This is a genomic window from Myxococcus sp. MISCRS1 (genome assembly GCF_026626605.1).
Taxonomy (GTDB): domain Bacteria; phylum Myxococcota; class Myxococcia; order Myxococcales; family Myxococcaceae; genus Myxococcus; species Myxococcus fulvus.
Window position 1 is genome coordinate 10,445,946 of record NZ_JAPNKB010000001.1, and the last position, 56,335, is coordinate 10,502,280.

Below are 56,335 nucleotides of genomic sequence, written 5' to 3' on the forward strand. Positions count from 1 at the left end.
GCTGTCGGAGGACGAGCTGTACGCCAAGGTCCGCGCCAAGCTGGACCTGATGGACCTGAAGCGGGAGGTGGAGTCGAAGTTCCCCTCGGACCTGTCGGGCGGCATGCGCAAGCGCGTGGGCCTGGCGCGGGCGGTGGTGCTGGACCCGAAGATCGTCCTCTATGACGAGCCGACCACCGGCCTGGACCCCATCACCACGGACTCCGTGGACGAGATGATCCTCGCGGCTCAAAAGGGGCTGGGGGTCACCAGCGTGGTCATCAGTCACGACATCTCCTCGGCCTTCAACGTGGCGGACCAGATCGCCTTCCTGTCCAAGGGCGTCATCGTGGAGAACGGCACCCCGGAGCAGCTGCGCATGTCCCAGCACCCCGCGGTGAAGGTGTTCCTGGAGACGTGGTTCGGGAAGAATTGACAGGGTCTGCGCCCGCCGGGTCCGGTTTCAGGAAAATGTGGCACTCCGGATGCAAAACGTTAGAGTCGCGCCCGGCCGGTAGCCCTCGGAGTCACATCAGGTGAAGAAGCTCGTTACGCCTTTCCGTGTTGGCCTGCTGGTCATCGCCGCGGGGGCCTTTTTCGTCGGCTTCGTGCTGTTCGCGCGCGAGGGCGGCCTGAGCGACAGTGACTCCACGCGTGTCTGGGCCTACTTCCGGGATGCCTCCGGCCTGGCGGTGCGCGGGCGGGTGCAGATCGCAGGCATCCGGGTGGGAGAGATCGACGACATCGTCCTGGAGGGCACGCGGGCGCGGGTGTTCCTGAAGATCCGCAACGACGTGGACCTGCGCGAGGACGCGGTCCTCACCAAGCGCTCGGAGTCGCTCCTGGGCGACTACCTGCTGGACCTGAACCCGGGCACGGAGAACGCCCCCAAGCTGGAGACCAACGGGCAGATCCGCCGCGTCATCGACAGCCAGGGCATGGAGGCCATCTTCGAGTCGCTGTCGCAGATCACCTCCGACATCCAGCAGGTGACGGGCGCGCTGCGAGAGGTGCTCGGCGGCGAGCGCGGGGCGGGCTCGCTCCAGCGCATCGTCGAGAACCTGGTGCGGCTGTCGGACTCGGTGGACGCCACCGTGCGCCGCAACGCGGACCGCCTGGACGTCATCCTGGCCAACTTCGAGGGCGTGTCGTCCGACGTGCGGACGATTACGCAGAGCAACCAGGCCGACGTGGGCCGCATCGTCGACAACATCGAGTTCATCACCCGCGACGTGCGCGAGGTGCTCGCCAGCGTCAAGAACATCGTCGGCAGCGGGGAAGGGGACTTCAAGGAGAGCGTCGCCAGCCTCAAGCAGACGCTCACCAAGCTGGACAACTCCCTGGGCAACCTGGAGGAGATCACCCGCAAGGTGAAGGACGGCGAGAGCACGGCCGGCATGCTGCTCACCGACGAGAGCGTGGGCCGCGAGGTGCGCGAGACGGTGCGCGACGTGTCCAGCCTGGTCTCCCGCCTCACGGAGCTCCAGACGGAGGTGGGCATCCAGAGCACCTACCTGGCCGCGCAGGGCCGCTCGAAGAACATGCTGTCGCTGCGTCTCATCCCCCGGCCGGACAAGTACTACCTGCTGGAGATCGTCGACGACCCGCGCGGCACCGTCACCACCCAGGTGGTGCAGACCAACCCGCCGTCGGAAGGCGATCCGGTCATCCAGACGCAGAAGGTGACCAAGGAGAGCCTGAAGATCAGCGCGCAGTTCGCCAAGCGCTGGTACTTCACCACCCTGCGCGTGGGCCTCATCGAGTCCACCGGCGGCGTGGGCGCGGACCTGCACCTGTTCGACGACGCGCTGACCCTGAAGATGGACGCGTTCAACTTCGCGGCGGACGAGCTGCGCTACCCCCGGCTGCGCGCCACGCTGCGGGCCCAGGCCTTCGACCACCTGTTCGTCGTCGCGGGCATGGACGACATGCTCAACGCGCAGCAGCGCGACGTCGTCACCCAGCGGCTCATCGCCGGCCGCGACTTCTTCGTGGGCGGCGGCCTGTTCTTCACCGACGACGACCTCAAGGCCATCATCACGGCCACCGGCATCCCCTCGCCCTGAGCGTCGCCGGAGCGCGGCGAGCTTGACGCCGGCCGTGAAACCGCGTACCCGGCACGGGCACGGGGTCCTGGTAGGAAGCCGTGCTTTCTCGGCCATTTCCAGGAAGCTCGCATGTCCCTGCTCGTCGTCGGCTCCGTCGCATTGGACTCGGTGGAAACCCCCTTCGGACAGAAGGAGGACGTCCTCGGCGGGTCCGCCACGTTCTTCTCCACGTCGGCGTCGTTCTTCTCCCCCGTGCGCGTCGTCGCCGTGGTGGGGGAGGACTTCCCCGAGGCCCATGTCAGCTTCCTGAAGGGCCGGGGCATCGACCTGGAGGGTCTCACCCGCGAGTCCGGCCGCACGTTCCGCTGGAAGGGCCGCTACGGCTACGAGCTGAACGAGGCGAAGACGCTCGACACCCAGCTCAACGTCTTCCAGGCGTTCTCGCCGGACCTGCCCGCGTCCTACCGCGACACGCCCTACGTCTTCCTGGGCAACATCCACCCGGAGCTCCAGGCGCGCGTGGTGGACCAGGTCCGCAACCCCAAGCTGGTGGCCGCGGACACGATGAACTTCTGGATCCAGGGCAGCCGCGACGCGCTGCTCAAGACGCTCCAGCGGGTCAACCTGCTCTTCGTGAACGACGCGGAGGCGCGGCAGCTGGCCGGCGAGCACAACGTGGTGAAGGCCGCCCGCGCCATCCTCGGCATGGGGCCCCAGCGCGTGGTGGTCAAGCGCGGTGAGTACGGCGCGCTCCTCTTCGAGAAGGACCACATCTTCGCCTGCCCGGCCTTCCCCCTGGCCGAGGTCTTCGACCCCACGGGCGCCGGAGACACCTTCGCGGGTGGCTTCATGGGCACCGTGGCCACCGCGGCGTCCGGGGTGGACTCGGCCGTCCTGCGCCGCGCCATGGTCATGGGCAGCGTCATGGCCTCCTTCACCGTGGAGAAGTTCAGCCTGGAGCGCCTGCGCGAGGTGACGCGTCCGGAGATCCACGCCCGCTTCGCGGAATTCAAGAAGCTGACCCACTTCGAGGACCTGGGGCCGCTGGAGCGCTGAGTGCCGGGCGGGCAGGGTGGGGTCCGGCCCCACCCATGAACTTGACGGTGGATTCAGGCCGTCCCTAGGCTTTCCTCCTTTTGGGTGCTCGGGGAAGGAAGAGGGTTGAGCGATAACCGAAAGTCCGCGCGGGTGCCGACCTTGCTTCGCTGTTGGTGCGAGACCGACAATGTCACCCTGTACGCGCGCATCACCAACCTGAGCGAGGGCGGCCTGTTCCTGCGGACGAGCACGCCGCTGAAGCGAGGGGCGAAGGCGGTGCTCCGGCTGACCCCGGGGGATGATCCCGAGGTGCAGACCGCGGCCACGGTGGTATGGCTGCGGGAGGAGGAGGACCGGGCCTATCCGCCGGGGATGGGGCTGCGGTTCGAGTCGCTGGACGCGGAAACCCTGGGGCGGCTCCGGCGGATTATCTCCCAGCAGCAGAAGAACCCCGTGAAGGCGGTCTGGGCCGGCTGAGCGCCGGGCTCCCACCAGCCGAGGCATCCATGCGCATCGCCGTCATCTCCGACATCCACTCCAACATCGAGGCGCTCACCGAGGTGCTGCGGGTCTGCGAGCAGCAGAAGGTGGACCGCATCGTCTCCCTGGGTGACATCGTCGGGTACGGCGCGTCGCCGAATCCCTGCTGTGAGCTGGTGCGCTCGGTGGCGGAGGTGACGCTCTTGGGCAACCACGACGCCGCGGTGGCGGGGCGGATGGACTACTCGTACTACTACGACGCCGCCCGGCACGCGCTGGACTGGTCCGCCAACGTCCTCACGGACGAGAACATGGCGTGGCTGCGCAGCCTGCCGTACACGTACCGCATCGGCGAGGTGGGCTTCTGCCACGGCTCGCCCATCGACCCGAAGGCGTACGAGTACATCTTCGCGCTCGAGCAGGCGCGGGAGCTGACGCCGTACGTGGAGGAGCTGCCCGAGGTGACGTTCATCGGGCACAGCCACCTGTGCCGCGCGTTCGCCATCGGCAATGGCGAGGTGAACGACGTGGTGGCCCAGAAGTTCGGCATCCGCCGGGGCTACAAGTACATCATCTCCGTGGGCAGCGTGGGCCAGCCGCGCGACTACGACAACCGGGCCTGCTTCGTCATCTGCGACACGGACGCTCGCACGGTGGAGTACCTGCGGGTGGAGTACGACATCGAGACGGCCGCGCAGAAGATCTTCGACGCGGACCTGGCGCTCAACTTCGGCAAGCGACTGTTCCTCGGGGTTTGACGCGCCGCCTTCGGAAAACTGTGCACGGGCCGGGGGACATGAAATAAACCGGGTCCGTGCGCCCCCAGGTCCTCCGAGTGTCCCTCCGGCCCTTCGCGGCCCTGCTGTCCTCCCTGTTGCTGCTGCTGTCGGCCTGCCGCCGCGAGCCGCAACCGTCGTCGCCGGAGTACCAGCAGGCCACGCGCCAGTTCCGCGAGCTGTACGCGCAGAAGCTGGATGAGGCCTACCTGGACCCGAAGATGGGCCCCATCGAGGCGCAGCTCCAGCGGGTGCCGCAGGACAGCCTGGATGCCCCTTCCGCGCAGGAGCTGCTCCAGCGCATCCAGCGCGAGCGCACGCGCATGCAGTCGGAGCTCGCCGCGCGCCAGAAGGCCGTGGCCAGCGCCCGCGAGATTCCGCCCGGCGCGCCCTCCACCACGCTCGCGCCCCCGCCGCCTCCTCCTCGCGCCGAGCCCGTGGACGCGGGGCCTCCGGACGCGGGCCCCATCAACGGTCCCCAGGTCGGTTCTCCGGCGAGCGAGCTGGTGGCCGGCTTCCGCGGCTGCTTCAAGCGCGGCACGCCCATCGACGTGGAGGGGCGGGGCATCCGGGACGCGTGGGAGATGACCGACAGCACGGCCTGCCGCCTGGAGTACCCGGGCCACGTGGGCACGGTGCTGCTGACCGAACAAGGCCGGGTCCTGATGTTGTTGCCCAAGAGCTCCGTGACGACGGTGACGCGGACGCTGGATGCTGGGACGACGCCCCCCGCGGCGACGGACGCCGGCCGTTAATCAAAGACGCCCCATGAACGACCAGACCTTCATGAAGTTGATGCGCCTGTTGCCCAAGTCGGCCCTGTCGACGGTGGTGGGCATGGCCACTCGAGCCCCGCTGCCCGCGCCCGTGCACCAGGCGGCCATGCGCGCGTTCGCCCGCTCCTACAACGTGGACATGGCGGAGGCCGAGCACCCCATCGAGCACTACCCGACGTTCGCCCAGTTCTTCACGCGCGGCCTGAAGACGGGCCTGCGTCCCATCGACGCGGACGCGAAGTCCGTGGTGTCGCCGGTGGACGGGCGTGTGTCGCAGGTGGGCTACTCCGACCTGGGGCGGTGCCTGCAGGCCAAGGGCATCGAGTACACGGTGGACGAGCTGTTGGGGGACGCCGAGGCGGCGAAGCCGTTTCACGGTGGCGCCTGGACGACCATCTACCTGTCGCCCAGGGACTATCACCGCATCCACTCGCCGCTGGCGGGCACCATCACCGGCTACGCGTACATCCCCGGTGAGTTCTGGCCGGTGAACCCGGCGTCGGTGCTCAACAAGCAGTCCCTGTTCTGCGTCAACGAGCGGCTGGTGACGTACCTGGAGACGGCCGCGGGCAAGTGCGCCGTGGTGAAGGTGGGCGCCACCTGCGTGTCGCGCATCAAGGCGGCGTACGACGACGTCACCACGCACACGGGCCAGCCGGGCAAGGTGCACCGGTATCAAGAGGGCTACAAGGTGGAGAAGGGCGGCGAGCTGGGCCGCTTCGAGATGGGCTCCACCGTCATCCTGCTGTTCGAGCCGGGCCGCGTGAAGTGGGACCCGGTGCTGCAGGAGGACGCGGTGCTGCGGCTGGGGCAGCGCATCGGAGTGGTGCCGTGAGCCAGACGCTCGCCGCCGTCAAGGGCATGAATGATCTCCTGCCAGGGGAGATTGAAATCTGGCAGCACGTGGAGGGGCTGGCCCGGGAGCTGTTCGGGCGCTTCGGCTACGGGGAGATCCGCACGCCCATGGTGGAGGACACCGCGCTCTTCGTGCGCAGCGTGGGCGAGGAGACGGACATCGTCGGCAAGGAGATGTACACCTTCGACGACAAGGGTGGCCGCAGCCTGTCCTTGCGTCCCGAGGGCACGGCGCCCGCGGCGCGCGCCTACATCGAGCACTCCATCCTGAACCAGGAGCCGCTGACGCGCTGGTTCTACACGGGGCCGATGTTCCGGTACGAGCGGATGAAGACGGGCCGCTACCGGCAGTTCTATCAAGTCGGCGCGGAGGCCTACGGCTCGAAGGAGCCTGCCCAGGACGTCGAGGTGATGGACATGGTGGCCCAGTTCCTCCAGGCGCTGGGGCTCCAGGACATCGCGCTCAACCTCAACTCGCTCGGCGACGAGGCCTGTCGGCCCGCGTACCACGCGAAGCTGGTGGAGTACCTCAAGGCGCACATCGACGAGCTGTGCGGCGACTGTCACCGCCGCATGGAGACGAACCCGCTGCGCGTGCTCGACTGCAAGAACCCCAAGTGCCAGGAGGTCGCCGGCAAGGGGCCCAACGTGCTCGAGTTCCTGTGCGAGCCGTGCAAGGCGCACTTCGACGACGTGCAGCGCAAGCTGACGGCGCTGGACATCAAGTACGTCGTCAACCCGCGCATGGTGCGCGGCCTGGACTACTACACGCGCACCGTCTTCGAGTTCATCGCCTCGCACCCGGCGCTCGGCACCGCGAGCACGGTGGGCGGCGGTGGTCGCTACGACAAGCTGGTGAAGAGCCTGGGTGGGCCGGACGTGCCCGCCGTGGGCTTCGCGTGTGGTCTGGACCGGCTGGTGCTGCTCTTGAAAGAGGGCACCCGGAAGTTCGGTGCGTCGCCGGACCTGTTCATCGCGGTGGCGGATCCGGGCTCGCAGGACACGGCCTTCACCCTGGCCAGCAAGCTGCGGCGCGAGGGCCTGCGCGTCGACTTCGACACCCGGGGTGGCAGCCTCAAGAGCCAGATGAAGCGCTCCGACAAGAGCGGGGCCCGCTTCACGCTGGTGCTCGGTGAGCAGGAGCGCACCTCGGGAGAGGCGAAGCTCAAGCGGATGGCGGATGGTTCGCTGATCCCCGTGAGCCTGAGCGGCCTCGCCGCCGCGGTGCGTGGGCATTCGGCGGCGACCGAGGTTGCGCAGCGCGGCAACGCGACCTGATGTCTCAGTCAGGGATTGTGTTGAATCCCTGATATTTCCACGAATCCCGGAGGTGGTCTGTAACCTCCGGGAAATTCAGGGAGAACTCCGGGCGACTCAGTCGCGTGACCTTGGCCGGTGCGGTAGACTTCCGCCGTCAATGTCGAGTGAGTCCCCCAGCTCCGCTCCGTCCCAGGCCTTGCGCTGGATTCCCGTTCGGGGAGACAGCATGTGGCCGTCGTTGCGGGATGGAGACGTGGCGGGTGTCGAGCCGCTGTCTCGCGAGCCCCGCCCTGGTGAGGTCGTGCTGGCGCGGTTCGACGATGCGCTGGTGCTCCATCGGGTGTGCGCGGTGCGCGAGGGCGTGTTGTCGCTGCGCGGGGACAACGCGGCGGGAGAGGACCCTCCCATCGCCGCGTCGCGGATCCTCGGGTGCGTGGCGCGCGTGCGCAGGAGGGGCGTGGAGCTGGACTCGGCGTGGGATGGTGGGCCGTCGCGCCTGGGACGGCTGCGCGCGTTGGTGCGCGGGCGGGTGGCGCGGTGGCTGGGGCGGCGCTCATGAGCGGCGACTTCGGAGGGGACAGTCATCCCCGGCGTCGCTCGGGAGCGGAGGGGCAGCGCTTCGGCGCGGACTTCCTGCTGCTGGACGCGGAGGGCCGCACGCTGCGGGGCCTCAACGCGACGGCGGTGCGAATCTGGGAGCTCAGCGACGGGACGCGCTCGGCGCGCTCGGTGGCCGAGGTGGTGGCCCGTGAGTTCTCCATGGACGTGGGCGCGGTGCTCGCGGACACGTTGCGATTTCTGACGGAACTGGCCCGCTTGGGCCTCATCGAAGAGCTTCAGGAGGTGCGGTGATGCGAGCGCGCATTGCGGGCTTCTCGGCGGCGGCGCTGCTGCTGGCGGCCTGTACGGAGGGCGGCGTGGCGCCCAAGGTGTCGGAGTGGACGGACGCGCCTTCCCGGGAGGTGCCGCCGGTGTCCCCGACGGACGTGTTGGGCGAGGAGGACGTGGCGGCCCGGCCTCCCGCGGCGGAGGTTCCCGTCGTCGGCGAGCCGATGCCCGCGCCCCTGACGGGGCACGCCGAGGTGGTGGAATCCGGCTCGCGAGGCCTGTCCGACGTGTCCCAGGTGGACGTGGACCTGACGCTCACGGGCGTGCGCGGCAAGGGCACGGTGGAGGTGGAGTTCGTGTCGCCCGCCGGCCACCCGTATGAGCGGCGGACGAGCGTGGTGGTGGCGAAGCCGGACATGACGCGGACCTTGCGCTTCTCGCTGCCCGTGGCCGGGACGACGGTGGCCACCTCCGCCATGAGCGGCACCTGGCAGGTGCGCTTCCTCTTCGACGGGGCGCCGCTGACCACGGCCGCCTTCACCCTGGAGCCGTGACGTGAGCCCCGCCCCCCTGAAGTCCGTCAACGCCCGCCTCGCCGCGCTCGTCGCCGCGCTCGTGCTGCCCTCGGCCGCGCTGGCGCAGAGCACCACGCGCGCCGCCGTCTTCACCACGCTCCCTGGACCCGGGGAGACGGTGGCCACCGTGGTGATGGACGAGGTGTCCGAGCTGCGCGTCCGGGTGCGCAACAACACGCGCGCCAACTCGCCGCAGTTCCGTCCCATCAACCAGGTCAACTTCGTGCTGCCCACGGGCTACACGCTGTTGGAGAGCCCCGCGCCCGCCGGATGGATCGCCACCCACAACGTGGCGACGCGCAGCGTCCGCTACAACCTCCCGGTGAACTGCGCGGGCGCGGATGCCGGGCTGATGTTCGACGAGTCCGCGACGTTCACGCTGCGGATGATCCCGAACATCAGCGCGACGAACGCCGTCGGCCAGCAGTTCACGACGCAGCTCTCCGCGCACGAGGCGTGCGGCAACCTGTCGTTCGGCACCAATCGCACGCAGGACGAGGCCGAGTGGCAGCGCGTGAGCCTGGCGACGCGCGTGGACATCTCCCCGCGCGCCGTGGGCGTGGGGGACGACATCACCGCGCGGCTGGTCATCGAGAACCGCTCCTCCACCGCGAACCAGACCAACATCACGGCCGAGGGTCCGAGCACGGGCGCCGGTGGCGTGACGTTCCAGGTCGTCGAGGTGCAGCCCGCCAACTTCGCGGTGACCATCCCCCAGCGTGGCGCGGGCATCCTCTCCGCCCGGGCCACGACGCAGACGGGGGGAACCATGGTGGCCAGCGTGCGGGGACGCAACGGCTCGGGCTCCGTCACGTCGAACGTCGCGGACACCCCCATGGTGAACGTGGCGCCGCTGGCCGCCGCCGGAGACGTGGACAACACCCAGGCCTTCACGGGAGAGACGGTCAAGGTGCGCCTGAGCGTCACCAACACGTCCCCCACGAACGCGTATCTGAACGTGACGCCTCGGGCGCCCGTGCTGGTCGGCTCGGCGCAGGTTGCGCTCGCGTCGGGGCCCAGTCCGGCCAACGTGGCGCGGCTGGCGCCGGGAGCGTCCGCGCACTTCATCTGGAGCTACACCGTCACCGGCGCGGAGCTCTCGACCTATGCGTTCGATGTCCAGGCGGATGCGACGCTGAATGGCGCCACCGTCTCGACGCCGGTGGTGCGCTCGGCCGAGGGCCGCGTCGTCGCGCACCGGGTGAAGGTCAGCCCGTCGGTGCTGGTGCCGGGGCAGGGCAACCAGACGGTGACGTACACGGTGCAGAACCGCGGCACGGTGCCGCTCGATGAGGTCAAGCTGCTCCGGCCGCCGGTGAACTTCTTCGGCATCACCGGCAACCCGCCCGCGCCCACCGGATGGATGTCCTATTACGACACGGCGACGGCGAGCTACACGTGGCTGGCGAACACCAACGCGGTGCGCATCATGCCCAACCAGGAGCGCACCTTCACGGTGACGTACGCCTCCGTGGCCAACGTCAACGCGCCCACCGTGTTCCGACACCGCGTGCACCTCCCTCTGGCCTACGCGTCGGATGCCGCTGCCCGCATCGAGACGCCGCTGGTGCTCGCCACGGGCCTGGCGCCCGAGGTCGAGCGCCTCACCGCGGTGGCTCGCGACGCCAGCGTGACGGTGACGTGGGACAACCCCTCGGTGCACAACGGCGTGCTCATCCTCCGCTCCGCGGGGGCCGCGCCCAACACGGCGCCTGTCGCGGGCCAGACGTACGCGGCGGGGGCGACGCTGGGCAACGCCACCGTCGTCCTGTCGGAGTCGTTCAGCGCGGCGACGTCCTTCACGGACACGGGCGTCGTCAACGGCACGACGTACTACTACCGCGTCTACAACACGGACGACGTGGGGCTGTACTCGGCGGGCAATCGCCCCACGGCCTCGGTGGCGCTGATGGCCACGCCTCGGGCGCGCGTGGGCTCGGCGCCGCTGTGGTGCTACTCGGTGGGCCTGGACGCGCGGCTCCAGCCCATCACCGAGCTGGGCGTGGGCATCTTCAGCTCCTTCAATGACTCGGTGGTCGCCAACCTGACGAACGTCACCCACCCCTCCGAGGATGGCGCGGAGCGCTGGCGTCCGCTGCCGCTGTCGGGGCTCATCGGCAGCCGCTTCCCGGTGGTGCCGCTCAATGGCCTGCCGGGCCAGTACATCCTCACGGCGGACCAGAGCGGCGTGGCGTATGCGCTCAACGCGACCACGGGCACGGTGCTGTGGCGCTGGAACAACAACGGCGCGCCCATCGGCACCATCCAGTCGTTCCCGGTGACGCAGCTCCACGACTACGCGAACGCGGCGTACAAGGCCGCGCGTCCGAACACGGACCTGGTGTTCTTCGCGACGCGGCTGGCGAACGCCGCGCAGAACCGCGTGGTGGCGCTCAATGCGCGCACGGGTGCGCCCGTCTTCACTTACCAGCCCGGGGACCTGGGCATGGTGAGCGGCGGCATGGTGGTCGACTACACCACCAACCGGCTGTTCATCGGCGCGAAGGCGAACGGGTCCGCGGCCACGTTCCGTGTGCTCAACACGCTCAACGGCGCCGAGGTGGGGCGCCTGTCGCTGGGGGATCTGGAGCACAGCCTGGTGCGCAACGGCGTGGCGAATCAGATCTTCGCGACGAACAGCGACGGCGTGGTGCACGCCGTCGACGGCAACACGATGCAGGCCGTGTGGAGCGTGAACGTGGGGACCCGGCCCTCGCCGAGCACGCCCGCCTTCACCAGCTTCGTGCGCCCGCTCGGCGGCGGCTTCGTGGCGAGCCTGGCCAGTGGCGCCGTGGAGTTCTGGGACTACTCGGCGCCCGGCGCGACGGCGCCCACGCGTGTGTGGACCACGCCCATCGCGAACCCGTCCGGTACGTTCACCCTCAACCAGGCCGGCGTGGTCCGCATCTACGCGGGCAGCTCCGATGGCAACGTGCACCAGCTCGAGATGATCGGCGGCGTGGACTCCGGCCAGGTCGCCATCGGTGGTACGCAGCTCATCGGCACGCCGACCATCGACACCACTGTCTCCCGACTGCACGTCGGCTCTCAGGACGGCCGCATCTGCGCCTTCCCGGTACCGTTCCCGTGAACCCTCCCTCGACCCCCTCGGCCCCGCAGTCCCCGGCGGTGGAGACGTCTCCGTCGTCCGTTGTCACGCCTCGCTACGAGGCGCCCGCCATCCTGTGGGAGCAGCCCTTCGTCGCGCTCGCGGCGATGTCGCAGTGCAACATCCCTGGCGAGTCGGAGTGCACGCCCTGAGCTCGTCGGGAGCCGGCCCGTCCGGTCCCCGTCGCTCGGGCCGCCTCGATGATTCGCAGGAGACGTCCGGCCCCTGGCTCACGCTGGCGGGCTGGACGGTGGGGCTTCATGTGCCGGAAGCCCGCGTCCAGGAGCTGCTCCGGCGCTCGCTCGCGGGCTTCATCGTCGACGCGCCTCCGGCGGGTGCTCGCGTCTCCCGGTTGGAGGTGCGTCCGCCCGAGGTGCCGCGCGCGGAGCCGGCGACGCGAGCGCTTCCCCGTCCCTGGCGCGCGGAGGATGGCGCGCTCGTCCTCGAGGGGGAGGACTACTCGGCGCGCATCGAGGCGGGTGGTGCGCGGGGCGCGGTGGTCGGCGCGGGGCGCTTCCCGGTGGAGGTGGTCCTTCGCGTGATGCTGGCGGCGGAGCTGGCGCGGCGCGGTGGGCTGTTGGTGCACGGCGTGGCGCTCGTGCATGACGGGGCTGCGGCGCTGTTCACGGGGCACTCGGGCGCTGGCAAGAGCACGCTGGGCGGACTGTGGATGGGGGCGGGGGAGTCACTGCTCTCGGACGAGCTGGTCGCGATATGGCCGGAGGCACCGGGCCTGTGGCGCGCCTCGGGGACGCCGTGGAACGTGGGCTTTCCTCGGGAGGCGCGACTGGGGGCGGTGGGGACGCTGGCGTGGGATTCGAGCTCGCGCTGGGAGCGTCAGGGTGGGGGAGAGACGGGGCGGATGCTGGTGCACAATGTGCTGTTGCCCGAGGCGTCCCCAGCGGGCAGGGCCGCGATGCTGGCGTCCGCGGGTCGACTGTTGTCCGAGGTGGAGTCGGCGCGGTTGGTGTTCTCTCGGGATGAGTCCGCCGTCACGGTGGTGAGGGCTGCGTTGGGAGCGTCGCGACATGGGTGAGGGGCCGGTGTTGACGGTGGTCGCGGGGCCGACGGCCTCCGGGAAGACGGCGCTGGGCATCGAGCTGGCGCGTCGCCTGGGCGGAGAGATCGTCAGCGCGGACTCGCAGCAGGTGTATCGGCACTTCGACATCGGTACCGCGAAGCCGTCCGTGGAGGAGCTCGCGGCGGTGCCGCACCACCTGCTGTCCGTGGTGGACCCGCTGGAGACGTTCTCGGCCGCCGAGTACCAGCGTCGCGCGGACGCGGCCATCGCGGACATCACCGGCCGCGGTCGGCCTGTCATCGTCGTGGGCGGGACGGGGCTCTACCTGCGCATCCTGCTGCACGGAGTGGTGGAGGCTCCAGGCGCGCTCCCCGCGCTGCGCGCCGAGATGGAGGCGGTCGCGGCCGAGCAGGGACGTGAGGCCGTCCACCGTCGACTGGCCGCCGTGGATCCCGAGACGGCCGCGAAGCTGCCGGTCCAGGACCTGGTGCGTGTCGTCAGGGCGCTGGAGATCCACGCGCAGACGGGCGTGCCCGCCTCGGAGTTCCGCAAGGCCCATGCGTTCCTCCCGGACCGCTATCCCTTCCGCCTCTTCGTCCTGGAGCCGGCTCGCGAGGACCTGTACGCGCGCATCAACGCGCGCACCGAGGCCATGTTCGCCGCGGGCCTCGTGGACGAGACACGCGCGTTGATGGAGCGGGGGTACGCGGACGCGGCCCCCATGCGTAGCGTGGGCTACGTGCAGGCGCGCGCGGTGGTGGACGGACGCATGAGCCTCTCGGAGGCCATCCAGGACACGGCGCAGGAGACACGCCGGTACGCCAAGCGTCAGCTCACCTGGTTCCGCAAGGAGGCGGGCGCCGTCTTCGTCCAGCCTCCGTACGCCGCGCTCCGCGAGCACTCACCGCAATCCCCCGGGTGAGGCCTTGGTGCCTCGCTCCCCGTGGGTGAGGCCTGCCCCCGAGGGAGGGGCGAGGAGGGGAGGGACCGGGAAGGCGCGACGTTGTCCCCGCGACCCGAGGCACCCATGTTCGCCGCTGAATCCTTTCTCGACGCAGGAGCGGAGCGACATGGATACACAGTTCAGACGTGACCCCATCTCGACCGAAGGAGGAAGAGCCACCTCGGCGGCCTGGGGACCTCTCTTCGTCCTCGGCGTGCTGATGGCGATCCTGGGCCTGGTGGCGTTGGGCTCCTCGTTCATCACGAGCATGGTCTCCGTCATCCTCTTCGGCGCGCTGCTCGCGGGGACGGGCATCGCGGAGATCGTCTCCTCCTTCCGCGTGCGGAAGTCCGGAGGCCCGTTCTGGCTCTACCTGCTCAACGGCGTGCTCTCCACCGTGGTCGGCATCTTCGTCCTGATGAACCCCGCGGCGGGCCTGGGCGCATTGACGCTCCTGCTCGCGGGCTACTTCTTCGCGAGCGGCCTCTTCCACGTGGTGACGTCGCTGATGGACCGCTATCCGAAGTGGGGCTGGGACTTCGCCTACGGCGCCATCTCCATCGCGCTGGGCGTCATCGTCATGGCCCAGTGGCCCATCTCCGCGGTGTGGCTGGTGGGCACCCTGGTGGGCATCTCCATCCTCATGCGCGGCATCGCCCTCATGGCGGGCTCCCTGGAGCTGCGCCGCGCGATGCGGAGCGTCTCCGTGTCGCCCTGACCCCAGGCCGCTGATTCCAGATTGAAAGGGCACGGTGACCGTCTGGCCACCGTGCCCTTGTTCTTCGCGCAGACGCCTCGCGTGACTAATAGGCGGCGTAGCGGTCCGATGCGCCCGTCTCGCTCGGGGGCGGGGGCGCGACCCTCTCGTTCGTGCCGCCGGACGAAGTCAGTCGGCCCGTGAGGATGCGCATCAGCAGCTCCGGGTCCACGGGCTTGGGCAGGAAGGCCTCCGCCCCCGCGTCGAGCGCGCGCTGACGCACGTGCGGCCGGTTCAGCCCGCTCATCACCACCACCCGCGTGTTGCGCGTGAGGGGATGCTGCTTCAAGCCCTCGCACAGCCGCAGCCCATCCACCCAGTGCAGCACGACGTCGAGGACGATGGCCGTCGGAGGTCTGCGCGCCACCGCGCAGAACAGCGCGAGCTCGTCCGCGAAGGCGACGACCTTGGCCCCCGTGCTCTCCAGGAGCGCCGTGAGCGCCTCGCGGGCATCGGCGTCGTCATCCACCACGTAGTACAGGTCCGGCTCCAGCTCCGGGATGGCCAGGGGCACCGGCTCCAGCGACATCCGCAGCCAGTTGCTCATCGTCTCGCGCAGGCCCGCCCAGCGCACGGCCCCCAGCAGGGCCAGCGGCGTGGGAGCGTTCAACCCGAGCACACCACCGCCATGGACGCCCACGGACGTGCGCCGCCCCTTCGCCGCGACGAAGGCGGAGGGCGCCCGCTTGCCGGCGCGCCGCAACCAGCCCACCGCCCGGGCGCCGGCCGACGCGTCCTCCATCAGCTCGCACAGGCCCTCGCGCACATACCGGCGCTCCAGGGCCCCCGCGTCCAATCCCCCATCCAGGAGCGCCACCGCCGCCCGGCTGCACGACGCCAGCGTCTCCGACAGCCCCACCTGCAGCGGATGTCCGAAGGCCGCCGGACCCACGGCAATCTGCCCCGGAGCCACCAGCGTGCGCCCGGGCCCGAAGGGCAGCCGCGTGGTCTCCAGCGCCGCCAGCTCGAAGCCCTCCTCCAGCAGCCCATCCCGCGAGGCCATCATCAGCGCCTGGCACAGGTCGGCCGGCGTCACCGCAGGCCCGAAGGCCAGCGCGTAGACGGAGTCCGCGCCCGGCAGGAGGAACAAGCCATCCACCGTGGGAAGCGGCGCGACCCAGAGCCGCGCCACCGGCGCGATCTCCAGCCGCGACGACGCATGACGCAGCCGAGCCTGCACCGCGGGCATCGTCGGCGCGGGCCGGAAGCCCGGGAAGAAGTTGTCGCCCATGAGGGGCCCCGCGCCCCCCGCCAGGGCCACCGCGTGGAAGCGCTCGCCGCCTCCCTGGGCGCGGACCACCAGGGGGCCCGCGCCTCGCACGGACGCCGGCGCATCGGGGGCCGCAGGCTGCCGCTCCACCCGGTCCACGTGCCGCTCGAGGAAGCGCGCGCCCTGGGCGCTGGCCGCCGTGGCCAGCACGTCCCGCACCTGGGCCAGCCCGCCTTGTCCCTGGGGCCAGCCGTCCACCACCCACAGGCCACCGGGAGAGGAGGCGAGCAGCTCGCGCCGCCCCTCGGAGATGATCTCCACGCCGCGCAGCTCGTGGGCGCGCCACTCGGTGGGGATGCGACAGCCCAGCGCGGCCAGCCGCGAGCGACACTCCGGCGTCAGCACGGCGGGCGGCGCGGTGCGCTCCGACAGGCCACCCGAGTAGACGCGCACATCGAGCGTCAGCCCCCGCGCCCTGCCATTGAAGAGCAGCGAGGCCGCCAGCCCCGCACCCGCGATACCGCCTCCGACGACCGCCACCCTCGAACCGCTCGTCAGCCTGTTGCCCAGAATCATCCGCGCCCTCTTGCTTCCCGCCGTCGCCTGCTGCGTCGTGCCCGCGCTCAGTGCCGTTGCACGGACGGCGCCATGGCCGGACGGCCGAACACCACCACCCGGTCGCGCCCCTCGCGCTTGGCCTCATAGAGGGCCGCGTCGGCGGCCTTCATCAGCCCTTCCGTGTCGTCCCGGGGTGTCTCCAATGTGTGGTCCGCGATGCCCACGCTCACGCTCAACCCGAAGGAGGCGGGGCGGCCGTCGCTCTTCTGCACGCCCACGGAGCGCAGGCCGGAGCGGATGCGCTCGGCGAACACCGCCGCCTCCAGCGCCGTCTGGTGGGGCAGGAGCGCCACGAACTCGTCGCCCCCGAAGCGCGCCGCGAAGTCCGACTCGCGCAGGTTGCCCTTGAGCTGGTTGGCCAGCGCGAGGATGGCCCGGTTGCCCACGTCGTGGCCCATGCCGTCGTTGATGGCCTTCAAGTGGTCCAGGTCGATGATCACCACGCTCAGCGGGTAGCCGTAGCGCTGGGCGCGCCGCAGCTCCTCCTCCAGCCGCACGGTGAGCGCCCGGAAGTTCGCCAGCCCCGTGAGGGCATCCGTCTGGGCGAGGATCTGCAGCCGCCGCTGCTGTTCACTCTGCCGCAGCGCCCGGTCGATCCGTGCCATGAGCTCCCTCGCGCTCGCCGGCTTGTGGATGAAGTCCACCGCGCCCATCTCCAGGCAGCGCTCCAGGGTGGCCTCGTCCGCGTCCCCGGTCAGGAAGATGACCGGCGTGGACTCCGTCCGGGAGTCCTCCTGCAGCGCCTCCAGCACCGCCAGCCCATCCCCGCTGGGCAGGAACCTGTCCAGCAGCACCAGGTCCGGCCGGTGTTCCCTCGCCAGCTCCAACCCCACGCCCGCGTCCGCCGCCCCCAGCACGTCGAAACGCGAGGCGAGCAGATCCGACAGGCTCTCCAGCACGCTCGCGTCGTCCTCGATGACCAGGAGGAGGGACCGCTCCGAGGTGCGCCCTCGCCGTTGCATGAACCTCTCCGCTTCGTTGCGCTCCTGATGATTGGCGGTCCAGAGGTCTCGGATGCCACGCCCCACCAGGTGCTCCCGCCGCCCCTGCGCCCCAGGCGCATCCGCCGCCTCCCGGTCCTGCGAGCACCCACCGCCTCCCGCAACCTTCACCCGAGACCTCCGGCCGCCAAGCCCATCGCCCTTGCCCGACGGGGAGTCACCCCCACCGACGCGCGTGGGCGTGGAGCAAGCTGCATGCCCTCGAGGAGGGCATCCGAGCGGACGTCATTTCAGGGGGTTGCACTCGCGCGCGGCGCCGCCAGCAGGAGCCAGGCGGAAGTCGTTCCAGCGTGCGTCGTGGGGAACCGGTAGGAATTCCCGGGCGGAGGAGGGCGGGGCGCCCTCCACTCCGGCCCGTCGCGGCGGATCAACGTCGGGTAACGAACTGCATGCGCCGGCCACCGCCACCGCCCATGGGGGGCATCATCGGCGGGGTCTCCAGGCCGAACTGCCACCACATGGGCTCGTACGGCTTCATCTTCAGTCGCTTGTCGTTCTGGAGCTGGCCGAGGCTGGCCTTGAGCTTCTCGTCCTTGGGGTTCTCCTCCACCCCGCGACCGAGCACCTTGAGGGCCTCGTCCTTCTCCTTCTTCTGCAGGAGGCACCAGGCGTACGCCGCCCAGACGATGGCCTCCTTCTTCCCGCTCTTGGCGGCGGCCTCGAAGGCGGCCTTCATCGCCGGGGTGTCATTGCGCTGGAAGTACAGGGCGCCCTCCATGGCCTTGGCCATGTAGTTGCGCGAGCTGCCCTGCTTGAAATGGACCAGCGCGCCGTCCAGGTCCTTCACCATGTACTTCAACATTCCAATCTGCGCGTGAATCTCCGGCCCCACCATGAACTGCCACTTGTCGTAGACGAGGCCCTTCTCCAGCGTCTTCACCGCGCGCTCCACCCGGCCCTCGGCGTCCTTCTTGCTCGTGGGCTGGGACTGGAGGTCCGACTGCACCGTCGTCATGAGCGCCTGGATCTGCCCGGCGACCCGGCGGCCCAGGAAGAAGAAGGTGATGACGGCCGCGATGAGGCCCGGGACGAGCCCGGCCCAGATGGAGAAGTTGGCGAGCTTCACCAGCAGCGCGACCACGATTCCCACTGCCAGCGAGATAAGAAGGTTGTACATGCGGGGGCCCTCATAGCGATGTACGTGCAGCACCGCAATCTTCGGATGCATCCGCGCGGCCATCGCGGTATACGTCTGGCCGCTTCACCAACAAACGGCCCTCTGTCGAAATTGGTAGACGAGGCGGACTCAAAATCCGCTGCGGCTGACCCCGCGTCCCGGTTCGAGTCCGGGGAGGGCCACTTCCCACGAGGGGCGGGCTGCCAGCATCCGCTGGGCGGCCCCCCTGCCCGGGAGTGTGGAGGACGAGCTCCCGTCAGGGGCGTTGGAGATACCCCGAGATGAAGGTTCTGCTGGTCGAGGACGACGCGAGCCTCCGGGAAGGGATGGGCGAGTTGATCGCCGACCTGGCGGAGGTCCGCTCGGTGGGCGACGTGGCCCAGGCGCTGGAGGTCCTCTCCCAGGAGCGCTTCGAGCTGGTCCTCACGGACCTGCGCATCGGCGGCAGCGAGGCGGGCGGGCGGGCGGTATTGGAGGCGGCCCGGAAGGGGCGCCAGGCGGTGGCCATGGTCAGCGCGGCGTCCCCGGATGAGGTGGCGCGGGCGCTGCGTCCCCATGTCCCCGACGGCATCCTGGTGAAGCCCTTCCAGATCGAGGACATCCTCGGGCTGGTGGAGCGCTTCCTCGCCGTGCACCGGGGCGTGGAGGCGGCGTCTCGGGGGACGACGGTTCCCTCGGAGGGAGATTGGGTGGAGTGCTCGCCCGGTGTGCACCTGGCGTCGCCAGGGGGTGGGGCGGGTGGCGCCATCTGGGTGCGGCTGGTGGCGGGCGGCCAGTGGTCCTGGGCGGCGCGGCCGCGGGGACGCGAGGCGGCGCTGCTGCTCGAGGGTGAGCTGGACGTCGAGGGGACGCGCTTCGTGGCCCCGGCGTCATTCTTCGTGGGCGCGGAGGACTCTCCCGAGGTGCGTACGGCCACCGGGTGCCTGGTCATCACGCTCGGCGTGGACGGTTGAAAGGGCAGGTTGGCATCCGTGGACACTGTCTGGCCCACACATCCGCTGGAGGCGGCGCGGCTCGGTCGTCCTTCGAGGCGGGGCGCGACGGCGGCGCTCGAGGCGCACATCGCGGTGTTGCGCGGCGAACCCTTGAAGGCCGCGCTGGCCAATGCGCTGCGCGACGCGGACGGGCTCGGAGGCCAGGAGCGCCGGTTCGCCGCGCTCGTGGTGCGCGAGCTGTCCCGGCATCAGCGCCTGCTGGACCTGGCGGCGAAGCTGTTGGGGCATCCTCCAGGGAAGCTGGTGCTCACGGAGGACCAGGCGCTGGTGCGCTACGCGCTGTGGCGGCGCATCTTCTGTGGTGAGGGCTGGACGCGCATCGGCCCGGAGGTCCGGCTCCCCGGGCCGGTGAGGCCGCGCACCCTCAAGGACGAGGTGCTCCAGAAGGTGGTGGAGTCCCCGCTGCCGGAGGCGCCGCTGCCGGACACCCACGCGGAGCGGCTGGCGGTGCGCTACTCGTTCCCCAACTGGCTGGTGCAGAAGCTGGCGCAGGCCTATCCGGAGTCGGTGCTGGAGGGGCTGTTGTCCTCACTCGACGAGGAGCCCGGGCTGCACTTCCGGGTGCGGCCGCCGGGGACTCGCGACGCGGTGCTGGCCGCGCTCCAGGAGGAGGGCGTCGCCGCGGAGGCGGTGCTCGCGGCGCCGGACGCGGTGCGGGTGGTGGACGCGAGCCACCGCATCTTCGAGACGCGGGTGATGAAGACCGGGCGGCTCCAGGTCCAGGACGTGGGCAGCCAGCTGATCTCAGAGGTGTGTCGTCCGGTGGGCGGCTCGCTGCAGGGGCTCACCGTGGCGGATGTCTGCGCGGGCGCGGGCGGCAAGACGCTGGCGCTGGCGGACTTCGTCGGGCCCACGGGGAAGGTGCTCGCGGGAGATCGCTCCCGTCGCCGGCTGGCCGAGGCCCGGGAGCGCGTGCGCCACTTCTCCTTGAGACAGGTGGCCTTCCCCCATCCGCTGCCGCTGTCGGACGCGGACGTGCTGCTGATCGACGCGCCGTGCAGCGGGACGGGCTCGCTGGCGCGCGAGCCGGATCAGAAGTGGAAGCTGAACGCGGCGGAGATCGCCAAGTACCAGACGACCCAGTCGGAGCTGCTCGACGAGGTGAGTCGTCAGGCGAAGCACGGGGCGCTGGTGGTCTATGCCACGTGCTCGGTGCTGCCGGACGAGGACGAGGCCGTCGTCGAGGGTTTCCTCGCGAAGCACCCGGAGTTCACGCTGGAGCCGGTGGCGGACGTGCTCGGAGCGGAACGGGCGGCGCTCGCGGCCCAGGGGCCGTACCTCAAGGCGCTGCCTCCTCGCGTGCCCGGGGGCGGCTTCTTCGCGGCGCGGCTCCGGCGGACCGGGCAGGGTTGACAGTCCACGAGGCCACACGCTACGCCAGCGTAGGTCCTTCAAGGGGTGTCACCGACGTGCCGGCCGACCCGAAGCAGTCCGAGGTGGTGAAGCAGATCAACGAGGCCTTCCAGGCGGCGCAGGCCCGACTGGCGCAGCTGCGCGAGGCGGTGGAGCGCAACTCGGACCTGGCCCGGGCGAACGCCAAGGCCACGGTGCTGAAGGACCAGAAGGAGCGCGCCTTCAAGGAACTCGGCGAGGTCGTCTACCGGCAGATCCAGAAGGGCAGGCTGGAGCTGCCGGCCGGCTTCGCGTCCGCGCTCAAGGCCATCGAGGCCGCCGAGCAGGCGGCCGAGGCGCACGCGCGCGAGCTGACGGACATCCTCCGGGAAGGGGAAGAAGTCGCTGAGCGGTTGAAGGTTGGAAAAAACGCACCGAAGCCGCAAACAGTTCTTGGCCCTGGGAACAAGAGGCGGTAGAAGGCACCCACTTTCGACGTCGGGCCGCTCCCCAAGGCGGCCGGTAGCAAAAGACGGGGCTATAGCTCAGCTGGGAGAGCGCTTGAATGGCATTCAAGAGGTCACCGGTTCGATCCCGGTTAGCTCCACTCTGAAGTAGGAAGGCCCGCCTGGGAAACCCGGCGGGCTTTTTTCTTTTCCGGTGAGTGTCGCCGGGCAGAGCGACGGTCCGCGCGCGATGGAGTCTCGTGGCACGACGCGGATCCGCGGGCCCCTCGTTCCCGAGCCACCGCGGATGTCACCGGGCCAGGTGGCTCGCGTCGGCTCGCTGCTTCGGAGTCCTCGAGAAATCGCCGCTGCGTTTCGCGTCATCACGCATCTGTTCGTGCGACGGCGTGGTGCGGGACAGGGGCGCGTGGTGACGGACGACTCTCGACAGCGAACGAAGTTGGTCAATGACTGGGCGTCGGCGAACGAAGATGCTGCGCCGTCGTTGGGTTCTCGGGTATGGGGCCCGCACGAGGCCGAGTGATGCGCAGACACCTGGATCGAGGCGTGACAGTGGCGCTGGTGCTCGCGGCCGGGATGTCGGCCGCGCAGTTCACACCGGGCTCAGCGGGGCAGGGTGGCGGTTCGACGCCAGGGACGACGGGGACGGGCACGACGTCCGGCACCTCCGGCACGGGCACCACGGGTGGCGCGTCTGGGGCTCCGACGACCTCGGGCACGGGCACGGCGACACCGACTCCGGGGACTGGCTCCGCGGCGCCTGGTATCTCGGGGCCGCAGACGCCCGCGCCGACGACGGGCGCCGGTGGCGGCACGCTTCCTCCGGGGCCTCCGACAATTGCGCCCGAGTCGGTGGACTCGGCATCGACGCCCTCCGGCGGACGGACGGTGTCTCCGGCTCCGATGAAGGAGCCCGCGCGAGAGGCCCAGCAGGTGAAGCAGGGCGTCGCCAACGTGCCCGACACACAGGCCCCGCGGAAGGCCGGTCCGTTGACGCTGGCTCAGCTGGTGGAGCGCGCGCGCACGTCTGATTTGCGGGTGGAGGAGGCCTCCGCGGAGCTGCGCAAGTTCGAGGCGCTCTACAAGCAGGCGCGGTGGGCCTGGTTCCCCAAGTTCGAAATCACCGTGGGCATGGGCGGCCCCATCCCCGAGGCGCGCAACGATGGCCTCGGCGGCCCGCCCACCACCAAGGCCTCGCTCGAGGGAGACCTCGACTTCGGCAAGGTGGGTGTGACGGTGTTCTCCAACGGCAACGCGGTGTTGCCCATCTACACCTTCGGCAAGCTGTCCGCGCTGGAGAAGGCCGGGGCCCAAGGGCCCATCCTCGGCGCGGCGCTGCGTGAGCGTGTGCGGGACGAGGTCGGCTTCCAGGCCGCGCAGGCGTACTACAGCTATCAGCTGGCGCGCGCCGGCCTCCAGCAGATGGAGGAGGTGTCCAAGCGCCTGGAGGACGCCGCCGAGAAGATCGCCGCGCTCCTGAAGGAGGAGTCGCCGCAGGTGGCCCAGGTGGACACGTACAAGGTCCGCTTCTTCCGGCAGGTGGTGGAGGCGCGCAAGGCGGACGTCATCCAGGGGCGCGCGCTCGCGATGACGGCCATCGGCCTGCTCGCCAACGCGCCGCCGGGCGAGGAGGTCGCCGTCGTCGAGGAGGACCTGCCGCTCGAGGACGAGGTGCAGCCCCCGTCGCTGGAGCGCGCGCTGGAGCTGGCCGAGCAGTACCGCCCCGAGCTCGCCGCGGTCGCCGCCGGCATCGTCGCGCGCGAGTCCGAAGTGTTGATTCGCGAGCGGAGCTACTTCCCGGACTTCGGACTCGCGGGCTTCTACGATTTGCGCTTCACGACCAGCGCGACGCGGCAGCGCAGCCCCTTCGCGTATGACCCCTACAACGACCGGACCGCGGGCGTCGGCCTGGTGATGCGGGGGACGTTCGACATCCCCATCAAGGACGCGCAGCTGGACCAGGCGCGCGCGGAGCTCGACAAGCTGCGCGCCCAGGAGAAGCAGATCCACGCCGCCATCCGCCTGGAGGTGACCAAGGTCCACGGCGAGCTGGTGGCCGCGTGGGCCAAGGCCAAGGCCTTCACGGACGCGGAGAAGAGCGCCCGTCGCTGGGTGACCTCCGCCTTCGCCGCCTTCGACCTGGGCACCGGGGAGACGAGAGACCTGGTGGACGCCTTCACCGCCTATGCGCAGGTTACAGGCGACCGGGCGAAGAGCTGGTTCGACGTCCGGTTGGGAATGGCGGCCCTCTCTCGTGTCACCGGGACGCCCCCGGCCCTGCGTGAATAATCGGGGCCACGCGCCTGTCCGCTGTATCGACCTTCTGCACGGAGCCGAAAACCATGATTGCTTCCCTGCTCGCCGCAACCCTGCTGGCCGCGGCGCCCACGCCCCTCACCGTCGTCAAGTCCGGGAACGCGGATGTCCAGAAGGCGGCCAATGCTCCCGGCGCCACCGTCGAGTCGCTCGCCAGCGTCGTCGAGAAGTTCGTCGACTTCCAGGAGCTGGCCAGGCGCGCCCTGGGTGACAAGACGTGGGACTCGCTCACGCCCGCCCAGCGCAAGGACTTCTCCGAGACGATGACGGGCCTGCTTCGCGCCTCCTACGCCCAGAAGGCCATCGGCCAGGCCCAGGCGGACGTGAAGTACGGCAAGGAGACCATCAAGGACTCCGAGGCCACCGTCGACACGACGCTCACCCTCAAGAAGGACCAGATCCCCGTCGACTATCGCCTCTACAAGGTGAAGAACGACTGGCGCATCTACGACGTCGTCACCGATGAGGTGTCCCTCGTGGACACGTACAAGGGCCAGTTCCAGAAGCTGCTGAGCACCAAGGGGTTCGACGGCCTGCTCTCCACGCTGAAGACCAAGCGGGCTCAGCTGGAGAAGGAGAACGCGGCCCAGTCCGCCAAGGGCACCGGCGGCTCCGCGGCGCCCGCGAAGTGAGCTGAACACAGCTCGCGCTGACTTCGGGCCGGGGCTCCTCGAAAGAGAGCCTCGGCCTTCGTCGTTCCAGGGCTCAGGCGTGGCCGTAGGACGCGAGCGTCCCGACGAGTCCCTGGTCCAGGGGGATGGTGGGCGCGAAGCCCAGCTCCTGGGTGGCGCGCTCGGTGGTGCACGTCCACGCGGCGCACTTCATCTCCCGAACCTTGTCGCGGTTGAGGATGGGCACGGTGCCGCGCAGGCGGGCCATGGCCTCGGAGCCCAGGCCCAGGAAGTATCCGACGGTGTCGGGCACGGGCAGCACGGTGGGGGGCCTGCGGCCCAGGGCCCGGGCCACCGCGGCGCAGACGTCCTCCCAGGTGTACTCGCGACCGTCGGACACGGTGTACACACCGCGCGCCGCGTCGGCCTTGTCGAGCGTCGGGCCGCGCTCGGCGGCCGCGAGCAGCGCGGTGTTCAGGTCATCCACGTGGATGAGCGAGTAGCGCTTGGGGCCGAAGCCGCTCTTCAGCGCGAAGCCGCTCTTCGCCATGGGGATGACGGAGGGGATGAACTCCACGTCGCCCGGCCCGTAGACCATGGGCGGACGGACGATGACGGACGGCACCTTGTCCGCCAGCTCGCGCACGGCCTCCTCGCCCCCCAGCTTGCTGCGGCCGTAGGTGGAGACGGGGGCCGGCGGGTCCTCCTCGCGACGGGGGCGCTCGGGGGTGGACGGGCCCGCCGCGGCGAGCGACGAGCAGTAGACGAGCCGGGGCGGGTGGGGCAGGGCGGCCATGGCCTCGGCGAGGCGGCGGGTGCCGTTGGCGTTGCCCTCGAAGTAGCCCGCGGGCTCCCGGGCCTTGGTGACGCCGGCCAGGTGCAGCACGCAGTCCACGTCGCGCACGGCCTCGGTGAGGCCCTCTCCCGTGGTCAGATCCCCCACGGCGAACCGGGCGCCGAGCGCCGCCAGCGCGTCGCGACGCGAGCTGGGACGCACGAGCACGGTGAGCGAGTCGCCTCGCTCGACGATGCGGCTCGCGAGCCGCTGGCCGATGAAGCCGGTGCCACCGGTGAGCAGGAAACGCACGGCGAGGACTCCCTGGGGTTACAGCGAACGCTGGTAGAGGCGGTACGTCTTCGAGCGCTTGCCGCCCATCGACTCGATGGCGCGGTTGACGAGGTGGTTGTCCTCGAGCGTCCAGGAGATCTCCCCGCCCGAGTAGCCCAGACGGTGCGCGGTGCGCAGCGTGTCCAGGTACAGGATGGCGTCCAGGCCCCGGCGCCGGTAGCCCTCCTTGATGCCGAGGGTGATGAGGCGCAGCCGGTGGATGCGGCGCGAGGCCAGCAGCATCTTCGTCAGGCCGATGGGCAGCCCGAAGGTGGTCAGGCGCCCGTTGGCGGCCTTGAGGGCCACGTTGGCGTCCGGCAGCGTCATGGAGAAGGCCACCGGCTCCCCCTTCACCTCGGCGATGAGCACCAGCTCCGGCCGGACGATGGTCTTCATCTCCTTGGCCAGGTGGTCGAACTCCTTGTCGGTGAAGGGCACGAAGCCCCAGTTCTTCTCCCAGGCGGAGTTGTAGATCTCCCGGATGCGCTCGACCTCGGCGGGGAAGTCCTTGAGGTTCACCGCGCGCACGGTGATGCCCTCGCGCTGCCGCATCTTCTCAGCGATGCGCACCACCTTCTCCGGCGGCTCCGCGGACGAGGACAGATCGAAGGCGAACAGGTCCTTCGCCTTCACCAGCCCGCACGCCTCCAGCAGCGTGGCGAAGTAGGGCGGGTTGTACGGCATCATGATGGCCGGGGGTGACTCGTATCCCTCGATGAGCAGGCCCCAGTCCTGGTTGGACGAGAAGTTGGCCGGACCGATCATGCTGTCCAGCCCGCGCTCCTTCAGCCACGATGCCGCGGCGTCCAGGAGCAGCCGCGCGATGCCCGCGTCGTTCACGCACTCGAAGAGGCCGAAGAAGCCCTCCTTCGTGCCGTGGATCTCCTGGTGCCGGGGGTTGCGGATGGCGGCGATGCGGCCCACCACGTCCTGGCCTCGCCACGCGAGGAACAGCTCCACCTCGCCGTACTCGAAGAAGGGGTTCTTCTTCGGGTCCAGGAAGTCCTTGCGCTCCATCTCCAGCGGAGGGACCCAGTTCGGGTCCCCCGTGTAGAGCGAGAACGGGAAGCGGATGAACGTCATCCGCGCCGCGGCGTCCCGCACGGGCGTCACCAGGACGTCCGAGGGGAGGGGCGGAAGGGCGGGCTGGACTGCGGGCGGCTCGGCGGGCAGGGCCATGGTGGAATCAGGTCCTCTCGGCGGAGTTGCCGTCGGTGCCGTTCTTCAGGAAGAAGTGCGCGCCCTTCTCCAACAGGAAGCCGGGCAGCTCGCCGCGCTTCTCCCACAGCTTCATGGGCGCGGCGCGCAGCTGGCGCAGGTCCTCCGGCTGCAGGTTCGCCGCGCGCCAGGTGAGCTGCTCCACCGCGTCGAAGATCTTCCCGGCCACCTCGCGCGACGACATGCGCGACAGCTGGTCCAGGGTGATGCCGCCCTTGTCCGCCAGGAGGCCCGCGGAGCCCGCCGCCCACTTCTCGCTCGCCTTGTTGGAGCGCACGGACGTGCCCGGGCGGGCGATCTGCACCGGCTCGTACACCGTGGGGCGCGTCTGCGGAATCACGTTCAGCTTGCGGCCGATGGTCTCGAAGGTGTCCAGCACGCGGTCCAGCTGCGCGTCCGTGTGCGTGGCCATGAACGAGGTGCGGATGAGCGCGTGGCCCGCCTCCACCGCCGGCGGAATCACCGGGTTGGCGAAGACGCCCGCCTCGTGCAGCGCGCGCCAGAAGCGGAAGCACTTCGTCTGGTCGCCGATGTGCACGGGAACCACGGGCGTGACGGACACGCCGGTGTCGAAGCCCATGGCGCGGAAGCCGTTGTGCATCTTCTCCGCGATGTCCAGAAGGCGCGCGCGGCGCTGGGGCTCCGCCTCGATGATCTCCAGCGACTTGAGCGCCGAGGCGATGGAGGCCGGCGTCATGGACGCGGAGAAGATGACCGAGCGCGACTTGTGCTTGATGTAGTTGATGACGTCGAAGGGGCCGGCCAGCACGCCGCCCAGCGACGCGAAGCTCTTGGAGAACGTCCCCATCACGAGGTCCGTCTCCTTCTCCAGGCCGAAGTACTCGGAGGTGCCCCGGCCCTTCTCACCCAGCACGCCCATGGCGTGGGCGTCATCCGTCATCACCCGCGCGTTGTACTGCTTCGCCAGTTCCACGATGCGCGGCAGGTTGCAGACGTCTCCCTCCATGGAGAAGACGCCGTCGGTGATGATGATCTTCCCGGCGTTGGGATCGGCCTGGGACAACAGCTGCTCCAGGTGGTCCATGTCGTTGTGGCGGAACTTGCGCTCCGTGGAGAACGACAGCCGGATGCCGTCCACCAGCGACGCGTGGTTCTGGCGATCACTGAAGACGATGTCGTGGCGGCCCAGGATGGAGGACAGCGCCAGGTTCGTCTGGAAGCCGGTGGAGATGACCACCGCGGCCTCGCGGTTGAGGAACTTGGCCAGCCGTCCCTCGAGCTCCTCGTGCAGCGCCAGCGTGCCGTTGAGCAGACGCGAGCCCGAGCACGTGGTGCCGAACTTCTCCGTCGCCTTGATGGCGGCTTCCTTGACGCGCGGGTCCGCGGACAGGCCAAGGTAGTTGTTGGAGCCGACCATGATCACCCGCTTGCCCTCGATCTCCACCTCGGTGGCGCCGTGCGACGCCTCGATGACGCGGAAATAGGGGTAGAGGCCGGTGGCCTTCGCGATGCGGTAGTCCTTCCAATTGCTGCACTTGTCGAAGACGTCGCTCATGGTGCTCTTTCTGTAGGCCTGCGTCGGGGGAGGGTTTGGGCCTCTTCAGGAGAGGCGGAGTGCGGCACTGCGGTCGCCACTCACCATGCAGGGCTCGTTCCCGAGCCGGGGGCAACCATGCGCCCGACGACCTCCCTCGGGGGACGCGGGGCCGTGAATAAAGAGGCCGAGGGGCAGTGTCAAGGCGCGGACCGTTGCTTGGGACCCTTGCGAGAGGGGCCAAAAGTCCCCTCGGCTTGACAGCACCGTTGCATTGGTGGCACCCCGCCGACGCAGACCGTCTTCCAGTGGATAATGGGAAGCGAGGTCGCCCGCCCGCCTTCGTGCGCAAGCAGCCGACCCAGGGACGGAAGGCTTTCCGGTCGCCCGTTGTTTGAGGGGGCTACGACTGGCCGGGAATTTGCTAAGCCCGGCGAAAATCGAGGAGTGGACGGTGGCCAGGTCTCTGCGGCAACGGTGGTTCGAGGGGTTCATCCAGACGGCGGTCTCCCGGCCCTGGTACGTGCTGCTGATCTCCGCATTGCTGGCCGCCGGCGGTATGGCACTGGCGTCGCGGTTGGAGTTCCGTGGTTCATTCGTCGAGCTGCTCCCGCAGGGTGCCCGCGAAGTCCAGGACCTGACACGCGTGTCACAGAAGGCGGGTGGGGACGGGTACCTGGTCATCGTCGCGAAGGGAGACACACCCGAGCGGCTGAAGGCTTACGCGCGCGAGCTGAAGGGACGGCTCGAGGCGCTCCCCGAGGTGCGCTACGTCGAGCACAGCTACGACGTGGAGTTCTTCAAGCGCCACGCGCTGTGGCTCCTGCCCGCGGAGAAGCTGGCGGAGCTGCGCGCGGACCTCTCGGCGCGGGTGCGCTACGAGCGGCAGCAGGCCAATCCCTTCTATATCGACCTGGGGGCCACGCCTCCGCCGCCCACGTTCGAGGAGATTGCCCGGAAGCACTCGCCCAACGCGCCGGTGCACGAGGATCTGGCGAACGCGGACGGCACCGAGGTCTACCTGATGCTCAAGCCCATGGGCACCGCGGGGGACCTGGACTTCGCGCGCCGCTTCGTGGAGCTGGCGCTGGGCACGGGTCGCACGCTGGCCTCGGAGCGCTACCCGGCGGTGAAGCTGGAGGCGACGGGCAACTTCCAGAACCGCATCGAAGAGGACGCGGTGATGCGCGGTGATTTGTCGCGCGCCGGCACGCTGTCCGCGCTCATCGCCATCGGCCTCATCCTGCTGGCCACCCGGCGCATCGCGGCGCTGGCGGTGGTGGGCCTGCCCGTCGTCGTCGGCCTGTTGATGACGTTCGGCATCGCGTGGCTCGCCATCGGCCACCTCAACGTGGTGACGGGCTTCCTGGTCGCCATCCTCATCGGCCTGGGCATCGAGTACGGCGTGCACCTGTGCATGCGCTACTGGGAGGAGCGGCGCACCCGCTCCGCGCGCGACGCGCTGGCCACCGCCGTGGGCGGCACCTTCAGCGGGGCGATGACGTCCGCGGTGACGAACGCGGCGGCGTTCTTCGTGCTGATGCTGGCGCAGTTCCACGCCTTCAACCAGTTCGGCTTCCTGGCGGGGCTGGGCGTGCTGCTCGCGGTGCTGGCGGCCTATGCGCTGGGGCCCTCGCTGCTGGCCATCGCGGAGCGGCTGCGTCCGGCCCGCGTGGACGCGGCGCCCGCTTCCGAGGTCGCCGCCCCCGTGGTGGCGCCGTCGAAGCCCGAGCGGGAGTGGCGCCGGTGGCCCACGTCCGTCCTGGTCGTGCTCGCGCTGGCCGTGGTGGGCTTCGCCGCGTTCTCCGTCTCCATCGCGCCCCGGCTGGGCTTCGAGACGGACATGCGCAAGCTGAAGGGTGACTCCCCGGCGTCGCGGCTGGATGACCACGTCACCGAGCAGCTGGGCCAGCCGCTCAACCCCGCCATCTTCCTGGTGGACGACCTGGGGCAGGCGGCGAAGGTCGAGCAGGTCATCGCCGAGGTGAAGCAGAAGAACGGCGCCGACTCGGTGTTCCTGCGCACGACCTCCTTGAACGACCTGGTGCCCGGAGACGTGGAGCGCCGGGGCGCGGAGATTGGCGGCATCCGAACGCTGCTGCACGGCCTGCCCGAGGCGGCGTACGAGGACCCGCGCCTCAAGGAGTTCCAGGGGATGGTGGAGGCGAAGCCGTATGGGCTGGACTCGCTGCCCGTGGAGGTGCGCCGCCGGTTCGAGGCCACGGACGGGCAGGGCACCTTCCTGCTGCTGTTCCCCTCCGTGTCGAACTACGACACCAAGGACCTCACGCGCTGGGCGGCGCAGATCGACCAGGTGGTGGAGGGGGCGAAGGCGGCGGGCGTGGAGATGGCGGTGCTGGACAGCAACCGCATCGCCTCGCGCATCTTCGCGCTGGTGAGCGCGGACGGCCCGCTCATCCTCTGGGCGGCCGCGGCGGCGGTGTTCCTGGTCATCCTGGTGAGCCTGCGCAGCGTGAAGCGGACGCTGCTGGTGACGGGGCCGCTGTTCCTGGGCATGACGTGCCTGGCGGGCGGCATGTACCTCTTCGACGTGCAGCTCAACTTCATCAACGCGGTGGTGCTGCCCAACCTGCTGGCCATCGCGGTGGACAACTCCGTGCACCTGTATCACCGGTACGAGGAGGAGGGCCCCGGCTCGCTCGGCAAGGTGGTGCGGCACACGGGGCTGGCGGCCGTGGTCGCCACGCTGTCGAACGCGGCCGGGTACGGTGCGCTGCTCGTCGCCAACCACCAGGGCCTGCGCAGCATCGGACAGATTGCGCTCCTCGGGGTCGTGTGCACCTTTCTGGGGACCACAGTGTTCTTCCCCGCGCTGCTTGCCCTCCTGGAGCGCTGGAAGGGGCGCAAGGGCCTGCTCGTCACCCAAGAGGGCGCGGTCGTCCGGAGTCTCGATCTCGACGCGGCCACCTCCGAGGTGGGGGCGTCGGGGGAGCGGAAATCGGCGTGAGTCTCTTGAATGCCCAGGGGCTGCGTGGCTCCGTCCCGTTGAAGGGTTCCCGCGAGGCGCAGGTCCGACTCGGGCCCGTGGACCTCATCATCGTCATCGCCTGTTCGCTCGCGGCGCTGGTGCTGCTCGGCCCCGGGCGGTGGACGCTGGGGTCGCTCCACCATGTCTGGCTGTTCGCCTCGATGGCGGCGGGCCCGCTGGTGCTGCGCACGCTCGAGTCGCGCTTCCCGACGCAGCGGTGGCTGACCGTCCTGGCGGACTTCTGGTTGCTGCCCGTGGCGGTGCTCACGCACGGCTGGCTCACCCCCGTGGTGGACACGCTCAACCCGTTCCTGCGGGACGCGCAGCTGGTGGCCGCGGACCAGCGCATCTTCGGGTTCCAGGCCTCCGTGGTGCTGGCGAACGTCATCCCCGGCTGGCTCAACGACGTGCTGCTCATCTGCTACTACGGCCACTTCGTGTGGCCGCTGGTGCTGGGCATCGGCCTGTACCGGCGCGCGCGCGGCGCCTCGCCGGAGTTCGACGAGTACCTGTTGGGGCTGGGGCTGCTGTTCATCCTGAACTACTCGGCGTACTCGTTGGTGCCGGCCGTGGGGCCGCGCTACTTCTTCGTCGACGCGTTCGATGCGCCGCTGCAGGGCACGCTGACGCCGTGGCTGGACTCGCTGATGCGCAGGCCCGTCTTCGCGCGGGACTGCTTCCCCTCGGGGCACACGGGCACCACGCTGCTGGTGCTCTTCTATGCGTGGCGGTTCTCCCGGAAGGTGTTCTGGGTGATGTTGCTGCCGGGCCTGGGGCTCATCTTCGCGACGCTCGCCGGGCGCTTCCACTACGCCACCGACTTGTTGTGCGCGGTGCCCCTGGTGATGGTGGTGGTGGGCATGGCCACGGCGCTGACGCGGGCGGCGCGGCATCGCGAGAGCGAGAGGGCCGCGCGTTCCGTCCCGGTGGACGCTATCCTGCGCCCCTGAGCACGGCTCCGGCCCCTCGAGGCCGGCCGTGTCGGGAGCGCTCCATGTCCAGGTCCGTGTCGTCGCAGCGCGTGTCGCGGTTCGGCACCACCGTCTTCTCCGAGTTCAGTGCCCTGGCCCAGAAGCACGGCGCGGTGAACCTGGGGCAGGGGTTCCCCGACTTCGACGGGCCGGAGGTCGTGAAGGAGGCCGCGCGGCGCGCCATCCACGACGGCGTCAACCAGTACGCCATGAGCACCGGCGCGCGGGACCTGCGCGTGGCCATCGCCGAGCACTCGGCCCGCTTCCACGGCCAGGCGGTGGACCCGGACACCATGGTGACGGTGACGAGCGGGGCCACGGAGGCCATCCTCGACGTCCTCCTCGGCCTGGTGGACCCGGGGGACGAGGTCATCGCGTTCGAGCCGTTCTACGACTCGTACGACGCCAACATCACCTTCGTCGGCGCCACGGCGCGCTGGGTTCCCCTGAGGCCGCCGGACGCGGCGCATGCGCAGTGGTGGTTCGACTGGGACGAGCTGCGCGCGGCCTTCAGTCCACGCACGCGGCTGCTCATCCTCAACACGCCTCACAATCCGACGGGGAAGGTCTTCACGCGCGAGGAGCTGGAGCGCATCGGCGCGCTGTGCGCCGAGCATGACGTGAAGGTGCTGTCCGACGAGGTCTACGAGCACATCACCTTCGCCCCCGCGCGCCACGTGCGCCCGGCCACCGTGCCCTCGTTGGCGGACCGCACGGTGACGGTGAGCAGCGGAGGCAAGACGTTCAGCCTCACGGGCTGGAAGGTGGGCTGGGTCATCGCGCCGCCCCCACTGCGCGACGCCATCCAGCGCGCGCATCAGTTCGTGACCTTCGCCACCGCGTCCCCCTTCCAGGCGGCCATGGCGGCGGCGCTCCGGCTGCCGGACGCGTACTTCGACGGACTGTCGGCGGCCTACGCCGCGCGGCGGGAGCGGCTGTTGTCGGGTCTTCGCGACGCGGGCCTGAAGGCCCATGTCCCGGAGGGGAGCTACTTCATCCTCACGGACATCTCCGGCCTGGGCTTCGCGGACGACGTGGCCTTCTGCCGGCACCTGGTGTCGGAGGTCGGCGTGGCGGCCATCCCCCCGAGCGTCTTCTACGGCCCCGAGCACCGCCACCTGGGCCATGGGCTCGCCCGCTTCGCGTTCTGCAAGACGGACGCGGTGCTGGACGAGGCCGTGCGCCGGCTGCGCGCGAAGCTCGGGCCCGGGCGCTGAAGGCCGGCGCCCCCGCGTTGCGACGGCGGGACGGGGTTGCTACATCCCCCGGCAGAGGAGGGCGGCGTCGTTCTTCCCGGCCGCTGACGTGCGCGCGTGGACTTCTTCGGCGAGCTGTACCTGCGCAGCACGTTGCCCTTCCTGTCCGAGAGCGTGACGGCGAGGGAGGCGGACTATCTGGCGCGCGCGTTCGCCGACGTGCCCGGCCCGGAGCCCGTGGCGGACCTGGGCTGCGGCCATGGGCGCCATGCCTCGCGACTCCAGGCCTCGGGCCCCCTGGCGGGGCGCGTCATCGGGCTGGAGCGGGATGCGTTGTCGCTGGCCATGCGACGTCCGGGGTTCCCCGTGGTGCGAGGCGACCTCCGGGCCTTGCCCTTCCGGGAGGGTTCCCTGTCCGGAGCGTACGCGTGGTACTCCACCTTGTTCGCCTTCACGGACGAGGAGCACGTGCGCATCCTCCGGGAGGTGGCGAGGGCGTTGAGGCGGGGAGGGCTCCTGGTGTTCCACACGGTGCCGCACGAGCGACTGGCCGCGTCACCGGGGGCCGCGTTCCAGCGGACACTTCCGGACGGGGCCGTGTTGGAGGAGGAGAGCCACTTCGACGCGGCGACGGGGCGCGACGAGGGACGGCGGACCCTCACCCTGCGGGATGGCCGTGTCCTGTCTGCGTCCTACTCCATTCGTTACTATCCCCTTGCGGAACTGACCGCGCTGTTGGAAAGCACCGGGTTTTCGATCTCCTGGGTGCATGGCGGACTCGATGGCGAGCCGCTGACGCGACGGTCGGCCGACCTGATTGTTGGAGCGGTGCTGCGAGATGCCTGAGACCTCACATTCACGAGCGCGCGGGAACCTGCTGGGCCAGCTGCCGAAGCGGGTGGACGTGTACGAGGTCGGTCCTCGCGACGGCCTGCAGAACGAGCTGCGCACGCTGCCCACGCGGGACAAGGCGCGGCTCATCAATGCCCTGGTGGAAGCGGGCGAGAAGCGCATCGAGGTGACGTCGTTCGTCTCGCCCAAGTGGATTCCCCAGCTGGCGGACGCCGAGGAGCTGCTGCGCCTGGTGGGGCGCCGCGAGGGCGTGGTGTTCTCCGCGCTGGTGCCCAACCTCAAGGGGCTGGAGCGCGCGAAGGAGGCCGGGCTGGAGGAGGCCGCGGTGTTCATCTCCGCGTCCGAGGCCCACTCCAAGAAGAACATCAACAAGAGCATCGCGGAGGCCATGGCTGGCGCGCGCGAGGTCACCACGGCGGCGCTCCAGGCCGGCATGCGCGTGCGCGGCTACCTCTCCACCGTGTGGGGCTGCCCCTACGAGGGCCATGTCCCGGTGGAGCGCGTGGTGGACATCTGCCGGCATCTGGTGGACGCGGGCATCTACCAGCTCAGCCTGGGCGACACGATTGGCGTGGGCACGCCGAGGCAGACCGAGGAGATCCTCGACGCGCTGCTCAAGCACATCCCCGTCGAGAAGCTGGCGCTGCACCTGCACGACACGCGGGGCACGGCGCTGGCCAACTCGCTCGTCGGCTTGTCCGCGGGCGTGACGACCTTCGACGCGAGCATCGGCGGGCTGGGCGGCTGCCCCTATGCGCCGGGCGCCGCGGGCAACCTGGCGACCGAGGACGCCGTCTTCATGTTCCACGGCATGGGCGTGGAGACCGGCATCAACCTGGACCGGCTGGTGGAGGCCGGGGAGATTGCCCAGGAGCTGATCGGCCGGAAGCTGGCCGGGAAGTTCCTCCAGGCCGCGCTGGGTGAGCGGGAGAAGAAGGCGTCCCGCCGCGCGCAGACCTGAGGCGCTCGTCGCGGGTAGGGCGCGGCGCTGGTGACTTCACTCCCAGTAATCATTGATGCCGGTCTGGGTCGGCATGCCGACAAGCGCCTGCTCGGCCGCCCCGGCCCCCTCTGGTGAGCTCTCGCTCCAGGGCCTGATGTGACGTCGGTGGTGACCAGCGTTCACCGGAGCGGCGCGGGCAGGCACTTCACTCCATGTGATGGTTGTGCGCGTGGGGGGCGCCAGTCATCCCGAGGCCCGGTGGGGCTCCTCCCAGGGCAGGCGAGGAACCGCCGCGCTGCGTCAGCGGCCGTCGATCATCGAAGCGAGCTTCTCCTGGAGGCCCAGGTGGGCGGCGGCGGACTCCAGCATCCGGCGCTCCTTCCGGTCGATGCGCCCGTCCACCAGGGCCATCTCGACGATGTTGCGCAGGAAGACCTCGGCCTCGGGGCTGCCGCGCGCCACCAGCCGGTCGAAGAGCTGTGGCCCCGCGTTGAGCGCCATCTCCACCTGTGACCACTCCACGTTCCACCGCTCCGCGCACAGCTTCAGGAGGCGCCGCTCGGCCGCGGTGACGGTGCCGTCCGCGGAGGCGATCGCGGCCATCATGTAGATGAGCCGCTGGCGCTCCTGGAGGTCCATCACCGTGTCCGAGCCCGAGGCGGGGGCCGACGCGGCACGGGTGACGCTCGGCGGTCGAGGCACCGACGCGCGCCGCGGCCTCTCACGGAAACCCGCGTCCTCGCGCGCGTTCCACGACTCGAACGGCAGCGCGGACGCGAGCACCCAGTCCCGCTCACCGTTCGCCAGCTGCGTGCCGCAGAACTCACACGTCGTGGCCGCGCTGTTCGTCAGCGGTGCGTTGCACTGCGGGCAGCGGTCCGTGGACATGCCGTTCGCGGTGTTCGTCTTCGCTCCGTGCTTGCGCACCAGCGTGAAGACGAAGCGCTGGGGAAGGGTGGGCAGTTGGGGCGGCCGCTCGTTGACGGGGCCGATGCCCATGCGCGCGCTCCAGCGAATCTCCACCTGCGCCTTGTCGTACCCGCGAGGGTCGATCTCCAACGCGCGCACGTCGACGGAGCCCACCGCGCACTCCAGGAACACGCGCCGCCGTCCCTGCTGACGCAGGCCCTCCAGCTCCGAGCCCAGTGACTCGAGTGCCTCCGGCGTGGCGACCTTCGACAGCCCCGTCGTGTCACCCCGGCTCTGGGCGTCGATCCACTTCCAGAACAGCAGGGACGCGCGGTCCTCGAGCATCTCCAGGTTGAGCGCCGGGTCGTCCTGGCGCGCCTGCATCAGCCCATCCACGTTGCGGTGGTAGCGCGAGTGCTCCACGCCCTGGGTGATCTCCGCCAGCGTCCAGTCGTAGTTGCCGGAGTTGACCACCGCGCCGCAGAACTCGCAGCTGTTCGCCGCGCCACCCTGGAAGGGCGCGCCGCAGTTGGGGCACTTGCCCTGGAACAGGTCCGCGCCGATGCGCGTCTGCGCGCCCGGCTTGCGCACGAAGGTCCACACCTCCGTGAAGGCCTCCAACGGTGCCTTGCGCGCGGACTGGATGGCCTGCGCGTCCGAGTCGCTCGCCGACACGTCCGTGTCCCGCATCCGCGAGTGGACGCGGATCTGGACGCTGTCGAACCACTCGCTCTGCTCCAGGCCGATGAGCTGGAGGTCCAGCACCTCGATGTCGGTGATGGCGTCGCGGACGCCCTGGGCGTCGAGCAGCTTCAACTGCACGCCGAAGCGCTGCCACGTCGCGTCCGACAGGAAGGGCCGCACCGGCGTCATGTCGCGCTGGAACCAGGCCTGCTGCAAGTCGAGGAACAGGCGGCGCGTCCGGTCCAGCATGGGGCCGGGCTCGAAGGCGGGGTCCTTGAGCTTCAGCGCGTTGACCCAGCCGGCCACGTCGCTGGAGCTGACCTGGGTGCGCTGCTGCGCCTCGTACTGGTCCAACGCCTTGCGTGTCGTCGCGTCCGGGTGGAGGTTGCGCTTGTAGAGCCAGTACATGACGCCGCCGATGACCAGCAGCGGAATCATCACCTTGGGGTAGCGGAACACCAGGCGGAACGCCTCGAACAGCAGCCAGATGGGCAGGCCGTCGCCGCCGCGATCGCGGCTGTCGGAGTTGCCTCGGGTGTAGTGCTCGCCGCCACCGCCTCGGGCCAGGGCCTCCAGGGGACCGAGGGCCAGGGCCACCAGGGCGAGTGCCGAGGGCAGATGATGCGCCCACGGGGCGAGCTGTCGGAGCAGGTTGCGTGGCGAAGGCATGCGGGGATGCTAACCGTTTCCGCCTTGCCAGACCCGCCTTCCCACCGCACTCTGCCGCGTCCCAGGGCGGCCCGCCGGGCGGGCCCTGGAAGGGGAGCGGATATGCCGGAATTCAAGGTCGACGCACGCGGTGCCATCGAGATCTGGACCATCGACGGCGAGGGCCGCCGCAATGCCATCAGCCGCGCGATGCTCCAGGAGCTGGGCGCGCTCGTCGAGCGTGTGTCGTCGGGTCATCAGGTCCGCGCGGTGGTCATCACCGGCGCGGGCGACAAGGCGTTCTGCGCGGGCGCGGACCTCAAGGAGCGCGCGGGCATGCAGGAGGCCGAGGTGCGCGCGTTCCTCGACGGCCTGCGCCGCACCTTCCGCGCCATCGAGAAGAGCGACTGCGTCTTCATCGCCGCCATCAACGGCGCGGCCTTCGGCGGAGGCACCGAGCTGGCGCTCGCGTGTGACTTGCGCGTGGCGGCCCCCGCGGCCGAGCTGGGCCTCACCGAGGTGAAGCTCGGCATCATCCCCGGCGGTGGCGGCACGCAGCGCCTGTCTCGCCTCGTGGGACCGGGTCGGGCCAAGGACCTCATCCTCACCGCGCGCCGGCTCAACGCGGCGGAGGCGTTCGCCATCGGCCTGGTCAACCGGCTCGCGCCCGAGGGACATCTGCTGGAGGTGGCGCACGCCCTGGCCGAGTCCGTCGTCGACAACGCGCCCATCGCCGTGGCCACCGCCAAGCACGCCATCGACGAGGGCACGGGCCTGGAGCTGGACGACGCGCTCGCGCTGGAGCTGCGCAAGTACGAGGAGGTCCTCAAGACGGAGGATCGCCTCGAGGGCCTGCGCGCCTTCGCGGAGAAGCGCGCCCCCGTCTACAAGGGCCGCTGAGCCGCGACGCACGAAGGGCGGCGGCCCGCGAGCAGCTCGCGGACCCCGCCCCGTGAAGTGCCCGGCCGCCGTCGGCCCCCCGCTCGCGAGGGGCCCGCGGCCACCAGCTCAGGCGCTGGCGCTCTTCTCGGGCGCCAGGCCGATGTTCTGCTTGTTCATGTAGCCCATGGCCTTGTCCTTGACGGTGGTGCGCAGGTCATCCCCCGTCTTGGGCGTGAGCAGCAGCGCCGCCACGCCGCCGGCCACCGCGCCGATGACGAACAGCCCCAGGCCGCCCAGGCCGGAGCGCGCCGGCTTGTACGTCGTCAGGCCGATGTGGCGCAGCGCATCATCCGGCTCGAAGTCATCCCAGCGGTCCTTGGCCACGCGGGGAAGCTCGTCGAGGAGCTTGTGGGCCACCCACTTGCGGTACAGCTCACTCTTGGCCAAACCCTTCGCCGTCCACTTCGCCTTCTTCTTCGCGAACATGCATCCCTCCAGGGCCAGTGTGGTCGGGGCCGCGTCGCGGGCGCGGCGTGACCCCTATGAGCCTTGAAGGTAGGCAGGGGAGCCCGTGCCGCCACCCCCCGCGCCCTGGGGGTCGTTCGTCGCGTCGCCGTTTGGACGCACTCCCAGGCCCACTCCCTTGGAGAGGGGGCAGCCAGGCTCGGGGCTTTCTGGTATGTCGCCGGGCGCTCCCCGGGCCTCCAGGCGGTGCGAGAAGGTCGCCGCGCGGGGACCCTTTGCGATAGATCCGCCCGACATGGACTTCGAACTTCCCGAGAGTCACCGCGCCCTCCAGTCCTCGCTTCGCGACTTCTGCGAGGCCCGCGTGAAGCCGTACGCTGCCCAGTGGGATCGCGAGGAGAAGTTCCCCATGGACGTGGTGCGGGAGCTGGGACAGCTCGGCGTCATGGGCATCCTGGTCTCGGAGCAGTACGGCGGGGCGGACATGGACTCGCTCGCCGTGGCGGTGGCCGTGGAGGAGATCGCCCGCTATGACGGCTCGCTCGCCCTCACCGTGGCCAGCCACAACGGCCTGGGCACCAGCCACCTGCGGGTCTTCGGCACCCCGGCCCAGCACGAGAAGTACCTGCCGAAGCTGGCCTCCGCCGAGTTCCTGGGCGCCTGGGGCCTGACGGAGCCGGGCTCGGGCTCGGACGCGTCGGGCATGAAGACCACGGCGGTGCGCAAGGGCGACGGCTGGGTGCTCAACGGCACCAAGATGTTCATCACCCAGGGCACCGTGGGCGACGTCTTCGTGGTGCTCGCGGTGACGTCCCCCGACAAGCGCCAGAAGGGCATCACCGCGTTCCTGCTGGAGAAGGGGATGCCCGGGTTCAGCCAGCGCGCCATCCACGGCAAGCTGGGCATGCGCTCCTCGGACACGGCGGAGCTGGTGCTGGAGAACGTGGAGGTCCCCGACTCGCACCGCGTGGGCGAGGTGGACCACGGCTTCATCGACACGATGAAGATCCTCGACAAGGGCCGCATCACCATCGGCGCGCTGGCGGTGGGGCTGGCCCGGGGCGCGCTGGAGGAGTCCGCGCGCTACGCCAAGGACCGCACCGCCTTCGGTCAGCCCATCGCGGACTTCCAGGCCCTGCGCTGGATGATGGCGGACATGAAGACGGAGACGGACGCCGCGCGGCTGCTCGTCCACCGGGCCGCGAGGCTCGCCGATGCGGGCCAGCCGTACTCCAAGGAAGCCTCCATGGCGAAGCTCTTCGCCTCCGAGGTCGCCACCCGCTCGGCCGCCAAGGCCGTGCAGATCCACGGGGGCTATGGCTACACCCGTGAATTCCCGGTTGAACGCTACCTCCGCGACGCCAAACTGTGTGAAATTGGCGAAGGAACCAGCGAGATCCAACGCACCATCATCGCGAGAGAGACCTTCAAAGGGGCTTGATGGACACCGCACGGCTGGAGGGACTCGGGCTTCAAGTCCGTGAGGACGTGGCCGGCACCGAGGCGGTGCTGGACCTGGAGTCGTCGCCGCTCGTCAATCCCGTGACCAAGGCGTTCATCGCCGAGGTGACCTTCCAGGTGATGGGGGACCGGCTCATCCCCATCTCCCCGGCGGCGGTGGTGGGACTGGCGCCCATCCTCATCGGCGCGCTGAGCGACGTGGCGGACATCGAGGCGCTGCTGTCGGACGCCTTCAACGAGCACATCTTCCATGTGCAGCGCCGCTCCGCGGAGCTCCAGGTCCTGGGGCTGTCGCCCAGGGTGGACGCGGACACGCTGGAGTTGACCACGGACGTGGTGGAGGGGGACCTGTCGGTCCTGCTCGCGGCGGACCGGCTGGGCAACTTCCGCATCGCGCGGGTGCAGCGCGACAAGGTGGACGTGGCCGGCGGTGCGGGCCACACGCTGGAGCTGTCTGAGTTCCGGGAGCGGGCGGCGCTGACGGGCTACCTGGCGGCCCTCCTGGGGGAGCCGGCGAGCCGTCCCCAGCCGACGCCCACGGGGCTGGTGCGCTTCTCGGACATCGTGGAGAAGTTCGGCGCGGAGTCGTTGGTGCCGCCCAGGAGCAGCCTGGAGTTGCTGGCGCAGTTGCAGGTGGAGGGCCGGCCGTACCGCTTCGCCGCCGCGAGGGTCGCGGGGCGCACCTTCCGGGGCCTGTTGGCGGGAGCCCAGGGCAAGGTGTGGGCGGGGCGGTTCGAGCTGGATGAGTTCCCCGGCATCGTCCGGATGGTGGCGTCGTTGTTGAAGGTGCGTCCGGAGGCCGTGAGGTTGGTGGGCCCCGACGCGCCGCAGGAGTGAGAGACGTCCGTGGAGAAGCTCAGTCCGTCGGAGCGGGTGGAGGCCCTGGAGAAGCGGCTGGGGTTCGTGTTCTCGCGCAGGGAGGTCGCGCTCGAGGCGCTCACCCACAAGACCTACGTCAACGAGACGCGGGACAAGGACCTCAAGGACAACCAGCGGTTGGAGTTCCTGGGGGACTCGGTGGTGAACCTGGCCGTGAGTCACCGGCTGATGGATCGCTTCCCGACGATGCCCGAGGGCGACCTCACCAAGCTGCGCGCCCGCATCGTCAACGAGGACGGCCTGGCCCGCGTGGCCCGGAGCGTGCCGCTGGGTGATCTGCTGCTGCTGGGCCGGGGCGAGACGCTGTCGGGCGGGCGCGAGAAGAACTCCGTGCTGGCGGACGCGCTCGAGGCCGTCTTCGGTGCCATCTACCTGTGTGCGGGCCTGGAGACCGCCGCGCAGTTGGTGGACAAGTGCTTCGCGGAGCTCCTGGACGAGGTCTCCAGCGGCCAGGGGCGGCTGGACTACAAGACGCTCCTGCAGGAGATGGCCCACGAGAAGCTGAAGGTGTCGCCGCGCTACCGCGTGGTGTCCGAGGCGGGGCCGGAGCACTCGAAGGTGTTCGAGGTGGAGGTGTCGCTCGGTGAGGCGCCCTTCGCTCGGGCCACCGGGCGAAGCAAGAAGGAGGCGGAGCAGTGCGCGGCCCAGGTCACCCTGGAGCGCCTCAAGCGGGAGGCCGCCGTGGCCGCCAGTGCCCCCCCGGAGGGGCAGGCTCCCACCTCCGAGGAGGGGATGGCCGCCCCCGCGCCGGTGACCCCGGAAGTGCCACCGGACGACAACCCGACGTGAAACCCCTTGGAGGGGAGAGGGGTGGGGAATAAGGTGCCGCGCCCATGCGTCCCTCCGCCCCCTTGCGTCTGTCGCTCGCCCTGGTGGCCTGCCTGTGGGCAGGGGTCGCCGTGGCCGCGGCGCCGGCGGCGTCGGGCAAGTGGACCAAGAAGGTGACGGCGGGCAAGGACGTCTACGCCACCTTCAAGACGAGCGCGGGGGACATCACCGTGCTGCTCTTCTCCAAGGACGCCCCCAAGACGGTGGCGAACTTCGTGGGCCTCGCGGCCGGGGAGAAGGAGTGGCGCGACCCCAAGTCCGGGGAGATGTCCAGGAAGCCCCTCTACAACGGCACGGTGTTCCACCGCGTCATCCCGGGCTTCATGATTCAGGGCGGAGACCCCACGGGGACGGGCTCGGGTGACCCGGGCTTCCGCTTCGAGGACGAGTTCCAGTCCGGCCGCACCTTCGACAAGGTGGGCCTGTTGGCCATGGCCAACCGGGGGCCGGGCACCAACGGCAGCCAGTTCTTCATCACCACCAGCACGCCGGACCACCTGACGAACCGGCACACCATCTTCGGCGAGGTGGTGAAGGGCTATGACGTGGTGGAGCGCATCGGCGGCCTGCCCCGGGACAACCGCGACCGGCCCCGCGAGGCGGTGGTGCTCACCAAGGTGGAGCTGAGCGACAAGGCGCCCCCGGGCCTCGCCGCGACGCAGGCCCCGGCGGATGCGCCGACCCGGCCCGGGGCGACGCCGAAGCGGAAGGGGTCGCAGCAGCCCGAGTCGACCCGGCCGTGGTGAGACGTGAAAGACGGGCCTGCGACTTCGGCGGGCCTCTGGTAGATGGGAGGAGTGTCGTGACGTTTTACATGGAGGACGCACCGCGGACGGTGAGCCGCCCGACGTCCCAGCCGTAGGCCGCCCGCCTGCCCGCCGCTCCCCGGCAGAAGCCAGGGACGCGGGTCTGTTATAGGGCGTTCATTTGGAAGTCTCCCCTCAGGGGCTCCCGGCATCGCGGGACTCCCAGACCACCTTCGAAGCAATGGCCTCTCCCAAGAACCACCGCAGCGGCTTCGCCGCGCTCATCGGACGCCCCAATGTGGGCAAGAGCACCCTGCTCAACGCGCTCACCGGTGAGAAGATCGCCATCGTCTCCGGCAAGCCGCAGACGACGCGCAACCGCATCCTCGGCGTGGTGACGCGCCCCGAGGGGCAGGTCGCCTTCATCGACACCCCCGGCATCCACCAGGCCAAGGGGGAGCTCAACCGCTACATGGTGGAGACGGCGCTGCAGGCCGCGGAGGAGGTGGACCTGGTCCTCTTCCTCATCGAGCCGCCCGCCGGCGAGAAGCTCGAGGTGAGCCCGGGCAACCGCACCATCCTCGAGCGGCTGCAGAAGCTGGGCAAGCCCACCTTCCTGGTCATCAACAAGATCGACTCGCTGCCCAAGGCGGCGCTCTTGCCGCTGATTGATCTGTACCGGCAGGAGTTCCCGTTCGCGGAGGTGGTGCCCATCTCCGCCCGCGAGAAGGACGGCGTGGAGCGGCTGTTCCACGCGGTGCTGGGCCACCTGCCGGAAGGCGAGCGCATCTTCGACGAGGACATGCTCACCGACCAGCAGGAGCGCACGCTGGTGGCGGAGTACATCCGCGAGCAGGTGCTGCGTCACTGCCGTCAGGAGATTCCGTACTCCACGGCGGTGCTGGTGGACATCTTCGATGAATCCGAGCGCGAGCCCCGTCCGGGCACGCCGCCGGGCCAGCTGGGCGGACTCATCCGCATCGCCGCGTCCATCTACGTGGAGCGCGACAGCCAGAAGGCCATCATCATCGGCAAGCAGGGACAGATGTTGAAGACGATTGGCACCGATGCGCGCAAGTCCGTGCAGCGGCTGCTGGGAGCGCATGTCTACCTGGACCTGCGCGTCCGGGTGGAGCCGCGCTGGAGCGAGCGCCCCGAAGGCCTCAAGAAGCTGGGATACGACTGAGATGAAGCCCCTGGTCGCCATTGTCGGACGCCCCAACGTGGGCAAGAGCACGCTGTTCAACCGTCTCATCGGCAGGCGCCTCGCGCTGGTCGAGGACCAGCCGGGCGTGACGAGAGACCGTCACTACGCGGACGCGGTGTGGGGAGGCCGCTCGTTCACCTTCATCGACACGGGCGGCTTCGTCCCGGGCGAGAAGGACTCCCTGCTGCAGCAGGTGCGCGAGCAGGCGCAGCTGGCCGTGGAGGAGTGTGACGTCATCGTCTTCGTCGTGGACGGGCGCGACGGCGTCACGCCCGCGGACGAGGCGGTGGCCGGCTACCTGCGCAAGAGCGGCAAGCCCGTCATCGTCGCGGCCAACAAGCTGGACAACACCACGGGCACGATGCAGTCCCTGGCCGCGGACTTCTACAAGCTGGGCCTGGGCGAGGTGCACGCGCTGTCCGCCGAGCACGCCCTGGGCATCAACGGCCTGTTCGACGAGGTGGTGGAGAAGCTGCCGCCCAAGGAGGAGGGCGAGGACGACACCGCGCCCCCGGACGACGGCATCATCCGCGTGGCCATCATCGGCCGGCCCAACGTGGGCAAGAGCACCCTGGTCAACGCCATCCTGAAGGAGAAGCGGGTGGTGGCCAGCGACGTGCCGGGCACGACGAGAGATCCCATCGACTCGCCGCTCGAGTACAAGGGCAAGAAGCTGCTCCTCACGGACACTGCGGGCATCCGGCGCAAGAAGACGATTGCCCACCAGGTGGAGAAGTACTCGGTCATCGCGGCGCTGAAGGTGATGGAGCGCAGCGACGTGGCGGTGCTGTTGATGGACGCCACGGAGCCCGCGGTGGACCAGGACGCGAAGCTGGCGGGCCTGGCCGAGGAGCGGGGCCGCGCGCTGGTCATCGTGGTGAACAAGTGGGACCTGGTGGACCAGGACCAGCGTCGCCAGGAGGCCTACCGCGAGTCGCTCAAGCACGCGCTGAAGTTCGTGGGCTACGCGCCCATCCTCTTCACGTCCGCGCTGACGGGCTCGAAGGTGGAGAAGGTGGTGGACGTGGCGGTGGAACTGGCCGAGCAGTTCCGGTTCCGGGCGCCCACGCCCCAGCTCAATCGCCTGTTGGAGCACATGGTGGACAACCACCCGGCGCCCATCGCCCGGGGCAAGCCCCTGCGGCTGTACTACATCACCCAGGTGGCGGCGGCGCCCCCGACGTTCGCGCTCACGTGCAACTACCCGGAGGGCGTTCCGGACATGTACAAGCGCTACATCACCAATCAGCTCCGCAAGACGTTCGACCTGCGCGTGCCCATCCGGCTCTTCTTCAAGGAGCGCCCCGGCAAGGCCAAGCGAGAGGCGCGAAAGAAGCCCCACCTCCAGGGCAAACACTGAAGCGTCCGTGCGTTGACACTCGCGGCGCGCGCTCCGTACAGTGCGCCGCCCTCCCGCTCTCCGACAGGGTAGAGCATCGAAGCGCAGAGAGAGGTTGACCGACGTGGCTGGAACCAAGACCGAGAAGATTCGCCAGCAGGAGCTTCGTCAGCCGGACACCTTCCAGAAGGTGGGCAACGACGCGCGTGACTGGCTGGCCCAGCGGCAGAAGCTCATCGGCATCGTCGTCGCCGTCATCATCCTCGGCGGCGTGGGCGCGGCCATCGCCAGCGAGCTGTCCAAGCGCGGCGAGGAGAAGGCGTCCCAGGCCCTGGGCCAGGCGCTCTCCGTGCTGGACCGTCCCATCGACGGCGTGCAGCCCGCGCAGCCCGGCGACACCGAGACGCCCTTCAAGAGCGTCAAGGAGCGCGACGAGGCGCTGGTGAAGGCCCTGTCGGACTTCCGCAAGGAGCACGGCGGCACCCGCTCGGCCACCACGGCCGCGCTGTCGCTGGGCGAGGCGCAGTTCCGCCTGGGCAACTTCGCGGACGCGCAGGCCTCCTTCGGCGAGTTCCTCAAGGGCGCCGCCCAGAATGATCCGCTCCGCGCGGGCGCGTTCGAGGGGCAGGGCTACGCCTTCGAGGCGGAGAAGAAGTTCGACGAGGCCCTGAAGGCCTTCGAGCAGATGGGCGCCGCGGGCGGTGGGGAGTTCCTGGCGGGCATGGGCGACTACCACAAGGGCCGCATGCTCATCGCGCAGGACAAGAAGGACGAGGCGGCCAGCGTCCTGTCGAAGGTGTCGACGGACCACCCGAACACCACCGCGGCGCGGCTGTCGAGCGAGCGGCTGGCGGTGCTGGCCTCGCAGGGCGTGAAGATTCCGGTGCCGGCGCAGCCCGCCGCCACTGGTACGGACGCGGGGTAGCACGGACGATGAGGAAGCAGCGCGTGAGCTGGAAGCATTGGCTGGGGAGCGCTGTGGCGCTCGGTCTCCTGGGCGGGTGCAGCAGCCTGCCGCGCTACGGCAATCCGGAGCTGCCTCGGACGGAGCAGGCCCCGCCGCTGGATTACTTCTCCGTGGCCTGGTGGGCGCCGTTGGTGACGCCCACCCTCATGGAGTACGCCCCGCGCGAGGTCGCGACGCCGGCGTATGACGGGCTGAGCAGGACGGTCATCGCGCTGACGCGGGACGGGTTCATCCGCGGCATCGGGCCGGACGGCCAGGTGAAGTGGTCCAAGAAGACCAGCACGCGCTTCGCGGCGGGCGCCCGGGTGAGCGACGGCGTCGCCTTCATCCCCGGGGGCGACGGCACGCTGTACGCGCTGGACGCGGCCACGGGCGAGGAGAAGTGGAAGTACGCGGCCGGCGAGTCGCTGGCGACGGTGCCCGTCGTGGCCGAGGGCCTGGTGCTGGTGGCCTCGGAGAGCGACACCCTGTTCGCGGTGAAGGCCGCGGATGGCGTGTGGGCCTGGCAGTACCGCAGGGATCCTCCGTCGGGCTTCTCGGTGCGCGGCGCGTCCACGCCGCTGGTGCGCGAGGGCAATGTCTACGTGGGCTTCTCCGACGGCTACGTCGTCTCGCTGACCATGCGGGACGGCAGCGCCAACTGGGAGAAGTCCCTGTCCGGCAGCGGCAACGAGTTCCTGGATGTGGACTCGACACCGGTGATGGACGAGCACGGTCAGCTCTACGTGGCCTCGTACAAGAGCGGCATCTACGCGCTCGAGGCGGAGTCCGGGGACCTGGTCTGGACCAGCTCCGTGGGCGGCATGACGGCGCTGCTGTCGAAGGGGAAGATGCTCTTCGCGGTGGGCGATGGCCGTGTGGACGCCTACCTGGCGGAGGACGGGCGGCTCCTGTGGACGCACCCCCTGGGTGAAAGGGCCGCGCAGGCTCCAGTGTTCGCCAAGGGAATGCTCATCGTCCCCATCCAGCGCTCGCTGCTGTTCCTGGACCCGAAGACGGGCCAGGCGCGCGTGTCGTGGAACCCCGGGGACGGCGTCTCGGCGACGCCCTTCGTGGCGGGCTCGAAGCTGTTCGTGCTCTCCAACAACGGCTGGCTCTACGCGTTGGACTTCAACGGATTGAAGGGGTGACGGCGGTGACGACCCGGACGGTCCGCGTGGTGGCGGCGCTGATTCCCGGTCCCGTCGACACCCAGCGCTTCCTGGTGCAGCAGCGGCTCCCCGGTGGGAGCCGCGCGCTCCTGTGGGAGTTCCCCGGCGGCAAGGTGGAGGCCGGGGAGACGGACGAGGTGGCCCTCGCCCGCGAGTGTCGCGAGGAGCTGGACGTGGAGCTCTCCGTGGGCCGGCGGCTGTGGGAGGGCAAGCACACGTACCCGGACCTGACGGTGGAGCTGGTGCTCTACGCGGCGCGGGTGGTGTCGGGCGAGCCGAAGCCGCTGGGGGCGCATGCGCTGGCGTTTCACACGCCGGTGGAGATGCAGGCCCTGCCGTTCTGCGAGGCGGACATCCCGCTGCTGGACGAGCTGGTGGCGGGAAGGCTGGGCGCGCTCGATTGATGCTTCAGCGGACGTTCCAGCACATCCCCGGCGTGGGGCCCTGGCGTGAGAAGGACTTGTGGGCGCGGGGCATCAAGAGCTGGGATGACTTTCCGGCGGCCGGACAGGGTGTGGCCATCACCCGGAAGACGGACGGCATCGCGCGCGAGCGGATTGCCCAGGCCCGTGAGGCGCTGGAGCGCCGGGACCTGCGGCGGCTCGCGGAGCTGGTTCCTCCTCGGGAGCACTGGCGGCTGTATCCCGAGTTCCAGCACGACGCCGTCTACTTCGACATCGAGACGGATGGCCGGGAGGCACAGGCGCCCACGGTGGTGAGCCTGTTCGACTCGACCGGGCTGCACGTGTTCATCCAGGGGCGGAACATGGATGCGCTGCCGGAGGCGATGGCGGCCCGCCGGCTTTGGGTGACGTTCAACGGCTCCACCTTCGACGTGCCGGTGTTGAAGAACTACTTCGGGCCGGCGCGCTTTCCGGTGCCGGAGGCGCACATCGATCTGCGCTTCGTGACGCGGCGGTTGGGGATGGGCGGCGGGCTGAAGGACATCGAGGGCCAGATTGGCGCCGAGCGTCCGCCGCACATGAAGGGTGTGAACGGCTACGACGCGGTGCTGCTGTGGCGTGCGTACACGCGGCGCGGCGACGTGGAGGCCCTGCGGTTCCTGGTCGAGTACAACCTGTATGACTCGTTCCAGCTCCGCACGCTGATGGACGTGGCGTACAACCGCGGCGCGGATGACTTGAACCAGGACGTGCCCCGGCTGCCCGTGTTCGAGCGCGGGGATGTCCTGTACGACGTGAGCCGCATCATCCTGGAGCTGGGACCCACGGAGCGGGATCTGCAGACGCTTGCCCGGGTCCGCGCCGAGGAGCAGTTTCCCTGAGCCGGGGCGGGCAGGGTGGTTTCGTGTCGTCACCCTTCTGGAGTCTCTTCCGGTGAACAACCGGGCGTCGGCGCGTGGCCGGGGCCGTGGAATGCGCCGGGGAGTCGTTTGTAGGGTGTGACTCACCCTGGAGGGATGCGCACATGAGCGAACCGACGGACCCGATGCAGAGCTCGGAGACGCCCAAGCCCGGCTCGGCTGGGAAGAAGGCCGCGCTGATCGGAGGTCCCCTGGTGGCCGTGGGAGTGGGCGTGGCCGTGGCGATGGGCGCGTTCCGCAAGGAGCCGGTGCCCGTGCCCGTGGTGGCGGAGGCGCCGAAGCCCGTGGATGCTGGAGTCGCTCCCGCGGCGCCCACGGCGTCGCTTCCGGAGAGTGACGGCCGGGTCCGTGAGCTGGCGAGTCGGATGTCGGAGGAAGCCGAGCTCCAGCGCTGGCTCCAGGAGAAGGACCTGGTGCGCCGGGTGACGGCGGCCGTGAACAACGTCGCCGACGGCACGAGTCCTCGGATGGTGCTGGGGTTCCTGGCGCCGGCCGGTGGGTTCCAGGTCGTCGAGGGCAAGGACAAGAAGGTGACCATCGACCCGCGCAGCCATGCCCGGTACGACCTGGTCGCGCGTGTGTTCGGGACGTTCGATGCGCAGGTGGCTCGGAGCCTGTTCAAGGACCTGAAGCCGCTCATCGACCAGGCCCATGGCGAGATTGCTCCGCCGGGACAGTCGTTCGACTCGACGCTCAACCGGGCCATCGAGCATCTGCTCTCGGTTCCGGTTCCGGAGGGCGCGCTGGAGGTCCAGCCTCAGGCCGGGCTCTATGTCTACGCGTCGCCCGAGCTGGAGGGCTTGAGCAAGGCGCAGAAGCACCTGCTGCGCATGGGCCCGCAGAACATCCGGGTCATCCAGGCGAAGCTGAAGGAGCTTCAGACTGCCTTGGAGCTGCCGCCCGTGGCGGAGCGTTAGCGGGCCCGGGAGGGCGCTACATCCTGGAACCGGGATGTTCCGGGCCTGGGCTGCGGGCGTGAATGTTCTGGGGCCTGCCTGGGCTCCGGAAGAATGTTCTTGGGGCCGGTTCGAACATTCCTGAGGGGCCGCGGAACATTCTCCGCGTCCCAGGAATGTTCCGAGGGCCGGCTTACCGGCGCTTTTTCTTCTTCGAGGGCGCTGGAGCCGGCGCCGGCTTCTCCTTTTCGCCGGCGATCTGGAACGTGGTCCGGAGCTCATCGACCTCGCGGCCCAGGGTGTCCGTGAAGGCCGTTCCGGTCTGGGCGTCGACGACCAGCGTGTACGAGAAGCCGGTCTTCAGCGGCTGGGGCAGGACGATGCGGTAGACGAGCTTGTCGTCGGATTCCTCGGCGACGTCGTCGGAGACCATGGCGCGCTCGGCCTCGTCGAACAGGCGGACCCGGTAGTTGCGCAGGCCGTGCGAGGCCGTGAGCTCGAGGCTGGACGTGGGCTGGATGAGGGGCTTGTCGCCGGGTTCGAGGGAGATCTCCGCGAGGTCGCTCGTGCCGGCATCGGCAAGGGGCTGGTAGCGCAGCGCGAACGTGGTCGGAGGCGGGGTCTTGGGGGCCTCGGGCACGGCGGCGACGCTCGCATCGGGGGCTCCGGGGGCCGTCTTGTCCGGGCAGCCAGTCAGGGCGAGCAGGCCGCAGCAGAACGCGGAGGCCAGCGCGGTTCGTCGAAGCAAACGCATGGCGGGCACGGTACGCGTCCAGCGTGGCCGCGAGAAGCGAGGAGTCGCGACCAGCGCCCAGCCGGGCAGGCGCTCGGTCCGAAACGAGGTTCGGTGAACGGTGCGCGGACAGGTCCGGCGTGATCCGGAACGAGGGACGACGAACAGTGTGCGGAAGGTCTGGGACGGCATGTCGGCTCAAGTGTCGGAGGTACGGGCAGAGGCTCCGGTGGGGCCCCAATTCAGGGGCTTCGGGAGGGACGCCAGGAGGCCCGGGGATGGCCCAGGAGAGCCCGCCGTCCACCCTGGTCTCCCTCTGTCGGAACGTCCGATAACGGTTGCCTTATGGCAACCGACGCGGTAGCTTTTCCGGCATTACTTGCTTCGCGCACGTCACACCGTCGCGCTCGGGCATAAAGCCCGGACGCACATCGCGCCCGTGACATGGCGACGCCTACAGCTTCCGGTTCCGGGGCCTCATCTGTCGTCCCACGCTGCGACGCGGAACCATCAGAACGCCGTTGGAGCTGCGAACTCCAAACGTGCCTAGGGCCCGGGCGGGGAGTGTCACCTCCTCACCGGGCCCGCCCTTTTTGGGGCGGGGTTTTGCAAAGGTACGTCGCCGCAATGGCGAAATTCAAGGGGAGCGTGGGGAGCCGGGCTTATCCGGCGCGGCGGTGTCGGATTGACTCGTGCGGCGGTTGGGCGTGGAGGCACTGCACAGTGTGTCAGCGTCCAGTGTGCCGGGCGCACCGTCTCGGGGCTGGACACCTGTGGCGCTGCTTGTCGTGCCCGGCGGAGCTGCTCGCGGAGATGGTACGTGCGGCTCACGACGCGGACCGTGAGGAGCGGCGCGCGGCGGGCCTCCAGCTCCTATCGACTCTGACGTGCCGGCGCTGCGATGTGCCGTACGTCCGAGACCCTCCAGGGATCGCGTGGCAGAGGCCCGCGTGCGACTGCCTTCCGTAGGCACTCAGCGGTCAATGCTCGTCCCCGGACGCTGCCCCCTGGGCAGTGGCGTGTAACAACGGCGTGCGTGCTCGTAGCTCCCCGGCGGGCACGGTGGCGATGATGCCGCGAGGAGCCAGCATGCGCCGTGGCGCTCCATGTGTGTCGGTGGGCACGGCGGGGGAGACCACTCTGGGTCGGGCCTGCTCGGGATGGAGATGGCCGCGCGCAGCTCGGCGGGAGCGGCGTGGTGGACGTCTACGAGCCCGGACCCACCGTCCACATCCACGTCCACGAGCCCAGCCAGGTCGCCGGGTGCCGCACGTGACGTGGGCCTAACGGCGCCGACCACCATCACCAGTGCGAGGAGCGCCAGCAGGGCCAGGATGGCGCCCGGCCGTCGTGTTCGAGGCGGCGATGGAGCTGCTGGACGTCGACGCGGGGAAGGGGAGTGGGGGCAGGTCATTCGCTAGGAGTCGTACCACGCGTGTCCCCATCCAACCCACTAGGGCAGGCGCAATCGCGAGGACTTATGTCCACAGGAATGGTTGGGTAAGCATGGATTTCATGCTTGGCCGACTGGTCGCGATTGCCATTGCTGCGTCACTGTCGTCTGCGTGTGGGTCCGCGACGGTTGGCGCAGTAGGGCCGCCAGCATCAGCCAAATGGGTCGGCCCGCCTATGCCCAGCCCCGCCGGCGGCACGGTGCGAACAACCATCTACTACGGGCCGTGGCTCTGCAGCGCTGCGTGGATGGCGCGGTGTGAGAGCCGCTGCGCGGCCCAGGGGCACCGCCTCATGGGCTGCATCTGGCTCGCGGACATCAAGGGCGACTGGAGCGGGCGATTCCTGGGCTTCGCCCCTGCCGAGGCGGGGGGACGACTCGCCATCACTCAGTGCTGCTGCGACTACCCGACCACCGATGCCGCCAGCCTGCGTCGGGTCTGGGCGCGCGCCCGCGAGGGATTCCGAGACCAATGGGGCCGCGAGTTCGGCCCCTGGCCGACACAGGGCAACGGCGACAGCTGGGCCGGTCACCACATCCGGGACCTCCTGCATGGAGGTGACCCGGTTGCGCCAAGCAACATCCTCCCGGTCCCGACCGATGTTCATGGCACGTACAACACGGCCTATCCCCAGTGTTACGCGGGGGATGCGCACTGGCGGTCCATCGGGCCGGATAGACCCTATGCCGACTAAGCACCTCCAGGCGCTGCTCGACGAGGTCGTCGCGCGCCACTACCCCCACGCGCCCGCGACGCCGGCGCAAATCGCTGCGTTCGAGGCTCGCGTCGGCTGGAGCTTGGACGACGAGCTGCGCGCGCTCTATCTGCGCTGCGACGGAGCAGCGCTCTTCAAACCCCGCCCCCGTCAGACGTACCGCGTGCTCTCGCTTAGAGAAATCCAGCGTGCAGGGGCTGCGATGCGCCCCGGCCAGGATGAGGCCGCACAGGGCTCATCGACCTGGTGGACGCTCGTGAGCCTGGGAGATGACGACTACAATCTTATCGATGTGGCGCGCCCCACGCCGTTCGCCATCCTGGACGCCTTCCACGAGTCATACCCGCGACAGGTGGTCGAGATTGCGCCGTCATTTGCTGTTTGGCTGGAGCGCACCTTGCGGAGTGACAATCAGCTCTGGTGGTTGCCCGCACATGACTAGCGTGTAGTTCGCGCTCTGGCTTCACCTTCGGTTTGACTGCGCCCAGGTGCCGAGGGTGGTAATGAGAGAGTGCGCAAAGTTGGTATACTTGGCGGATGCACGTTCAGTTCGATACCAACGAAATCGGCAGCATCTTGGAGGATGATGCTCGGTCCGACGAACTAGCAGATGCGGCTGTGCGCTCTGGCTGGTCCCTGTCGCTATCAGGGAGCGTGCTTCCTGAAGTGCTTGCAATGAACCATGAGCGCTCCCAGCTAGCTAGGGCGCGTAACCTCCTGCGTCTGCGCAAAACGATGCGGAGTCAGTTCTTCATTGCCGCGGGATTCAGCGACCTTGTCGACCATGAGCTTTCGCATCGCATCACTTCGCCAGTTGAGCTGGATCCGCGCTATGGCACCACGCTCTACGGCCATCTCCACATGGCAGTGGAGGCCAACAACCGTACGGTCGGAAGGCTTGAAGAGTTCTCGAAGTTCATGGCCAAGTGGAAGGCCGGCAACTACCCAATGTCGAAGGAGAATCAAGCAGCTGGAGCTGCTCACTGGGCGAAAGTTGGGTACTCGGTTCCTCAAGTCGGCGCGCTCTTGGAATCATACAGCACTAGCCAGATTCCCGATTGGCTCGTTGAGCGGGTCGTCCGTGGAGTGCATGGGCGAAGTCGCTACCAGCTACAATCAATCTTCGTCCGCCCCCGGCGCTTCAAAGCGCTGCTTGGCTGGTGCTCGTTGGCGAACCTCATCATGTTCGGGGATTTCATCCCGCCAACTCGAAGAGGAGAGCACAGGTTGGCAACACTCCTAAAGTCAGGGAAGAATGACTGGTACGATGCCGCAGTTGCTGCGTCGTGCGCCTATGCAGATGTCTTCGTTACTGCTGACGATAATTTGGCGGGACGGTGCAAGTTCCTGCGACAGCGTGGATGCCTGCATTTTCAGACAATGACGTACGCCGAGTTGCTGGGACTTGCGGCGCCGGTGAAATCGAGCGCCGCAAGTTAGGTGGACTCGCTAGTCCGCCGTTCTCACCTCTTCGACAGTCGAGCGCGCGGACGGCGCCGGCAACGTCACTGGCACCCAGGCGCTACCCTTGCGCTGGAGGCCGACGGAGCGCCCGTTGGCCGCCTCGGGGCGCGGGAGCACCTCCCCGTCCGCTCCACGCGGGTAGGCCGGCAGCCCGGCCGACTCGCACACCTGCGCGGCCGAGTCGGCGCCGCGCTGCACGACGGAGGACGGCAGGTAGACCGCGAGCACGCCAGCCAGCACGCACACGCCACGGACGACCCACTTGATGCTCGGCATCATGTGACACCTCTGACGGGGCAGGGAGACACCACCGGCCGCGCCCCGGGAGCGGACGGTGGAGAGAGGGCGCACGCCTCCCGACGCGGCGGTAGCCGGCGGGAGGGACGCAGTCATGGGGAGTGAGTGCTACCGCTCGCCGTACAGCTCCCAGGGCACGCTGATTGCCGTCGGCGTGCCGCCGATGCGCACCACCGGCTGCACACGGAGGACGCGCGCGTTGAAGGACCGCGACGGGCCAAACGTCTGCGAGAGGCACGGCCCCACGACGACTTCGGCCACCGCGCCGGTGGCGGTGCTGTTGCCCCCGTACTCGTTGATTGTCTGGCCGCTCGCCATCACCGAGGCGAGCGCGGGAGTGATGGTGGGCGTGGTGCCTCCCGTCAGCACGACGGGCCCGAGGCGCAGCCAAAGCGTCCGGTAAGCCCCGGTGTCCAACGCCGGGTTGAGCAACTCGAGCGTCCCCGGCGTGGCGGGTGCGTGCGTGCCGCTGGCGAGCAGCACGGGCCCATTCGGCGGGGGCGCCACCAGCAACCGGCCGTCGCCATCCACGCGCAACGGAGCCGGCGCGGAGTCCGGCCGCGCGGCCAAGCGCGGCACGGACGTCAACGTGCAGGTGAGCTGCCGGACTCCGGTGGACAAGCTGCCCCCGTCGTGGGCCTCGCGCATGCCCGTGAGCGACACGAGGACGGGGCCGCCGCCTGGGTTGGTGTCCTGGTAGGTGCGCACGCGCCCGAGCACGGCGCTGCCGGAGTCCTCGTCCCATGCGGCATTGGACTCGTACACGGTGACGAGCCACCGCATCCCCACCGGGCCAAACAGCTCGAGGCGCGCAAACGCCTCGCCGGGCCAGCGGCCGTGTGGCCCCGTCATGGTGCTGTCCAACGGAGTGTCCGCGTCGCGGTAGTAGCGCACCCGCACGGGATAGGTCGGCACGGGATAGCCGTCGGCGGGCTCCACACGCCAGCCGACGCCCGCGCCGCCGGCGGAGGCTGGTGTGTCGTTGCCCTGCGTGATGACGATGCGCGAGGAGATGGGCATGGTGGACTAGCTCCGGGACAACCAGTGGGACAGCGCGGCCTGGGCCTTCGCCAGATACGAGCGCCTGTGCTCGAGCCCGTTGGTGCCGCCGTTGATGCGACGGGTGATGAGGTCGAGGTCGCCGGCGTCGGCCGGCACGTTGAGGTCGGTGCTGCTGCCCCGGCGCCAGAACCACCCTGCCGTGGCAAACGCGTACTCGGGCGTAGCCACCAGCTCCGGCCGCGTGTCGAGCGGCTCGCCGAGGGCCTTGGCAGCCTGCGTGTAGTTGTACCGGCCCGTGAGCTGGATGGCGCCACGCCCCTTGTACCGCTCCGCGTCGCCGGCCTGGCTGTTGCCGAGCGCGTCGCGCCCCTCGTACGCGGACACGTCGCCCGCCTCGACGAGTCTCGTAAACTGGTCGCTCTCGAATAGGACTTGGGCAAGGAACTGAGTCACACGCGCATAGGACGTGATGTCCCAGCGCTCGAGCGCCTCGTTGAGGTGAGGGAGGTACGCGACGCGCTGGGGCTCCTTGAGGCGTGGCGTCAGCGCGCGCAGCTCGTCGAGCGTGAGGACGCCCGTCCTGGCCGCGGGCTGCTTGCGGATGATGGCGGCGGCACCCACGGTCGCCGCGATGGAGACTCCCAGGGCCGCGAGAATGGCACTCATGTCTTCTTTCCTTTCGCCTTCGTGCGCTCGTTGGCCTCGGCCTGCTTGACCTGGTCCGCCAGCCGGCGGCCGAGGCGCCCGGCCGCGTCGTTGAGGGGGCGCGCGCCAGTCCGCAGCGCGAGCCCTGCGCCGCGCATCGCGAGCCCCAGGGGCGTCGCCTTGTTGGCCTGCCAGAGGAGGGAGGCCGCGCCGGCGGCACCCACGAGCGCCACCACTCCGACGCCCACCAACACCAGCTTGGTCTGCCAACTCCACGGCCCCAGCACCGCGTCGGGCACCGCAGCCACTCCGTCCACGACGGCGCGGCCCGCCGCCGCGAGCTGCTCCTCGGTGGCCTCGGCGGTCTCGCGGTACACCGTCCAGGTTGCCGCCGCGTGCATCTCCTGGAGGGCGGTGGCGAGTGTGGACGCGATGGCGTTGCCCTCGTCCACCCAGAGCTGGGGCGCGTATGGCGTGCCGTCGTCGCGGGTGCCGCGCTGGAGCCAGTGGTACTTGGCGCCCGTCCACCGGGGCACCAGGTCCTCCACCTGGCGGATAGCGCCGGCAATCTGCGCCTGGGTCTCGTTGCCCATGGCGTCGCGGACCGCGTCCAACAGTCCGAGCCCGGGGATGGGGATGTCCGGCACCCAGCCCAACCAGTCCTTGGCCGTCTCGACGGGCCGCGCCTTGGCGATGGCGCGCTCGAGCAGCGAGCGCACGCGCGCCATCAGCTCGGTGGCCGTCCTCTCCTGCTC

54 protein-coding genes and 2 tRNA genes (2 of these 56 only partly in view) are annotated in these 56,335 nt (G+C 69.8%); 43 read left to right on the top strand and 13 right to left on the bottom strand.

All coding sequences use genetic code 11. The annotated features are described in order from the left end of the window. The 16 genes from OWM54_RS41600 to OWM54_RS41675 form a co-directional block, all read left to right on the top strand. A protein-coding gene (locus tag OWM54_RS41600; protein WP_370640380.1) for an ABC transporter ATP-binding protein crosses the window boundary here: on the top strand, positions 1–415 show its 3' portion. Its footprint begins 377 nt before the window's first position; 415 of the gene's 792 nt are visible here — the last part of the coding sequence; the start codon falls outside the window, past its left edge; its stop codon occupies positions 413–415. Positions 416–515: 100 nt separating this feature from the next. Then, the gene (locus OWM54_RS41605; RefSeq protein ID WP_046713871.1) at positions 516–2,045 is read left to right on the top strand and encodes an MlaD family protein; all 1,530 of its coding nucleotides are present in this window, start codon (positions 516–518) and stop codon (positions 2,043–2,045) included. Positions 2,046–2,156: 111 nt separating this feature from the next. Beyond that, the gene (locus tag OWM54_RS41610) at positions 2,157–3,083 is read left to right on the top strand and encodes a PfkB family carbohydrate kinase (RefSeq protein ID WP_223749023.1); all 927 of its coding nucleotides are present in this window, start codon (positions 2,157–2,159) and stop codon (positions 3,081–3,083) included. Between the two features lie 105 nt (positions 3,084–3,188). Beyond that, a complete protein-coding gene (locus OWM54_RS41615) occupies positions 3,189–3,542 on the top strand; it encodes a TIGR02266 family protein (RefSeq protein ID WP_223749022.1) in 354 nt (117 codons plus the stop codon). A gap of 29 nt (positions 3,543–3,571) precedes the next feature. Beyond that, the gene (locus tag OWM54_RS41620) at positions 3,572–4,303 is read left to right on the top strand and encodes a metallophosphoesterase family protein (RefSeq protein ID WP_141330841.1); all 732 of its coding nucleotides are present in this window, start codon (positions 3,572–3,574) and stop codon (positions 4,301–4,303) included. A gap of 77 nt (positions 4,304–4,380) precedes the next feature. Next, positions 4,381–5,076: a hypothetical protein gene (locus tag OWM54_RS41625; RefSeq protein ID WP_267700909.1), complete on the top strand. Its 696-nt coding sequence runs from the start codon at positions 4,381–4,383 to the stop codon at positions 5,074–5,076. 13 nt (positions 5,077–5,089) lie between these two features. Beyond that, on the top strand, positions 5,090–5,932 hold the full coding sequence (gene asd / locus OWM54_RS41630) for an archaetidylserine decarboxylase (RefSeq protein ID WP_141330837.1): 843 nt from the start codon (positions 5,090–5,092) through the stop codon (positions 5,930–5,932). 26 nt (positions 5,933–5,958) lie between these two features. Continuing rightward, positions 5,959–7,230: a histidine--tRNA ligase gene (hisS, locus tag OWM54_RS41635; RefSeq protein WP_267701220.1), complete on the top strand. Its 1,272-nt coding sequence runs from the start codon at positions 5,959–5,961 to the stop codon at positions 7,228–7,230. 139 nt (positions 7,231–7,369) lie between these two features. Then, positions 7,370–7,771 (top strand): S24 family peptidase, encoded by a 402-nt coding sequence (locus tag OWM54_RS41640; protein WP_223783331.1) that lies wholly within the window; start codon positions 7,370–7,372, stop codon positions 7,769–7,771. Continuing rightward, entirely contained in the window at positions 7,768–8,064 is a 297-nt protein-coding gene (locus OWM54_RS41645; RefSeq protein ID WP_223749019.1) for a PqqD family protein, read from the top strand. Before OWM54_RS41640 ends, OWM54_RS41645 begins: the two co-directional genes overlap by 4 nt. Then, complete coding sequence (locus OWM54_RS41650; protein WP_267700911.1) at positions 8,064–8,594, top strand: hypothetical protein; 531 nt, start codon at positions 8,064–8,066, stop codon at positions 8,592–8,594. Before OWM54_RS41645 ends, OWM54_RS41650 begins: the two co-directional genes overlap by 1 nt. A 1-nt stretch (position 8,595) precedes the next feature. Further along, the gene (locus OWM54_RS41655; protein WP_267700912.1) at positions 8,596–11,706 is read left to right on the top strand and encodes a PQQ-binding-like beta-propeller repeat protein; all 3,111 of its coding nucleotides are present in this window, start codon (positions 8,596–8,598) and stop codon (positions 11,704–11,706) included. After that, positions 11,703–11,876, top strand: a complete 174-nt coding sequence (locus OWM54_RS41660; RefSeq protein WP_223749016.1) for a hypothetical protein — start codon at positions 11,703–11,705, stop codon at positions 11,874–11,876. Before OWM54_RS41655 ends, OWM54_RS41660 begins: the two co-directional genes overlap by 4 nt. Beyond that, complete coding sequence (locus tag OWM54_RS41665; RefSeq protein ID WP_267700913.1) at positions 11,864–12,760, top strand: hypothetical protein; 897 nt, start codon at positions 11,864–11,866, stop codon at positions 12,758–12,760. Before OWM54_RS41660 ends, OWM54_RS41665 begins: the two co-directional genes overlap by 13 nt. Continuing rightward, entirely contained in the window at positions 12,753–13,667 is a 915-nt protein-coding gene (gene miaA / locus OWM54_RS41670) for a tRNA (adenosine(37)-N6)-dimethylallyltransferase MiaA (RefSeq protein WP_267700914.1), read from the top strand. Before OWM54_RS41665 ends, miaA begins: the two co-directional genes overlap by 8 nt. 148 nt (positions 13,668–13,815) lie before the next feature. Further along, the gene (locus OWM54_RS41675) at positions 13,816–14,406 is read left to right on the top strand and encodes an HdeD family acid-resistance protein (RefSeq protein WP_141330825.1); all 591 of its coding nucleotides are present in this window, start codon (positions 13,816–13,818) and stop codon (positions 14,404–14,406) included. An 85-nt stretch (positions 14,407–14,491) separates the two neighbouring features. Here the strand turns inward: OWM54_RS41675 and OWM54_RS41680 are convergent, their stop codons facing one another. The 3 genes from OWM54_RS41680 to OWM54_RS41690 form a co-directional block, all read right to left on the bottom strand. Then, entirely contained in the window at positions 14,492–16,231 is a 1,740-nt protein-coding gene (locus tag OWM54_RS41680; RefSeq protein WP_267700915.1) for a response regulator, read from the bottom strand. A gap of 47 nt (positions 16,232–16,278) precedes the next feature. Then, positions 16,279–17,235 carry a diguanylate cyclase gene (locus tag OWM54_RS41685; RefSeq protein ID WP_324289195.1) on the bottom strand — a complete coding sequence of 319 codons (957 nt, stop codon included), beginning with the start codon at positions 17,233–17,235 and terminating at the stop codon, positions 16,279–16,281. Between the two features lie 406 nt (positions 17,236–17,641). Continuing rightward, positions 17,642–18,391: a tetratricopeptide repeat protein gene (locus OWM54_RS41690; protein ID WP_267700917.1), complete on the bottom strand. Its 750-nt coding sequence runs from the start codon at positions 18,389–18,391 to the stop codon at positions 17,642–17,644. A gap of 96 nt (positions 18,392–18,487) precedes the next feature. On the opposite strand from OWM54_RS41690, the gene OWM54_RS41695 reads away from it, so the two are divergent. The 7 genes from OWM54_RS41695 (at position 18,488) to OWM54_RS41725 (ending at position 24,133) form a co-directional block, all read left to right on the top strand. Next, positions 18,488–18,573 (top strand) — tRNA-Leu (locus OWM54_RS41695). Between the two features lie 99 nt (positions 18,574–18,672). Beyond that, positions 18,673–19,344 carry a response regulator gene (locus OWM54_RS41700; protein WP_267700918.1) on the top strand — a complete coding sequence of 224 codons (672 nt, stop codon included), beginning with the start codon at positions 18,673–18,675 and terminating at the stop codon, positions 19,342–19,344. A 114-nt stretch (positions 19,345–19,458) separates the two neighbouring features. After that, entirely contained in the window at positions 19,459–20,739 is a 1,281-nt protein-coding gene (locus OWM54_RS41705; protein WP_420715395.1) for an RsmB/NOP family class I SAM-dependent RNA methyltransferase, read from the top strand. 56 nt (positions 20,740–20,795) lie between these two features. Then, on the top strand, positions 20,796–21,197 hold the full coding sequence (locus OWM54_RS41710; protein ID WP_223749008.1) for a hypothetical protein: 402 nt from the start codon (positions 20,796–20,798) through the stop codon (positions 21,195–21,197). Between the two features lie 55 nt (positions 21,198–21,252). Then, positions 21,253–21,325, top strand: a tRNA-Ala gene (locus tag OWM54_RS41715). A gap of 382 nt (positions 21,326–21,707) precedes the next feature. Continuing rightward, the gene (locus OWM54_RS41720; protein ID WP_267700921.1) at positions 21,708–23,474 is read left to right on the top strand and encodes a TolC family protein; all 1,767 of its coding nucleotides are present in this window, start codon (positions 21,708–21,710) and stop codon (positions 23,472–23,474) included. Positions 23,475–23,527: 53 nt separating this feature from the next. Continuing rightward, the gene (locus OWM54_RS41725) at positions 23,528–24,133 is read left to right on the top strand and encodes an MlaC/ttg2D family ABC transporter substrate-binding protein (protein ID WP_223749006.1); all 606 of its coding nucleotides are present in this window, start codon (positions 23,528–23,530) and stop codon (positions 24,131–24,133) included. A 73-nt stretch (positions 24,134–24,206) separates the two neighbouring features. Here OWM54_RS41725 and OWM54_RS41730 read toward each other — a convergent pair whose 3' ends face one another. Genes OWM54_RS41730 through OWM54_RS41740 form a run of 3 tightly spaced genes read right to left on the bottom strand, consistent with a single transcriptional unit; the run spans position 24,207 to position 27,954 of the window. Further along, entirely contained in the window at positions 24,207–25,199 is a 993-nt protein-coding gene (locus OWM54_RS41730; protein ID WP_223783324.1) for an NAD-dependent epimerase/dehydratase family protein, read from the bottom strand. An 18-nt stretch (positions 25,200–25,217) separates the two neighbouring features. Beyond that, entirely contained in the window at positions 25,218–26,399 is a 1,182-nt protein-coding gene (locus OWM54_RS41735; protein WP_223749004.1) for an N-acetyltransferase, read from the bottom strand. Between the two features lie 7 nt (positions 26,400–26,406). Further along, complete coding sequence (locus OWM54_RS41740) at positions 26,407–27,954, bottom strand: aminotransferase class I/II-fold pyridoxal phosphate-dependent enzyme (RefSeq protein WP_141324050.1); 1,548 nt, start codon at positions 27,952–27,954, stop codon at positions 26,407–26,409. A gap of 433 nt (positions 27,955–28,387) precedes the next feature. Here OWM54_RS41740 and OWM54_RS41745 point away from each other — a divergent pair, with 433 nt between their 5' ends. The 5 genes from OWM54_RS41745 to OWM54_RS41765 all read left to right on the top strand — a co-directional run bounded on the left by OWM54_RS41745 (position 28,388) and on the right by OWM54_RS41765 (position 34,902). Next, positions 28,388–30,901 carry an efflux RND transporter permease subunit gene (locus OWM54_RS41745; RefSeq protein WP_267700923.1) on the top strand — a complete coding sequence of 838 codons (2,514 nt, stop codon included), beginning with the start codon at positions 28,388–28,390 and terminating at the stop codon, positions 30,899–30,901. Between the two features lie 5 nt (positions 30,902–30,906). Further along, the gene (locus tag OWM54_RS41750) at positions 30,907–31,872 is read left to right on the top strand and encodes a phosphatase PAP2 family protein (protein ID WP_223783376.1); all 966 of its coding nucleotides are present in this window, start codon (positions 30,907–30,909) and stop codon (positions 31,870–31,872) included. Positions 31,873–31,916: 44 nt separating this feature from the next. After that, the gene (locus tag OWM54_RS41755; RefSeq protein ID WP_223749002.1) at positions 31,917–33,110 is read left to right on the top strand and encodes an aminotransferase class I/II-fold pyridoxal phosphate-dependent enzyme; all 1,194 of its coding nucleotides are present in this window, start codon (positions 31,917–31,919) and stop codon (positions 33,108–33,110) included. 96 nt (positions 33,111–33,206) lie between these two features. Next, the gene (locus OWM54_RS41760) at positions 33,207–33,935 is read left to right on the top strand and encodes a class I SAM-dependent methyltransferase (RefSeq protein WP_223749001.1); all 729 of its coding nucleotides are present in this window, start codon (positions 33,207–33,209) and stop codon (positions 33,933–33,935) included. Beyond that, positions 33,928–34,902: a hydroxymethylglutaryl-CoA lyase gene (locus tag OWM54_RS41765; protein ID WP_046713845.1), complete on the top strand. Its 975-nt coding sequence runs from the start codon at positions 33,928–33,930 to the stop codon at positions 34,900–34,902. Before OWM54_RS41760 ends, OWM54_RS41765 begins: the two co-directional genes overlap by 8 nt. A 282-nt stretch (positions 34,903–35,184) precedes the next feature. On the opposite strand, the gene OWM54_RS41770 is transcribed toward OWM54_RS41765, so the two are convergent. After that, entirely contained in the window at positions 35,185–37,146 is a 1,962-nt protein-coding gene (locus OWM54_RS41770) for a TIM44-like domain-containing protein (protein ID WP_267700924.1), read from the bottom strand. 102 nt (positions 37,147–37,248) lie between these two features. On the opposite strand from OWM54_RS41770, the gene OWM54_RS41775 reads away from it, so the two are divergent. After that, positions 37,249–38,025, top strand: a complete 777-nt coding sequence (locus tag OWM54_RS41775; protein WP_223748999.1) for an enoyl-CoA hydratase-related protein — start codon at positions 37,249–37,251, stop codon at positions 38,023–38,025. A 108-nt stretch (positions 38,026–38,133) separates the two neighbouring features. On the opposite strand, the gene OWM54_RS41780 is transcribed toward OWM54_RS41775, so the two are convergent. Beyond that, a complete protein-coding gene (locus OWM54_RS41780; RefSeq protein ID WP_223748998.1) occupies positions 38,134–38,493 on the bottom strand; it encodes a YtxH domain-containing protein in 360 nt (119 codons plus the stop codon). 274 nt (positions 38,494–38,767) lie between these two features. Between OWM54_RS41780 and OWM54_RS41785 the strand changes: the two genes are divergently transcribed. The 11 genes from OWM54_RS41785 (at position 38,768) to OWM54_RS41835 (ending at position 49,291) form a co-directional block, all read left to right on the top strand. Next, positions 38,768–39,913 (top strand): acyl-CoA dehydrogenase family protein, encoded by a 1,146-nt coding sequence (locus OWM54_RS41785; RefSeq protein ID WP_223748997.1) that lies wholly within the window; start codon positions 38,768–38,770, stop codon positions 39,911–39,913. After that, on the top strand, positions 39,913–40,770 hold the full coding sequence (locus OWM54_RS41790) for a hypothetical protein (RefSeq protein WP_174816821.1): 858 nt from the start codon (positions 39,913–39,915) through the stop codon (positions 40,768–40,770). Before OWM54_RS41785 ends, OWM54_RS41790 begins: the two co-directional genes overlap by 1 nt. 9 nt (positions 40,771–40,779) lie before the next feature. Continuing rightward, positions 40,780–41,601, top strand: coding sequence for a ribonuclease III (gene rnc, locus OWM54_RS41795; protein ID WP_267700925.1), 822 nt, complete (start codon positions 40,780–40,782; stop codon positions 41,599–41,601). Positions 41,602–41,645: 44 nt separating this feature from the next. Continuing rightward, on the top strand, positions 41,646–42,386 hold the full coding sequence (locus OWM54_RS41800) for a peptidylprolyl isomerase (RefSeq protein ID WP_267700926.1): 741 nt from the start codon (positions 41,646–41,648) through the stop codon (positions 42,384–42,386). 241 nt (positions 42,387–42,627) lie between these two features. After that, the gene (gene era / locus OWM54_RS41805) at positions 42,628–43,572 is read left to right on the top strand and encodes a GTPase Era (protein ID WP_223748994.1); all 945 of its coding nucleotides are present in this window, start codon (positions 42,628–42,630) and stop codon (positions 43,570–43,572) included. Position 43,573: 1 nt separating this feature from the next. Next, positions 43,574–44,953 carry a ribosome biogenesis GTPase Der gene (gene der / locus OWM54_RS41810; RefSeq protein WP_267700927.1) on the top strand — a complete coding sequence of 460 codons (1,380 nt, stop codon included), beginning with the start codon at positions 43,574–43,576 and terminating at the stop codon, positions 44,951–44,953. A gap of 103 nt (positions 44,954–45,056) precedes the next feature. Next, on the top strand, positions 45,057–45,857 hold the full coding sequence (locus OWM54_RS41815) for a tetratricopeptide repeat protein (protein ID WP_223748993.1): 801 nt from the start codon (positions 45,057–45,059) through the stop codon (positions 45,855–45,857). Positions 45,858–45,865: 8 nt separating this feature from the next. Continuing rightward, positions 45,866–47,029 (top strand): PQQ-binding-like beta-propeller repeat protein, encoded by a 1,164-nt coding sequence (locus tag OWM54_RS41820; RefSeq protein ID WP_267700928.1) that lies wholly within the window; start codon positions 45,866–45,868, stop codon positions 47,027–47,029. Then, positions 47,026–47,454, top strand: coding sequence for a (deoxy)nucleoside triphosphate pyrophosphohydrolase (locus OWM54_RS41825; protein ID WP_194869083.1), 429 nt, complete (start codon positions 47,026–47,028; stop codon positions 47,452–47,454). Before OWM54_RS41820 ends, OWM54_RS41825 begins: the two co-directional genes overlap by 4 nt. Further along, positions 47,454–48,335, top strand: a complete 882-nt coding sequence (locus OWM54_RS41830; RefSeq protein ID WP_267700929.1) for a ribonuclease H-like domain-containing protein — start codon at positions 47,454–47,456, stop codon at positions 48,333–48,335. The genes OWM54_RS41825 and OWM54_RS41830 overlap by 1 nt, the downstream gene beginning before the upstream one ends. A 143-nt stretch (positions 48,336–48,478) precedes the next feature. Further along, a complete protein-coding gene (locus OWM54_RS41835; RefSeq protein WP_223748989.1) occupies positions 48,479–49,291 on the top strand; it encodes a DUF3014 domain-containing protein in 813 nt (270 codons plus the stop codon). A gap of 172 nt (positions 49,292–49,463) precedes the next feature. Here the strand turns inward: OWM54_RS41835 and OWM54_RS41840 are convergent, their stop codons facing one another. Beyond that, positions 49,464–50,195, bottom strand: a complete 732-nt coding sequence (locus tag OWM54_RS41840; RefSeq protein ID WP_267700930.1) for a hypothetical protein — start codon at positions 50,193–50,195, stop codon at positions 49,464–49,466. Positions 50,196–51,656: 1,461 nt separating this feature from the next. Here OWM54_RS41840 and OWM54_RS41845 point away from each other — a divergent pair. The 3 genes from OWM54_RS41845 to OWM54_RS41855 all read left to right on the top strand — a co-directional run bounded on the left by OWM54_RS41845 (position 51,657) and on the right by OWM54_RS41855 (position 53,612). Next, positions 51,657–52,151: a hypothetical protein gene (locus tag OWM54_RS41845; protein ID WP_267700931.1), complete on the top strand. Its 495-nt coding sequence runs from the start codon at positions 51,657–51,659 to the stop codon at positions 52,149–52,151. Beyond that, entirely contained in the window at positions 52,141–52,614 is a 474-nt protein-coding gene (locus OWM54_RS41850; protein ID WP_267700932.1) for an SMI1/KNR4 family protein, read from the top strand. Before OWM54_RS41845 ends, OWM54_RS41850 begins: the two co-directional genes overlap by 11 nt. Positions 52,615–52,709: 95 nt before the next feature. Continuing rightward, a complete protein-coding gene (locus OWM54_RS41855; protein WP_267700933.1) occupies positions 52,710–53,612 on the top strand; it encodes a hypothetical protein in 903 nt (300 codons plus the stop codon). A 9-nt stretch (positions 53,613–53,621) separates the two neighbouring features. Here the strand turns inward: OWM54_RS41855 and OWM54_RS41860 are convergent, their stop codons facing one another. The 4 genes from OWM54_RS41860 to OWM54_RS41875 form a co-directional block, all read right to left on the bottom strand. Next, positions 53,622–53,915, bottom strand: coding sequence for a hypothetical protein (locus OWM54_RS41860; protein ID WP_267700934.1), 294 nt, complete (start codon positions 53,913–53,915; stop codon positions 53,622–53,624). Between the two features lie 126 nt (positions 53,916–54,041). Beyond that, on the bottom strand, positions 54,042–54,953 hold the full coding sequence (locus tag OWM54_RS41865; RefSeq protein WP_267700935.1) for a hypothetical protein: 912 nt from the start codon (positions 54,951–54,953) through the stop codon (positions 54,042–54,044). A gap of 6 nt (positions 54,954–54,959) precedes the next feature. Further along, positions 54,960–55,601 (bottom strand): glycoside hydrolase family 19 protein, encoded by a 642-nt coding sequence (locus OWM54_RS41870; protein ID WP_267700936.1) that lies wholly within the window; start codon positions 55,599–55,601, stop codon positions 54,960–54,962. Then, positions 55,598–56,335, bottom strand: the 3' portion of a protein-coding gene (locus tag OWM54_RS41875; protein WP_267700937.1) for a hypothetical protein. Its footprint extends 15 nt past the window's final position; 738 of the gene's 753 nt are visible here — the last part of the coding sequence; its start codon lies beyond the right edge, outside the window; it ends in the stop codon at positions 55,598–55,600. The genes OWM54_RS41870 and OWM54_RS41875 overlap by 4 nt, the downstream gene beginning before the upstream one ends.

Coding starts and splice junctions, on each gene's coding strand:
- OWM54_RS41610 (WP_223749023.1), top strand. CDS start 2,157: ATGTCCCTGCTCGTCGTCGGCTCCGTCGCATTGGACTCGGTGGAAACC.
- OWM54_RS41620 (WP_141330841.1), top strand. CDS start 3,572: ATGCGCATCGCCGTCATCTCCGACATCCACTCCAACATCGAGGCGCTC.
- asd (WP_141330837.1), top strand. CDS start 5,090: ATGAACGACCAGACCTTCATGAAGTTGATGCGCCTGTTGCCCAAGTCG.
- hisS (WP_267701220.1), top strand. CDS start 5,959: ATGAATGATCTCCTGCCAGGGGAGATTGAAATCTGGCAGCACGTGGAG.
- OWM54_RS41640 (WP_223783331.1), top strand. CDS start 7,370: ATGTCGAGTGAGTCCCCCAGCTCCGCTCCGTCCCAGGCCTTGCGCTGG.
- OWM54_RS41645 (WP_223749019.1), top strand. CDS start 7,768: ATGAGCGGCGACTTCGGAGGGGACAGTCATCCCCGGCGTCGCTCGGGA.
- OWM54_RS41650 (WP_267700911.1), top strand. CDS start 8,064: ATGCGAGCGCGCATTGCGGGCTTCTCGGCGGCGGCGCTGCTGCTGGCG.
- miaA (WP_267700914.1), top strand. CDS start 12,753: ATGGGTGAGGGGCCGGTGTTGACGGTGGTCGCGGGGCCGACGGCCTCC.
- OWM54_RS41675 (WP_141330825.1), top strand. CDS start 13,816: ATGGATACACAGTTCAGACGTGACCCCATCTCGACCGAAGGAGGAAGA.
- OWM54_RS41680 (WP_267700915.1), bottom strand. CDS start 16,231: ATGATTCTGGGCAACAGGCTGACGAGCGGTTCGAGGGTGGCGGTCGTC.
- OWM54_RS41685 (WP_324289195.1), bottom strand. CDS start 17,235: ATGCAACGGCGAGGGCGCACCTCGGAGCGGTCCCTCCTCCTGGTCATC.
- OWM54_RS41690 (WP_267700917.1), bottom strand. CDS start 18,391: ATGTACAACCTTCTTATCTCGCTGGCAGTGGGAATCGTGGTCGCGCTG.
- OWM54_RS41700 (WP_267700918.1), top strand. CDS start 18,673: ATGAAGGTTCTGCTGGTCGAGGACGACGCGAGCCTCCGGGAAGGGATG.
- OWM54_RS41720 (WP_267700921.1), top strand. CDS start 21,708: ATGCGCAGACACCTGGATCGAGGCGTGACAGTGGCGCTGGTGCTCGCG.
- OWM54_RS41725 (WP_223749006.1), top strand. CDS start 23,528: ATGATTGCTTCCCTGCTCGCCGCAACCCTGCTGGCCGCGGCGCCCACG.
- OWM54_RS41735 (WP_223749004.1), bottom strand. CDS start 26,399: ATGGCCCTGCCCGCCGAGCCGCCCGCAGTCCAGCCCGCCCTTCCGCCC.
- OWM54_RS41740 (WP_141324050.1), bottom strand. CDS start 27,954: ATGAGCGACGTCTTCGACAAGTGCAGCAATTGGAAGGACTACCGCATC.
- OWM54_RS41755 (WP_223749002.1), top strand. CDS start 31,917: ATGTCCAGGTCCGTGTCGTCGCAGCGCGTGTCGCGGTTCGGCACCACC.
- OWM54_RS41765 (WP_046713845.1), top strand. CDS start 33,928: ATGCCTGAGACCTCACATTCACGAGCGCGCGGGAACCTGCTGGGCCAG.
- OWM54_RS41770 (WP_267700924.1), bottom strand. CDS start 37,146: ATGCCTTCGCCACGCAACCTGCTCCGACAGCTCGCCCCGTGGGCGCAT.
- OWM54_RS41775 (WP_223748999.1), top strand. CDS start 37,249: ATGCCGGAATTCAAGGTCGACGCACGCGGTGCCATCGAGATCTGGACC.
- OWM54_RS41780 (WP_223748998.1), bottom strand. CDS start 38,493: ATGTTCGCGAAGAAGAAGGCGAAGTGGACGGCGAAGGGTTTGGCCAAG.
- OWM54_RS41785 (WP_223748997.1), top strand. CDS start 38,768: ATGGACTTCGAACTTCCCGAGAGTCACCGCGCCCTCCAGTCCTCGCTT.
- OWM54_RS41790 (WP_174816821.1), top strand. CDS start 39,913: ATGGACACCGCACGGCTGGAGGGACTCGGGCTTCAAGTCCGTGAGGAC.
- OWM54_RS41800 (WP_267700926.1), top strand. CDS start 41,646: ATGCGTCCCTCCGCCCCCTTGCGTCTGTCGCTCGCCCTGGTGGCCTGC.
- era (WP_223748994.1), top strand. CDS start 42,628: ATGGCCTCTCCCAAGAACCACCGCAGCGGCTTCGCCGCGCTCATCGGA.
- der (WP_267700927.1), top strand. CDS start 43,574: ATGAAGCCCCTGGTCGCCATTGTCGGACGCCCCAACGTGGGCAAGAGC.
- OWM54_RS41820 (WP_267700928.1), top strand. CDS start 45,866: ATGAGGAAGCAGCGCGTGAGCTGGAAGCATTGGCTGGGGAGCGCTGTG.
- OWM54_RS41830 (WP_267700929.1), top strand. CDS start 47,454: ATGCTTCAGCGGACGTTCCAGCACATCCCCGGCGTGGGGCCCTGGCGT.
- OWM54_RS41835 (WP_223748989.1), top strand. CDS start 48,479: ATGAGCGAACCGACGGACCCGATGCAGAGCTCGGAGACGCCCAAGCCC.
- OWM54_RS41840 (WP_267700930.1), bottom strand. CDS start 50,195: ATGCCGTCCCAGACCTTCCGCACACTGTTCGTCGTCCCTCGTTCCGGA.
- OWM54_RS41850 (WP_267700932.1), top strand. CDS start 52,141: ATGCCGACTAAGCACCTCCAGGCGCTGCTCGACGAGGTCGTCGCGCGC.
- OWM54_RS41855 (WP_267700933.1), top strand. CDS start 52,710: ATGCACGTTCAGTTCGATACCAACGAAATCGGCAGCATCTTGGAGGAT.
- OWM54_RS41860 (WP_267700934.1), bottom strand. CDS start 53,915: ATGATGCCGAGCATCAAGTGGGTCGTCCGTGGCGTGTGCGTGCTGGCT.
- OWM54_RS41865 (WP_267700935.1), bottom strand. CDS start 54,953: ATGCCCATCTCCTCGCGCATCGTCATCACGCAGGGCAACGACACACCA.
- OWM54_RS41870 (WP_267700936.1), bottom strand. CDS start 55,601: ATGAGTGCCATTCTCGCGGCCCTGGGAGTCTCCATCGCGGCGACCGTG.